Raw genomic sequence first — 56862 nt, 5'->3', positions numbered from 1 at the left:
TCAATGATTTGGGATCAAATCGGGTCTGGGCGGGGCGCCACGTTCTTTTTCGTCAGGCGATCACGATTCTGAGCCGGCTTTTTGTTCATATGTTGCAAATGACGAACCAATCGGCGCAGCCGCGACTCGCATTGCTCAAGATCGCAGCAGCGTCTGGAAAACCCGATCGTGGATCTTCCAGACCTTGTAGGAGAACTGAAACTGGATCGAGCGTTAGCTCTTGTCCTTCTTGCCGAGCTTCAGCCCGCTTTCAGCAAGCTTGACTTGCGAGCCCACCGATGAGACGGACTTTTCGGCCTTGTCCTTTTTCGGCTTTCGTGTTTCGCGGTTGCCGCGTACCTGTCCTTTAGCCATGACGATCTCCCTATCTTACAATTCGAAATAAGCTGATGTGTCGGACACGGAGAGTTTGGCGGCTCGAAAACCTCTGACGCCGCGATGAGCCAAGCTGGCCAAAGCCGATATCAATTTGTCCGCATCAATTGAGGCTTATGTAAGATGAACGGGGCAGCTCGCCGCCCCACTACCTGCCTAACTCGCGCCTGCGGACGTCCGTGCCCTGGATGGCTGACAACTTCCAATCGGAACCCGGCTTTCTGAGGAAGGTCCAAAGCTCGGTTGCCTCGGTCGGATTGCGGTCGTCGCCGTCGACAAGCCGGCCGGTGGTGCGATCTAGCATTGCGTCGATGCTTGAATAGCGCATCGCCAAGGTCGCGTAGTCTGCATTGTCTTCGTGCCAGGCCTCAGCGACGTCGCCCTGTAGCAGGTGGACGTTCGAAACCTTGTTGCGAACCCCGTTGGTGGCGTTCTCGCCAAGCTCCTCTGCAAGGTAGGACATCGCTTCCGGTGTCGTGAGCGCCCGCATGGCGCCATAGTCCTCGGCTCCATATGCGGTCTGGATCTCAGTCAGAAGCTGTTCGAAACGGTCGAGATCAGTCTGCCCTATTCCGATCTCGTCAGGCGCGCGAGCGCTCCTTGGAGCTGAAGAGCCAGCTGAGGCGCCGATCGTCGGGATGCGGAACGAGGTATGGGCTGGCGGTGCGCCACCAAAGGAGTTGTGCGGGCTTGCAGCCGCCGTGCTCGACCGGGACCGGCTGGCGAAGAACCGGACCGCCCACATAAGGGCGCCGAGGATCAACAATATCTGCAGCAGCATGCCGAGAAAGCCGAAGCCGCCGCCAAAGCCCTGTCCAAGGAGCATACCGAAAAGGCCGCCCACCACCAGGCCACCAATCATGGAGCGCCCAAAACCGCTGAAAAATCCGGGACGCGGGGCATTGATGCCCGGTTGCGGTGCCATCTGAGGCGCAGTCTGCTGTGGCGTCATCGAACGCTCGATCGGAGCCGCCTCGGTTGGCGCAGTTCGTGTGATCGGTGGAGCTGAATATGTCCGCGTGCCCCGGCTCCCAAACCCGCCTCCGCCTGCACGCCGCGCCTGCGCATCGTCCAAGGTCGCAAACGAGGCCGCCAAGCCGAAAACAAATATGAAGGCCGATTGAGCGAAACGCGAAACAGTGGGCATTGGTTTTCCTGTCAGGGGCGATTGGACGTCTGATCCTCTATATAGGCGTATACCCTCACAGTTTTAAGTTCTGCTGCAATTCTTGAGAATTGAGCCCGCGAACACTGGAGAGCGGCTGACGGGCAGCGAACACCCCACGGGTCTACCACCTATTTTTTCTCCCGTTTGCCGTTGCCCTTATCTTCCCGTTCCTTAGCCAGTCGCAACTCCCGCAGCCGGGCCGTTTTTGCGTCCCGGGCCTTCTTGGCGGTTGCAGCTTCGGCTGCAGCTACGAGGGTCGCGTTCTCCGCCTGCAACCGCTTTTCCTCCTTCGAATATTTCGCCCTTGGTCTTTCTTCCATTAGCGTCTCCTTAACTCTGTCGCGATTGCTCGCCCCTTCGCCGAAGGAGCCGATTAGCAAACGAACACGTAAGGAACGGAAAAGTTTCAAATTCATCCGATTGTCCGGAGCCGGGGACCGGAAAAGCAACATTTCCCGTCGGCTGGAACTGCTTCGAATTCCCGACGTTAGAGCGAAATATCGAGCGTCTCCTTCAAGCACCAGAGGTCGTCATGAACCGTTCCAAGCAAGACTGGATTAGCCAACGTGCCTACGCCCTGTGGGAATCCGACGGTCGTCGGGATGGCCGTGATTTCGAACATTGGGTACAGGCCTCCAATGAATTCGAGCGGCTGGAGCGCACAAAGGCCTCAGCAGACGGCAGCGAAGTTCTGTCGAAGCTGAGCGCACCCACGAGCCGCCTGTTGCGTGCCTCGAATACCGACGACCGGCGAGCTATTGCAAAGCAGACGCGCAAGGCTTTTTGAACAGTGTTGAATTGATTTCAAACCCGGTCGTCGTCGTCCTCACCGAGCGGTCTTTTATCCATTTGAATGACATCACGGCCATATGGCTCGATGCATCGCGTCAGGCGTTCGCGGCAAAGCGGCGCCGCGCTGTATTTCAGATCAGTACCGCAACACGAAAATCAATCGCCGGAAAAGCTCGCCAGTGCGGAAAAGATAGGCCCGAAGCCGCCCCATCGGCCGAAGCTTGACGGCGCGATAGTCGCTGCGTGTGCCAATCAGCGTCGAGCTGCGAGCACTGTCGAATTTCAGTATGTTGCTGCCGGTCGAAAAGATCGCCAGTCGCATGTCCCAGCCGCGCTCAAGCGCAACGTCGAAGGGCAACGACATGACGCGCAACGATGTCAGCAGCTTTTCAGCACCGGTTCGAGTGACGATATAGCCGGCGGCCGATCCCTGAGGCCCAAAAAGGCAACGGCCGACCAGATCGCCTTCGGCTGATATGGCGAGCGGCCGAAATCCCGACCAGCGATGGTTCATCAGCTTGATAACCTCCGCGCGCGGAAGCGCTGTCATCAATGCTCTCGCTCTTGCGGGCAGATCCGCTTCCAGAGACACATCGTCTTCGACGATGATGGCCGCCTCGCAGTTGCTTTCCAGAATCCGCCGGAGCGCCATGAGATGGCTGCGATAGCAGCCATATTCTCCGGGCAGGATGGTTCTGCCGTGACGGCGGACGAATTTGTTGTGGTCGACGTCGACCCAGGTCTCGCGAGGTGTGAAGGAACCGTCAATGCCGTTGACCCGCTCCACCGTCACCGCAGCCTCTGCGGCCTGGCCAAGAATATCGACAAAATGACGGTAGCTGCGATCAATATTGATAACGTAGACCGGTAATGATTTCGAGGGCATCTGCACTGATCTTCTTCAACGCCTGAGCTTGGCGACAGAATGCCTTCGCATTGGCAGAAAATTGGATCAAGCTTTTATTTGCGCGAGCATTGCCGAGTTGCCTCGTGGTCAAGTTGCCGATTGACGCGACCCACGCCGCCGAGATCGACCAGCCTCCTCGCTCGCCAGCTCGCTACCATTTGCGTTCATCGTCGCGTTTACCAGCGAAACCACTCCGCCTCGCGTGTTACCAAGCGCCGCGGCACTGAAATATTCGCGCACCTTTGCGGTTTTCGAGCGTGTCGTCAGCTTCGTAAAGCAGTCCGATGCGAAGCTCCCGACTTGCGAGAGGAGAGCGGATTTTTGACAAAACTCGGCCCATCGCGTGTCGCGCAGGAGATTTGTATAATATGGCTTCATCTTTCGATGCACCCAGGGAACGGTGGCGTGCCACGGTTTCCTGCGGCCAGTGAAATGGCGTATTCCCGGCTTCTCAACGAAGGGCAGGATACCGGTCTGGGTGTTCCATCGCGGGTCCAACGCCAGCCAATTGTCCTCGAAGGCGATGTTCAGCGCATCCTGGTCGTGCGCGTCGAACATTTCCGGTTGCGCCTCGAAGGTGTCTCTGGCGTCTTTCATAAGGCCCAGTTCCAGGCATTTTTGCCAATCGAAAAGAAGGACGCCGGCATTGAAATAGCGCGCGCCCGCACGCATCCCGATCTTTTCCTGACGGCGTTCGATCTTTTTTGAAAAGGGCATGAGGTAATCGTCGACCGCTCCCAGCGGTTTGCCTTTGAGATCGGTATTGAACAGAGCCTCGAGCCCCGAGACAGCGATAGCATCGGCATCGATGTAGAGAAGCCGTTCGATCGACCAGGGAATGTTGAGGTCTAGGTAAAGCCTGGCGAGTGTGGCGCGTGACCAGCGCCCGAGTGCGGCTCCATCGGCCGCGGGAGACGAGTCGCGCAGCAGCTCGATGTTGATCGAATGGTGCCGCGCAAAATTCTCGATATCGACGACCTGGCTTTCGTCCACATCTATGGCCAGGAGAAACAGCCTTGCCTTCGCAGTGCTCAGATTGTCGTGGACCGATAGCAAAGCACAGCAAGCCGCGGCAAGCATTCTTGCATCGGCACAGGCGACCACACCCAGAGATCCAAAAGGACTATAGCTGAAAGACTGGTCCATTCATGCTCCGATGGCCCGTGGCCCAGCATTTCATCGACTGCCACCAGTTTTGTTCCTGGCATCAGCAGACAAAGAGTTTCCCAAGCCGGCCTTTTTGGGCGCGCAGGTTCGTGGTGTCCTAGCAGTTCAAACTGAAGCCGAAATGAAATCTGGGGCAGGTGCCTTTCAATCTTCGGTTGCCGATGACGCGCATGTAAAAATGAGGTAAAATTGGCGGATACAGCCTCTTGCGGGCCAAGTTTCGACGTATTTCGGACCACCTATTTCAGGCTATGAGATTTCTTAAACGGATTGAGGTATGTCGTGCGGATATTGTTGGTTGAAGATGATCACATTCTTGGCTCATCGCTGAAGAAGGCCTTGGAGAAGCATGCCTATGGCGTCGATTGGCTCCGCGATGGGCAGTCGGGCCTTCTTGCGCTTGAAAGTTCTCATTTCGCCGCCGCTATTCTCGATATCAACCTGCCGCAGCTGAGTGGCATCGGCGTGTTGAAGGGCATCCGCCACAAGGGCGACCGGGTGCCGGTGATGCTGCTGACCGCGCTTGATGCCGTTCGTCAGAAGGTCGAAGGATTGGATGAGGGCGCCGACGACTACATGGTCAAGCCATTTGATCTAGATGAGCTGCTTGCCAGGTTGCGGGCGCTCATCCGACGAAGGGAGGGGCGAACGGAAACGATCATCCGCTGCGCCGACGTCGAAGTCGATCCATCGTCCATGATCGTCCTTAAGGCCGGCGCGCGGGTCCACACGACGGCAAAGGAGTTCCATTTGCTCAGGCTTCTGATGGAGCGCAATGGCCGTTATGTCACCAAGAACGATATTGAATATGCGTTATATGATGCCGACAATGCCGTCGAGAGCAACACGATCGAGGTGACGGTCTACAATCTTCGCAAGAAGCTCGGAGCCGACCTCATCAAGTCGATCCGCGGCGTCGGATACATGATTGAGCGATGAACAACTCGACGCTAACGCGCAAGCTCTTCCTTAGGATCGCACCGGTGGTGATCGTCACCATTGTCGTCATTGGGGCTTTTGCGTTCAACAGCGCGACGCGCGAGATCGATAATATCTACGATGCCCAACTGATCAACGATGCAAACGTTCTATGGGGCTTGCTGCAGCACAGACTGCAACGTCCGATGGTGGGACCACCGCAGCGGATTGACGACATAGATTTCAACATGGACAACCAGCTGGCCCTCAATGACGACGCGGACGACTATGCCGATGCGCATATGTTTCGCTGCTGGGCGGACGGTCGCATCCTTGTCTACAACAGTACGGCCTTCCTTTCCGATGTTCCCCAGGAGATGGCAGGTTTCAGCACCGTGCCTTACAAAGGCGAGACCTGGCGGGTTTATTCGCTGCCGATACCGAACTCGACGATCGTCATGGAGGTCGGGGAAAAGATCGCCCTTCGGGAGACGCTTGTCTCCAATATCCTGCTCAACCTGTTTTTTCCGCTGCTCATCCTGATCCCGATCATCGGTTTTCTCATCTGGCTTGGCATCAATAGTGGATTGAGCAGCATCCATGGCCTTGTGCGCGATATCCGGACCCGATCGCCGGATGACCTAGCCGCTATTCCAGTGGAAGCTTTGCCGCGGGACCTGCTGCCGCTTGGTCGCTCGATCAATCAGCTTCTTGCAAAACTTGCGCGATCCCTGACACTGGAGCGACGGTTTTCGGACCTTGCAGCGCATCAGCTGCGGACGCCGCAGGCAGGGGTTAAACTGTTGCTGCAGATGTTCGCCAATGCCGACACGGAAAAGGAACGCCAGGCAATTGTCGCTGATCTGGTCGCCAGCAATGACCGCGCCATGCATCTGATCGAACAACTGCTGCGGCTGGCAAGGGTGAGCCACCATCCGCTGGAACTCATGCCGGTGCTGCTCTATCACGTCGCCGCCTCGGTCCTTGCAGAGTTTGGCAACATCCTGAACGAGCGACAGTTGGACGTATCGCTCGAAGGCGACGAGCAGGCCGAGGTAAAGACTGACGAGTCGTTGCTGCGCATGATGATCAGCAATCTGATGGATAATGCGATCAAGTACACCCCTATCGGCGGCAGGATCGAGGTGGTGGTTTCGTCCGAGCCCGGCCGGTGCCGGTTGTCGATCAGCGACAGCGGTTCCGGCATCCCGCCAGGTCAGCGCGAAGCGGTCTTCCAGCGATTCTATCGGATTGATACGCTCCAAACTGAAGGGGCGGGTTTGGGGCTTGCCATCGTCGCGGATGTGGCCGACCGGCTTGCCACAACAATCGAGCTTACCACACCATCCTGGGGCAACGGCCTTCGGATCAATCTGAACCTGCCGAAAGAGCAATGACGCAGGCAGGCTATGCGGCGGGTCCGACGCTCACGGCGAAATCGGCGCTTTCCCAGCAATTCCGCTCCGACCAGAAGATCGTGAAGCGGATGACAGCGCCAGGTGCCAGGGTTCGCGTCGGTAGGTCGCAGAGATACGTCTGCAGTCCCGTATCCTTCGCAACGGTATCGGTCGTCGTCGACCAATTGTCTGCAGACCAATGGACGAGAGCGGGCTCCATGAATTCGAGGCGCAACCCGCGGCCGACATCGATCAGCCCGACCGGCGCGACCTTGCGCCAGACGATCGGAGCAGGGGCGGGCGTGTTCTTCACGTAGCGACGAAAGGTCTGTGGCGGCATGTCGAAAACGACGCCGTCCCTAAGAGACCGCAAAAGCTTGACATGTTCGGCATGCGCCCAGACCAGCGGCATCGCGCTGCCGGAGGGCTGGCCCAGGAAGAGCTCTCGCTCGACTATGTCCTTCCCGTCCCATATCTGTTCGGGCAGCAGGCCGCCCGGGCTAGCGGAGGCCTCCATCGTCGCAAGCAGCCGCCAGGCTTCCTCGGGCCTGCCCGCCGCAATCTCGTAGTGGGCGCGCTCCCCGGTGAGCAGGGGCCACAGTCGGCCTATCCCGGCTCCGTCGAAGGGCGCACCGTCTTCCTGCTCGCCATAGCCGTCGTCATTATATCGATACCAATAGGGTCCAGCCGGCAGCTCGCGCTTCAAAACCGCGTCGATCGCCGCTACCGTATTCAGCATCCTGACGTCGTCGGCCGCGCGAAGGCCGAAGCGCACAAACGCCAGTGCGTCCGGGCTAACAAGCATTCCGGCCTCCAGCATTGCGTTGCCGTCGGCTCTGTTGCGGATGGGAATGAGCCCGCGGGCGCTCGACATGCCGTCGCCGGTTGCCGAGCCGATCCGCATATAGTAGCCGTCGATCCCGAGCTGGCGGGACAATTCCGTGTCGCTCACGTAGGTCCATGTCTCGATCTGTTCGTTCCAGCCGTCGGCGACCTCCCTGAGATAGTTCGCCATGGCGGTCTTATCCGCCGCGTCAACGGCGTCCGCCGCTGCCAGCAGACCGGCGATCTCGACTGCGAGGGTGAATGGAGAATATCCACCGTCTTCTTCCCAGCGATCCTGCTGTGTTGCCGGTCCGGTCCGGACGATGAAGCTTGCGGCCCGCTCGATCATATTCAGATAGCGCGGCGCATCCGATGGCCCGAGGACATCGGCACGCAGCAACATGTCGTAGAGCAGGATCGGGAATGCTGTTTCGTCGAGCTGGATGCCATACCAATAGGGTCGGCCGTCAAGCCAGGAATTCTGCACCCAGTGGCCGTCCGCCTCCTGGCTTGTCACCAGATAATCGAGAACGGATTTCGCCTCCTCGCCTGCACCGGCGGCGAGCAATCCACCGGCGGTCTCGACCAGGTCGCGCGTCCAGACCAGGTGGTATCCGCCGAGATCGTCGTCGCTCTTTGTCGATCCCCAGGGAATGGAAAGGCTGGCGATGATCGCCCCGGTGGCGTCATCGCGGTGCGTCGCTAAGACCGACGTGCTGACGCGATATCGGTTCAGCTGCGTGGGGTCGTGCGGTTCATCGAGGGGAATAAGGCCGCGCTGCCATTGGCGCCATCCCGCCCGATAGCGTTTTAGGGCTGGCTCGATGCCATGCTGCAGGCTGAGAATGGCCCTGAACGCCGCCTCCTCGGGCTGTGTGCCGAACCCGATCGCGACAAGGGCGTGGCCGTTGGCGGAGGCGAGATCGAGCGTGCCGGAGACCGCAACGTTACCGTTTTCCACGCGCTGGAATTCTGCTTTCAACCCCTCTCCACGCGACAGGGTCTGCCATCCATCCGAGGTCCCCACATAGCCCGCCGACCGTGCGGCCCATGGGACAGTGGCGGCAACCGAAAGAGCTGTTCCCCTGCCTTCGGCGAAAAGCAACTGGTGCCCCTTGAAGTCTCCGTACCACGCCGTGTTCTCGCTGCCGGCATTGACGAGATGCGGCGCGACGATCGCGTGGACCTGATAGTTCGACAGATTGCCGATCAGCGCCTCAAACCGGATATCCTGCAGGACGACCTCGCGATCCGGATCTGTCAGGATGATCTTTGTAATTCTATATCGACCGTCCTTCGAAGTATTGACGAGGCGGAAGGCAGGGACGCCGTCTTCGATCATCTCGACTGTGTGGTCGGCGTCACGCTTCTCATCGGAGAAATAGCTATCCGCGGTCACGACGAAACCGAAATCGCGGATACAGGCCATGTCGAGCCGGGGCGCGTAAATCTCGTTCAGGATGCCATGACTGACCGTAAACCAGACGCGGCTCTCTGGATTTGCGGCGGTTCCGACGGCGCTCTTGTCGCTTGAGGTCCAGCGGGGCGTGATTCCCGGGGCGCCGGGAGGATCTATTCGGTCGGTCAAATCAGTGATCCTGTTTGCGCTTGTTCATCGACGCCCATCGTGACGTCTTTCCGCATCAAATCAAGCGACTGGCGAACGCCATGTCAATCACGTAAGTTCGCCCCAAGGCAAGCGCTCGTCATATATGCAGCGTGTTGCGCTTGCCGGAGCCGGAGCAAAACGCGTTGTCATTCGAACCTCTCATTGCGCAGTACGGACTGTTGGCCGTCTTCATCGGTGCGGCGATCGAGGGGGAGACTGTGGTCTTTCTCGGCGGCGTCCTCTCCCACCGGCATCTTCTGCCCTATTGGGCAGTCGCGCTTGCAGCATCCATGGGTTCTTTCTGTGCGGATCAGATATTCTTCTTTGCCGGCCGCTATGCACGGCAATATCCGACGGTTCAGGCAGTCCTGCGAAAGCCGGCTTTTGTGCGGGTGCACGAGCTCTTGGAACGCTATCCGACGGGATTTATCTTCGCTTTTCGCTTCCTCTACGGCCTACGGACGATCAGCCCGATCGCGATTGGCACGTCAAAAGTCACGACGGCGAAATTCGTCACCTTGAATGCCTTGGCTGCCCTCATTTGGGGGCCATTCATTTCCGGCCTGGGTTATGTCTTCGGCCAAAGCATTGAGCAGGCCATGGGTTTCCTGCCGCTGCACCAGCATGTTCTTGTCTCGTTGGCTGCCGTCGTTCTAGTGTTGGTGGCGGTCGTGGCTATCAGGAAATACAAACTGGCTTGAAGCGACGGCACTTGTTACCGACCTGGGATGGAAATCGCGATCCTCTCTGCAGCGGCGGCACCAGTTTCATAGGCACCGTGTGCCGTCGAAAACCGCGAGAGGGAGCAAGCCTCGCCGGCGAAAAACAGCCGGTCGTCGACGGGTGCGGCCAAGACGCTTCGCTGAGGAGACGCTCCCGGTCGGGCATAGGAATAAGATCCGCCGATATGACGGGTTCCCGCCCAGGCCGACATGGCCGCGACATCCAGTTTCGCGGTGACCTCGTTCCCGAAATGGTGCGCGAGTTCCTCGCTTGCGAAGGAAAGCGCCGCGGCTTGGCCGGCCTTTTCCAGGTCATGCGCCAGCGGTCCGCCGAAGTAGGCCTCGATAACCGGCCTGCCGAATGGACGGATCTGATAGCTGCCCGTTGCGCTTAAATTCCGCGAACCGATCAAATGCGTATCCAAGGGAAACTCTTCAGGCAAACTGGTACGCAGAAAGAGCTTGTTGGCGAGCCCGAGCGGCAGCTCGCCGGCCGCCTTGATCTTCTCGGGAAAGGGAGGGTCGAAGCGGATGTGCTCGCTGGCCAACACGTTTGTCGAGACGGAGATCACAACGGCCCGCGTCTCTATCGTGCCCATGGTCGTCTCGACGACGATGTGGTCGGCGGCTCGGTGATCGACCCGGGTGACGATCGCTCCGAGCTTGACCGGGACAGGTTGAGCATAGGTTGCCACCAGCGTGCCATAGCCTTCGCGGATCCTCCAGTCTGGCCCGGGTCCCGGATCATAATTGCTATAATCCTTGATCGAGGCCTGGTCGAGTTCGGCGCCGTTCAGATAGGTGCCGATCGCACCAAGGCGGCCATTGAAGGGATTGCCCGGCTCAAGCAGGTCGGCAAGGGCGCCGTCTGGATGTTGATCGCTGTGCTTCTCCGCACGCAAGAAAAATTCGTTGATTGCCGCTCTTGCGTCCTGCTCCGCTTGAATTTTTGCCTCGAGGTTGCGGCCGCCCTCGCTCCAGGGCGCCGGCGTCTTCTCGACGGTCAGGCCGATCTCTTCGGCAATCCCTGTCCATGCGTTGGTGCGGGCTCCATGAAGCCAACCGCAACCGAGATCGACCGGGTTGCCCTCCAGCAGCGGCGGCCTGATTGTCCATGCCCGCCCGCCCACCCGATCTCCGGCCTCAAGGACAAGGACGGAAAGATCGGGCCGCAAGGCCTGCAGTCGACGGGCGGCACCGATCCCGGCTGCACCCGCACCGACGATCGTGACGTCGATGGCGCCACCTTTCCACTCCAGGGAATCGGACATCACATTCTCCATTGCATCACTTGGAGGATTTTGCACGGCGGCACCCCGGACGCCAAGGCCTCCTCGGACTTCTACCAAGCGGCCGGGAGGCAATCAGGCCTTGGCGGTCAGCCGATTTTCCGTGATGGATCGCGCAGCTGCGTGTATCAAGACGCCCGACGCCCGTGATTCCAGAGACAACCGTCCGATGCGACTTGCAAGCCTTGCCATGTATTCCAGCCACCCGCCGCTCGTTGCTGCGACCGATATGCTCTGGGGGTTTATCCGCGACGGGCTTCGACGAGCGGGTCTGCCCGGTATTCCTGAAGTGCTCGACGAGGATGTTGCTTACGATGCGGCGTGGCTGCGCCCGGATCTTCTCTTGGCCCAGACCTGCGGCTTTCCCTATGTGAAACGATTGCGCGGCAAGGTGCGGCTGGTAGCAACTCCGGTCTATGATCTGCCGGGCTGCGACGGCGCGATGACGCGGAGTTTCATCATCGTCGCCAGGAACTGTCAGGCGCAATCGCTTGGAGACCTCAGGGGCGCTGTAGCCGCCATCAACGAGCCCGGCAGCAATTCCGGCACCAATCTTTTTCGTGCGGCCATCGCTCCTTTTGCGCAAGGCGGCCGCTTCTTCTCCTCGGTCATCGAGACTGGCAGTCACCTCGCCAGTATTGACGCGGTTGCGACAGGCATGGCTGACATAGCCTCGATCGATTGCATCACCTTCGGCAATACCAACCGCTTCGAGCCGGCGCGTCTTGCAAACATCCGGGTGCTTGGCGAGACGGAGGGCGGGCCGGGCCTGCCCTTTGTGACGCATGCGACCACCAGCGACGAAGAGCTCGCGATGCTCAGGCGGATTCTTGCGAGCGTCGAGACTGTACCGGAGCTTTCGCAGGTACGGGACATCCTCTCGCTTCGCCGCTTCGAAGTGTTGTCCGATGCTGACTATGAGCGCCTAGCCGATCTGGAGCGGCAGGCAATAGCACTCGGCTATCCCGAGATCGCATGAAGGTTCAGCGAAGCCGCTGTCCCTTTTCGTCGAACACGAGCGCCTTGGCGGGATCGAAGCGAGCGGTGATCGTCTGGCCGGACTTGAGGCTTCGGCCATTGCGGCTCTGGATGGTCACCAGCTCACCGTTGCCGTATCGGGCGAAGGCGAAAGTCTCGCCGCCAAGATGTTCCAGCATGTCGATCACCATCTGCAGCGAGGCTGTGCCGGTATCGTCGAAATGCTCCGGTCGTATGCCGACGGTAACCTTTGCTCCGGGCGTTGCATTTCCGTTCAGCGCCAGCGGGATCAGGGCGTCGCCGAGGTCGGTCAGTCGTGCCGACAGGGACGAGCCCTCGCCGCGCTCGATCACACCTTTAAAAAAGTTCATTTTCGGCGACCCAATGAAGCCGGCGACGAAGAGGTTGGCCGGGTCGTCATAGAGCTCCAGAGGTGCACCGACCTGCTCTACGATGCCGCTTCTGAGAACGACGATCTTGTCGGCAAGCGTCATCGCCTCGACCTGGTCGTGCGTCACATAGACCATTGTCGTCGCCAGCTTCTTGTGCAGGCGTGCTATCTCGATGCGCATGTGTACCCTGAGCTCGGCGTCGAGGTTCGACAGCGGCTCGTCGAACAGGAACACCTTGGGATGGCGGACGATGGCCCGGCCGATCGCCACCCGCTGGCGCTGGCCGCCTGAAAGCTGCTTCGGCTTGCGGTCGAGCAGCGGCTCCAGTTCGAGGATGCGGGCGGCCTCTGTCACCTGCCGCGCCACTTCGGCTTTCGGCGCACCGGCAAAGCGTAAAGCGAAGCCCATGTTGTCGCGCACCGTCATATGCGGGTAGAGCGCATAGGATTGAAAGACCATGGCAATCCCACGCTTCGACGGATCGACGTCGTTGACCACGGTGTCGCCGATCGTCAGCGTTCCCTCGGTAATGTCCTCAAGCCCCGCGATCATCCGCAGCAGCGTGGATTTACCGCAGCCCGACGGACCGACGAAAACGACGAATTCGCCCGACTTGACGTCGAGATCGACGCCTTTGATAACCTCCAGCGTGCCGAAGGATTTGCGGATATTGCGCAGTGTGAGATCGCTCATGGCGTGGCCGCTTTCCTTTGTGACATCAGACTGCGGTCAATTGCAGCGTCGTCGTCGCAAAGCGCGACGAGGAGACCTCGACGGTGATGGCGCCGGGCAGCCCAGTCGATTCCAGCCAGAAACCCGTTGTTCCACCCTGGAAGGGGATGGTCTGCGGCCCAACGACTCTTGCCGGACCATCGACCTTGAGTGAGACGACGTCATTGATGAATGGAATGCGCGAGCCCACCTGGTCCAGCGCACGGATGATGACGCGGGTGCTGTCGCGATCCTGCGTGCGGATCGTCTGGCTGTCGGCCGCAACCTGCAGCGTCGTTGGCAGCGGATCGGCCACCATATCCAGTTCGGAAACCGCCTCGCCGCCGACAAAGCCGGTAAAATGAGCATCCTCCCACTGCATGCCCCAGACGCCGAGCTCATCGCGGGTGAAATGGCGATGGTCGATGACGACAGGTGGGTGCGGCAGATGCGGAAAATTCTCCCGGTCCGGACCGATGCGCTTGACGAGCGAGCCATAGCGCAGTTCGACCTCGTCGCAATTGGTGAGAATGACGAGCGGCAGCACGCCGCCGATGTTGCGCTCGCCGCGCGCCCAGAAGGTCACCGGCTTCATCACCACCTCTTCGGATGGCTCGCATTGGCTGGCGTAAACATAGGCTGCGAACTTCGGCTCGCGGAACATATCCATCACGCCGTGGTAGCAGATGCGATCGCCGGAGCCGAAATCCTTATGGGTGTTGTAGTCGAACATGCACCAGCCGATTGCGCCGGAAATATTGGGGTCGCCGTAGGCGGCGTTCAACACGTCCAGATGCCGGCGGACGTGTTCGGCCTGCCGCTGCTCCTGGTCGTAGATCTTCGTCGGATACATGTGCCCGCCAAATTCGGTGATCAGGTAGGGCACGGTCCGTGTCAGGCCCGTGCATTCCTGCTGCGAGCGCAGCGGCGTGCGCGGACGGTTCTGGCCAGGCAATTCCTCGTTGCCGAGAATGAAGTCGTTCATTGTAAATACGTCCTCGAGGAACTCGCTGTCGAGGATGAAGCGGACGCCGCCGGTCTGCCGCGTTGGGTCAAGTTCGTGGGCGACGCGGTTGGTCTCGAGGTAGAAGTCGTGTGAATCTTTCGATTCGTTGATCCGCACGCCCCAGATGATGATCGACGGGTGGTTCCAATCCCGCTCGATCATGCGGCGGACGTTCTTCACCGATTCCTGCTTCCACTCTTCGCCGCCGATGTGCTGCCAGCCGGGAATTTCCTCGAATACGAGGAGGCCTATGCGGTCGCAATGGTCGAGGAACCACTTCGATTGCGGATAGTGCGAGGTGCGGACCAGGTTGCACTTCAATGTGTGCTTCATGATCTCGGCATCGCGCTCCTGTGCGGAGCGTCCGGCGGCATAGCCGACATAGGGATAGGACTGATGCCGATTAAGGCCGCGGATCTTCAGCTTGCGTCCATTGAGGCGAAAACCCTCGACGGTGAATTCAGCCGTGCGGAAACCGAAATGGGAGGCATGGCGGTCGGACCCGTGGTCGCTCGTCAGTTCGACCGATATCTCGTAGAGCACCGGATTGTCGATGTCCCAAAGCGAAAGGCCTGTAAGGTTGGTGAACCCCAGTGTGACGCTCTCGCCCAGGGTATCCGTCGCAGCCGTCGCCAGCTTCAGGCCGCCGGCGTCACGAAGGGTCGCCACAACCGTGCCCCTGAACCGAAGGTCTGTCGGATTGGCGAAGTCGCAGCGCACCGTCACGGATTTCGCGTCGGTCAGAACATGTGAGGTTTCGATCTTGAGATTGGCGATCGAGACCGGGTCGGTCACCTTCAGCCAGACGTCACGGTAAATACCGGCATAGGTCAGATAATCGATCCGGCCGCCGAATGGAGGGATCTCCGGGTTCTCGCTGCCGTCGATCTTGACGGTGACGAGATTGTCACCTTCGACAAGCCGTTCGGTCAGTCTTGCGGTGAACGGCGTATAGCCGTCCTTGTGGGCAATGATCTCCTCTCCATTGAGATAGACGACGGAGTCCGCCATCGCCCCGTCGAAAACCAGCGATACTTCGCGCCCGGAAAATTCCGGCTGCCAGCGCAACACTTTCTGATAGGTGAAGGCGCGCTGGTAGGATTTTTCGTCGAAATAATTGAACGGGAGTTCCACGGCATTGTGCGGCAGGCTCACGGATTGCCCGGCACTCAGGGCTTTGACGAGCGCCGGCGTAAAGCCCTCGTGGAAAGTCCAGGATTCGTTGAAAGCAACAACAGAACGCATTTTCATTCCTATTTGACTGAGCCCAGCATGCCCTGGACGAATTGACGTTGCATGAGAAAGAAGACGATGAGGGTCGGCAGCGTCGCGAGCACCGTGCCCACCATGACGACGCCGAAATCCGGATAATAGGCCGAGGCAAGCGATGAGATCACCAGCGTGATCGTCTTGGTCTCGTTCGACTGCAGCACGATCAGCGGCCAGAGATAGTTGTTCCAGGCGGTCATGAAGACGATGATGAAGGCGGCGGCATAGGTCGAGCGCATCACCGGGACATAGATGAACAGGAAGATCTGCCACTCCTTCAGTCCATCGACCTTGGCGGCATCCCGAAGCTCGGACGGGAACGCCTTCGAACTCTGGCGGAAATAGAAGATGATGAAGGCAGAGCCGACGGTCGGCAGCAGCACTGCAAGGTGGGTGTTGATCAGGCCCGCATGCCCCATCAGCACGAAGAGCGGGATCATCAATGCGGCAAAGGGGATCATCAGCGTCAGCAGGATGGCGCTATAGACCCGCTCACGGAAGCGGGAGCGGAACATCTCGAAGCCATAGCCGGCAAAGGAAGAGACGGTGAGGGTGAGCACCGTGCTGAGGATTGCGATCTTCGCCGAATTCCAGAAGATCAGCGGCGCATCCACCTGGCTGAAGAACCCATGGATGTTCGTCGCCAGCGCCGCACCAAACGACAGCCGCCCCTTGATGATGTCGATCGAGCTGTTGGTTGTGCCAATCACCATCCAGACGAACGGAAAGATGGACAGGAACGACATGATGCCGACGAAGCCATAGGTGAGCGTCCCGCCGAGGACCTTCCTGATCCGGTCGCCGCTCATTGGTCTCTCTCCCGCGCCGCAAAGAATTGCAGGAAGGCCAGCATCGCCACGATCACGACGATCACGTAGGAAACGGTGGCGGCATAGCCGAGGTTCGGGATGAACTTGAAGGTCAGGTTGTAGATGTAGAGCGACAGCGTCAGCGTCGAATCGGACGGACCACCCTGCGTTATGTTCATGACCTCGTCGAACAGCTGCAGCGTGCCAATCGTCGAGATCACCGAGGTGAAGAGAATGACCGGCTTCAGCAGTGGAATGGTGATGTAGAAGAACCGGCCCCAGGCATTGATCCCGTCGATCCGCGCTGCCTCGTAGATCGACTTGTCGATGTTCTGCATCGCCGAGAGATAAAAGATCATGTTGTAGCCGGTCCAGCGCCACGTGATGGCGATGATGATCAGCACCTTCGCCCAGAAACTGTCGGTCAGCCAGGGGATCGGCGAGGCGATGATGCCGACTGCTTCAAGCGTGCTGTTGATGATGCCGTCGTTGGCGAACATTCCCTTGAAGAGGGCGGAATAGGCGACCAGCGAGGTGACGCAGGGCAGGAAGATGGCGGTGCGAAACATGTCGCGGCCGATCAGCCTCGGGCTGTTCAGGACGGCTGCCAGCGTCAACGCCAGCAGGATCATGATCGGCACCTGCACGACGAAGAAGATGATCGTATTGCTGAGCGCCTTTTGGAACACGGGATCGTGGACGAGGCGGACGACATTTCCGAAGCCGACGAACTTGATCATCATGCCGCGGCCGGACTGGAAGGAAATCCACAGCGACCACAGGATCGGATAGATCATGAAGATGCAGATCATCGCCAGCGCTGGGCCGACGAATAGCCAGCCGTTGATGTCGTAGTAGCGGCGGACGCCGCCTGGGCGGGCAAGGGCCATCAATATTCCTCAAGGCGGATAGAAAACGCGGACAAAGAAGGCGGTCCGAAGACCGCCCCAGCCGTGGTCTCGGGATAACTCTATTGTATCTGGGTCTTCACCTGTTGATCGATGGCCTTGAGCACGTCATCGATCGGCTCGCCCTTGGCGATCGCGGGAATCTGCGCGGTGACCGCCGCGTCCACTTCATTGGTAAAGATGCCGTAGTTCACAGGCGGTACCTTTGAGAGCCAGTCGGCGAAGTTCTGCCAGACCATTTCGCCACCGAAGAAGGGGTCGGCCACGGAATAGGCAGCTCCACCGCGCGCTGCCATCAGCGAGCCGACTGCGCCGCGGTCCGTCAGGATCTTCTGGTAGAAATCGATATCCTTGGCGTATTCCGCGTTGAGGAAGTCGATGGCGTCATCCTTCTGCGCGGAATTGGCGAGCACGTACCAGCTCGATCCGCCGAGATTGGAGGCGTGCGTCGCCCCGTCGATCGAAAGTGCGGGGATCGGTGCCACGCCCCATTTGCCGGATTGGTCGGCATCAGCCTTGACCGTGCCGGTGATCCAGACCCCGGTAACGACGGTCGCCACATCGCCTGACGTGAAGGTGCCGACCCAATTGGCCCAGTCGGCAGCGGGCTTGTAGACCCCAGAGGACATCAGCTTGCCGAATGTCTCGAGCGAGGCCTTCAGCGCTGCATTGCCAACAATATTCGGGTTGCCGTCCTTATCGAAATACCAGCCGCTTGCAGACTGCATCATGATGCGCACAAGGCCGGCATCGTTCGACTGGATACCGATCATTTTCTTGCCGGTCTTCGCCTCGACCTGCTTGCCGATCTCGATGAAGCGATCCCAGGTTATATTTTGCATGTCCGCGGGCTTGAAACCTGCGGCCTCGAGATAGTCCTTGCGGTAGTACATGCCGGTGACGCCCGAATCGAAGGGCATGCCGTAGACCTTGCCGTCGAGTGTCATCAACTGCACCTTGTAGGGTGCGAAACCGGAGTAATCGACCTTGTCCGACATCGGCGCGAAGGCGCCGGGAAACGACTGAAGGTATTTCTGCGCGCCGTAATCCTCGATCAGCACGATGTCGGGCAGGCCGGCGCCGGCGCCGGCGCCGGAAGACAGACCCGTCTGCAGCTTCGTCTCGACGTCTGCCTTGGCGAAGTCGACGACATTGAAGGTCACATCGGGATGAGCCTTCGTGTAGCGCGATCCCGCTTCCTTCATGATGGCGACGTTGAAATTCGGATCCCAGCACCAGATGGTGATCTGTTTTGCCTCGGCGGCGGTGACCGCAAACAGGCTGACGCCAGCCATGGCCAGACCGACGATGCGCGGCAGCTGCGCGCGCAGAAAATGATTCATTGCTTCCTCCCAAAAGGCTTGCTTACGAGACAGTCCTCTCCGCCTCTGTGTGAGAGTATTCCCTAAATTGGGATCGGACGCAATATTTCAGTAAATTTTTACCAGGAAATTTATGTGATTGAAGTTAAACGATATTATCGACATTCCGCGTGCTGTCTCGCCAAATCACTTCTGTTGCCAAAATGACTTTCTTGGCGACCTCGCGTCCGGCGAACCGTTCCAGCAGCAGGTCGACGGCTGTTTCGCCGATCAGTTCCGCTGGGATATGGACGGTGGACAGCGGCGGATTGAGAAGCTGGGCCACGGGAATATCGTTGAAACTGGCAATTGCCACGTCATCGGGGATCTTCAGGCCGAGTTCGAGCATGGCGCGGTATGCGCCAATGGCCATGTTGTCGTTGCAGGTGATGATGATTTCCGGCGGATCCTCCTTCTGCATCATGGCGCGGGCAAGGTTATATCCGCTATCGGGCGTCAGTCTCTCGGTCATGCAGAGTTCGGGATCGAAGAGGTCCGCCTCCTTCATCCAGTCGATAAACGTTCGGCAGCGGCGCTCGATAAAATGGTGTGGAACCTGATTGATATCTTCTATCCAGCCGATGAACCCGATGCGCCGATATCCGCGGTCGCGGATTGCCGATAGCAGTTTGCGCATTGCCAGATGGATGTCGCTTTCGACGCTATCGTCCAGGTCCGAGGCAGGTGAGAAGTCGGCAAAAGCAAGCGTTCGGCTATGCTCCCTCAGCCACTCGACCTCCTGGTTGGTATGCCGTCCGACGGCGATGACGCCAGATGCATCGCGCAGCAATGTTGCCTCTGGCAAGCTGTCGGTGTGGTAGACCTTGACCACCTCGACCTGCAGCGCGCGACAGCGGTTTTCGATGCCAAGTCTGACGCCGATGTAGTAGGGGTCCGTCAATTCCTGCGGTGGCCTGAGGAAGTGCACGAGTGCAATCTTGCCGGCTCCGGGCACAACAGCCTGTGCCGCCCCGTTCGTGCCATTGGCGCGGTTGCGATTGCGTGGCGTCGCGTAGTTCAACGCTTCCGCCGTCTCGATCACCGCCTGTCGCTTCTTGGAGGAAATCGACAGGGTCGCATCATAGTTGAGAACGCGGGATACGGTGGCCGACGAAACGCCGACCGCATTCGCTATTTCCTTGATCGTCACCATTGCACGTATTGCCTTGTCGCCGCCGTGGGCATGCCCTTCGCGGCAGAGTCTGATCTGCCGCTGAACCACATGAATGCTTGCCAGTTGCCGTGGGTGAATCGAAGCGCGAAATCGATCAGTAAATTTTTACTACGCTCCGCCGTGATTGCAAGCCATGGATTCTAATCACATAGTTGCTAGCATAGGTCCCGCAGACGGTGCTAGTCATCGGAATAGCGCTGCTCGCGCCAAGGGTCGCCATACATGTGGTAACCGTTCTTCTCCCAGAAGCCCGCCTTGTCGGCCGAGATGAGCTCGATGCGATTGAGCCATTTGGCACTTTTCCAGAAGTAGAGATGCGGGACGACCAGGCGCATAGGACCTCCATGGTCGCGGGTCAGCGGCTGGCCCTCCCATGCGGTCGCAAGGATAGCATCTTCCACGGCAAAATCAGACAAGGGCAGGTTGGTCGTGTAGCCGTCATAGCTCGTCAGCATGACGTAGTTCGCCTCGGATTTTGGCATGACCATGTCGAGGAGGTCGCGCGTCGAGACACCCTCCCAGCGGTTGTCATAGCGTGACCACGTCGTCACGCAGTGGATGTCGCTAAGCCTCGAGCACTGTTCCAGCGCCTGAAACGCCGACCAGGTCAAGGCCAACGGTGTTTCGACGAGGCCGCGAACTTCAAGCTTCCAGCTGTCTTCAGAGATCTGCGGCTGTTGCCCGAGATCAAGGACCGGCCAGTTCTTGACGAGATGCTGGCCCGGCGGCAGCCGCTCGGTCTCCGGCCGGCTGATGCGGCCGGTCAGAAACTTGCCTTCCGCCGCCCATTTGCGTTTCGAGAGCGTGAGCTTGCTGTCCGGTGTCGATGGCCGATCGGTCATGAAAGCATCCTTCCTATCAGTGCGTTTCGTTGGATAATCCAATGGACATCGTTCGATCGGGCACTGTCAAGCGATGCGGATGATGTAGCAGAGCCCCTTTCCGGACAGCGTCAATTTGCCCTTCTCCGTGCCAAGGATCAAGCAATCGCGTTCGCCAAGGGCTGCGCTTTCGTCCGCCACCTCCAGGCCGAGAGCGCCGCTGGCGCAAAGGACGAGCGTCGTCTGGCCTTGCACTGCAATTTCGAAGGTGTCGTCGACCGTAACGCGCTCGACGTCGTGCGACAGGATCCCGCGGCGCGTCATGATATTGAGATCGGTAATCGGACCGCCGACAAGCGTTGCCGACGTCGCCGCATCCGCCGGGAAGGGTAGGGGCGCGCTCTTATCGGTCAGAAGAATCGGCTCACGATCCTCGATGAAAAGCGTCATGCCTTCGCCATCGAGAATGGAAAGCGTTCGGTCTATACCGGGAAAGATCGAGAACGGACCATCGGAGGCGACTGTTGCCATGCTGACCCGCCAATCGAAATCCGCAAGCGCCGCCCCTTCAGGGAAAACGGCGATCTCCACCGTCTCGCCGCCGCCGTTTTTCCAGGGCATGCGAGTGTAGTCTTTGTTTCGCAGGGTCCTAAAGGTTGAACGATGCGCCATCGCTATCTCTTTCACTGTCGAGCGTACCGACCTGTCTTAGACCTACATGGTCTATGCGGGGCGGACACATTGGGAACCTATCCCGCATCCTCACAATAAGAAGCGGGATAGGAGTGTTTTGATCAGTTCCCCAAGATTCCCGGCAGACGCAGGCCCTTCTCCTTCGCGCATTCGATCGCGATGTCGTACCCCGCATCGGCGTGGCGCATGACGCCGGTGGCCGGGTCGTTCCAGAGCACGCGGGCGAGACGACGGGCCGCGTCTTCAGTGCCATCGGCGCAGATGACCATGCCGGAATGTTGCGAAAAGCCCATGCCGACGCCGCCGCCATGGTGCAGGGATACCCAAGTTGCGCCCGATGCGGTGTTGAGCAGCGCGTTCAGCAGCGGCCAGTCCGAGACGGCGTCGGAGCCGTCCTTCATCGCTTCGGTCTCGCGGTTCGGCGAGGCGACCGAGCCTGAGTCGAGATGGTCGCGGCCGATGACGATCGGCGCGCTGAGTTCGCCTGATTTCACCATCTCGTTGAAGGCAAGGCCGAGCCTGTCACGGTCGCCAAGGCCCACCCAGCAGATGCGCGCCGGCAGACCCTGGAAGGCGATGCGATCTCGGGCCATGTCCAGCCAATTGTGCAGATGGGTATTGCCGGGGGTCAGTTCCTTCACCTTGGCGTCGGTCTTGTAGATGTCCTGCGGATCGCCCGACAGGGCAGCCCAGCGGAAGGGTCCGATGCCGCGGCAAAACAGCGGGCGAATATAGGCCGGCACGAAGCCTGGGAAAGCAAAAGCGTTCTCGAGGCCTTCGTCCTTGGCGACTTGGCGAATATTGTTGCCATAATCGAGCGTCGGGACGCCGGCGTTCCAGAAGGCAAGCATCGCTTCGACATGTTCACGCATCGAAGCGCGTGCAGCCTTCTCGACGGCCTTCGGATCGCTCTCGCGCTTGGCCTTCCACTCGGCCATCGTCCAGCCCTTCGGCAGGTAGCCGTTGATCGGGTCATGTGCGGAGGTCTGGTCGGTGACGATATCGGGGCGGATGCCGCGCCGTACCATTTCCGGCAGGATTTCGGCGGCATTGCCGAGCAGGCCGACGGACTTGGCTTCGCCGGCCTTGGTCCAGCGATCGATCATCTCGAGCGCCTCATCCAGCGTTTCCGCCTTTGCGTCAACATAGCGGGTCCGCAGACGGAAATCGATCGAGTCGGGATTGCACTCGACTGCAAGGCAGCAGGCGCCTGCCATGACCGCCGCCAGTGGCTGCGCACCGCCCATGCCGCCGAGGCCGCCGGTCAGGATCCACTTGCCCTTGAGGCTGCCGCCGTAGTGCTGGCGTCCGGCCTCGACAAAGGTCTCATAGGTGCCCTGAACGATGCCCTGCGTGCCAATGTAAATCCACGAACCGGCCGTCATCTGGCCGTACATGGCGAGACCCTTCTTGTCCAATTCGTTGAAGTGGTCCCAGGTCGCCCAGTGCGGCACGAGATTGGAATTGGCGATCAACACGCGTGGTGCGTCCTTATGCGTGCGGAATACGCCGACCGGCTTGCCGGATTGCACCAGCAGCGTTTCTTCCTCGGTCAGCGTCTTTAGTGTTGCGACGATGCTGTCGAAATCCTCCCAGGTGCGGGTGGCGCGGCCGATGCCGCCGTAGACGACGAGTTCGTTCGGGTTTTCCGCGACATCCGGGTCCAGATTGTTCATCAGCATGCGAAGCGGCGCTTCTGTCATCCAGCTTTTGGCATTGAGAACGTTGCCCCGCGGCGAGCGGATCTCGCGGATGTTGTGGCGTGAGTTTGTCATGGCGGGATCCCCTATGTTGGGTTGGATTCTTAGCGTTTCAGGTCGAGCGCGATCTGTTCGATCCGGGACAGAATGGATGCGAGATGCACGCGCAATTTTTCAGCCTTGGCGTCGTCATAGGCAAAGGGCGGCGCTTCGCTGGCAAGATGTGTCGATTGGGCCAGTTCCATCTGAATGGCATGGACGCCGGTTGCCGGCTTGCCGTAGTGCCGTGTCGTCCAGCCGCCCTTGAAGCGACCATTCAGGATGCTGGTATAGCCCTTAGCGGATGATGTGACGGCAACGGTCGCGGCTTCGATCGCAGGATCGCAAGTCGTGCCATTGTCGGTGCCGACGTTGAAATCAGGCAGGCGGCCGTCGAACAGAAAGGGAGTGTGCGAGCGGATCGAATGGCAGTCATAGAGGACGGCGATGCCATGGATCGACTTGACGCGTTCGATCTCTGCGGCAAGTGCTGCATGATACGGCGCATGGAAATCGGCGACGCGGGCGGCAATGTCCGCCTCCGTCGGAGCCTGGCCGTCCCGCCAGATCGGTGCGTTGTCGAAATCGGTCTGCGGGACCAACCCGGTGGTGTTCTGGCCGGGATAGAGGCTTGTACCTGCGGGATCACGATTGGCGTCGATGACGTAGCGATGGAACGTTGCCCGCACCGTCGTCACGTCGGGAACGAGTGCATCGTAGAGCCGATGGATATGCCAGTCGGTATCGGCAAGCAGCCGGCCGTTGGCGTTCAGCCGTTCCCAGATCGCCGGCGGCACGTCGGTACCGGTGTGGGGAAAGCCGAGAATGACGGGAGACGATCCCTCGCGGACTTCGAAAACCGGCATGTCAGGCCTCCAGAACGGGAAGGATGCCGCTGGATATGGCAGCGTTGAGAACACCCGAAGAAACAAGATCGCTCGCCGCCTTCAGATCGTTCGCCATGTAGCGGTCCTCGTCGAGCGTTGCCACGACCGCGCGGATCGCTGCGATCGCCTTCGTCAGTTCGGGGCTTGTGGCCAGTGGCGCGCGAAACTCCACGCCTTGCGCCGCCGTCAGCGCTTCGATGCCGACGATCCCGAACAGGTTTTCCGTCATCTGCAGCAAGCGGCGGGCGCCGTGGCAGGCCATCGAGACATGGTCTTCCTGGTTTGCCGAGGTTGGCGTCGAATCCACGGAGGCCGGATGTGACATCTGCTTATTTTCGGACATCAGGGCCGCGGAAGTCACTTCCGCGATCATCAGGCCGGAGTTGAGCCCGGGCTTCTTTGCAAGGAAGGCCGGCAGTCCATAGGAGAGCGCCGGGTCGACCATTAGCGCAATACGGCGTTGGGAAATGGCGCCGATCTCGCAGACGGCGATGGCGATCTGGTCGGCCGCAAAAGCGACCGGTTCGGCGTGAAAATTGCCGCCCGAAACGACCGAATTGTCGGAAAGCACCAGCGGGTTGTCGGTCACGGCATTGGCTTCGGTTTCGAGCGTTCGCGCAACGGAACGGAGCAGATCGAGGCAGGCCCCGTCGACCTGCGGTTGGCAGCGAATGCAATAGGGGTCCTGCACGCGCTCGTCGCCCTCGATGTGGCTTTCGCGAATGGCGGAACCGGCAAGCAGACCGCGCAGCGCGGCTGCAGTGTCGATCTGGCCCTTGTGCCCGCGCAACGTATGGATGTCAGGATGGAAGGGGGCTGACGAACCCATCGCGGCGTCGGTCGACATGGCACCCGTGATCAGCGCCGCCTGGCCTGCACGATGGGCGCGGAACAGGCCGGCGAGCGCAAGGGCCGTCGAAACCTGCGTGCCGTTGATCAGCGCCAGACCTTCCTTGGCGGCAAGAATGACGGGCGTCAGTCCGGCCCTTTGCAAGGCAGCCCCGCCGCTCAGTCGTTCACCGGCGAAGAAGGCTTCACCTTCGCCCATCATGACAGCGGCCATGTGGGCGAGCGGCGCCAGATCGCCGGAGGCGCCGACGGAGCCTTTTTCAGGGATGACAGGAATGACGCCCTTGTCGAGCATGGCCTCGATCAGCCTTACCAGCGCAAGCCGGACACCGGATGCGCCACGGCCGAGGGACACCAGTTTCAACGACAGGATCAGCCGCACGATGTTCTCGCTCAGCGGCTGGCCGAGGCCGCAGCAATGCGAGAGAATGAGGTTGCGCTGCAGGGTCCCGACGTCGGCGCTGTCGATCCTGATCGAGGCAAGCTTCCCGAAACCGGTATTGATGCCGTAGACCGGCGCGTTGTCGGCAGCAATCTCGGCGATCCGGGCAGCCGCCTTGGCGATCCCGGCGTCGAAGGAGCGATCGAGCACGGCCGGTTCGCCGGTCCAGTAAATGGTCTCGAGTTCTTTCAGCGAAACGGAGCCGGGGTGTAGCGTAATGGTCATCGGTCGATTCTTTCGCCTTTGAAGATGCGGGCATAAAGGGGGTTGAAGCCTATGCGGTAGACAAGTTCCGCTGGGCTTTCGATGTCCCAGACGGCCAGATCGGCTGATTTGCCGACCTCGATCGTTCCCGTTTTGCCAAGAAGGCCGAGGGCGCGGGCGCCTTCACGGGTGGCGCCGGCAATGCATTCATCGACGGTGAGCCCGAACAGCGTCGCCGACATGTTCATCGTCAAAAGCAGGGACGTCAATGGCGAAGTGCCGGGATTGCAGTCGGTGGCGATGGCGATGTGAACGCCGGCATCGCGCAGTGCCTGGACAGGGGGCTTCTGCTTTTCATTGATGGCGTAAAATGCGCCGGGCAGCAGTACTGCGACAGTACGTGACGCCGCCATCGCGTTGGCGCCGTCGCGATCGAGGTACTCAAGGTGGTCGGCGGAGAGCGCGCCGTAGGAGGCCGCGAGCCGCGCTCCGCCAAGATTGGATAGCTGTTCGGCATGCAACTTGACCGGAATCCCCAGTTCCTTTGCCCTGTCGAAAACGCGCCCGACTTCCTCGGTCGAAAATGCGATGCCCTCGCAGAAGCCGTCGACGGCGTCGACCAGACCTTCGGCATGGGCCTGTTCCAGCCCCGGCAGGACGACGTCGGTGAGATAGTCGCCGTTCCGGCCTTTATATTCGACCGGCGTTGCGTGTGCACCGAGATAGGATGTGACGACACGCACCGGACGGACGCTTTCGAGGGCACGGGCGGCGCGCAGCATCTTCAGCTCCGCTTCGATGTTCAGCCCGTAACCGGACTTCACCTCGATCGTGGTGACGCCCTCTGAAAGCAGCGCATCGAGCCGGGGCAGGGCCGCGGCGATCAGGCCGTTCAGCGAAAGCGCGTTGGTGGCGTTGACGGAGGAGACGATGCCACCGCCGGCCCGCGCGATCTCCTCGTAGGTCGCGCCATTGAGACGCATTTCGAATTCGCTGGCCCGGTTGCCGCCATAAATGATGTGGGTGTGGCAATCGACGAGGCCAGGGGTAACCCAGCGGCCTTCAAGGTCATTGATTTCGGCCTTTTCAATCGCCGACGCAGGAAGCTCGCTTTCCGGGCCGGCAAAGATGATGCGACCGCCATCCGTGACGACCGCCCCTTTTTCGACGATACCGAGGCCCTGCCTGACTTCGGCAAGGGTAGCCAGACGTGCATTGCGCCAGAGGCAAATTCTGCCCTTGGTTTTTTCGCTGCTTTCGGAAAAATTGTTCCCAGTCATCAGCTTTCCGCCTTTCCTTATGGCTAAACATGTATATACATAATGGCTAAGGTGACAAGTGGAATTTTGTGTTTTTGTCCAAAAAGGAAAGGCGAGGCCATGACGAAACTTCACGCGAGCTCGGCACTGCTGGCCGATGGCTGGCATCGCGATGTGACATTGACGCTCTCGGCCGGCCGGGTCGTCGCTATCGCGTTCGATGTTGCGCCCGAGGCCGCCGACGAGCGCCACGCGGTCATCGTGCCTGCGATGCCGAACCTCCACAGCCATGCGTTCCAGCGCGCAATGGCAGGCCTTGCCGAGGTCCGCGGCCCGAGCTCCGATAGTTTCTGGAGCTGGCGCACCGTCATGTACAAGTTCGCCCTTTCAATGACGCCGGAGCATGTCGAGGCGGTCGCAGCTCAGCTTTACGTGGAAATGCTGGAGGCTGGTTTCTCCCGCGTCGGCGAGTTTCACTATTTGCATCATGACCGGGATGGCAGCCCTTATGGCAACATCGCCGAACTGGCGGAGCGCATCGGTGCCGCCAGCGCCGAAACCGGCATTGGTCTGACGTTGCTGCCGGTACTTTACGCCCATTCCGGCTTCGGCGGCACGGCACCGATCGAGGGCCAGCGCCGCTTCATCAATTCGCCGCAGAGCTTTGAAGCGCTGATGGAAGGCTGCAAAGTCATCACCAGCCGATTGGAAGGCGCGAAACTCGGCGTGGCGCCGCATAGCCTTCGGGCCGTGACGCCGGAACAACTGGCCTTCGCAGTCGAACTCGTAGGCGACGGTCCTATTCATGTCCACGTCGCCGAGCAGGTGAAGGAAGTTGAGGATTGCGTTGCCTGGTCCGGCGCCCGGCCGGTCGAATGGCTGCTGAACAATGCCCCGATCGATGGCCGCTGGTGCCTAATCCACGCAACCCATTTGACCAATGACGAAACACGGCGAATGGCGCGAAGCGGCGCAGTCGCCGGCCTTTGTCCGATAACCGAAGGCAATCTCGGCGATGGCACGTTTCCGGCGCCGCTCTTCCTGGAGGAGGGTGGACGCTATGGTATCGGCTCGGATTCAAACATCCTGATTTCAGTGCCCGACGAACTGCGGCAGCTTGAATATTCGCAGCGTCTGGCGCTGCGTGCCCGTAACGTCATCGCCGTTCCTGGCGGCTCGACCGCGCGCTCGCTCTTCGATCATGCTGTCGCCGGAGGGGGAAATGCATTGAAAGCGCCCGCGGGCCTGGCGGTTGGAAACTATGCCGACATTGTCTCGCTCGACGTTGCCGCCGTGCCGTATCTCAGTGACGACCAGGTGCTTGATAGCTGGATTTTCGCGGCAGGGGTCAAGGTCGATTGCGTCTGGGCACTCGGCCGCAAGCAGGTCGCCGATGGACGTCACATCAAACGCGAACAGGTTTCGGCGCGGTTCCGCACTGCGATGCAGGAACTGCTCGCCACTTGAGCAAGGTCTTCGCATCGTCAAGAGGTTCTACACGTTTTTGGCGCTAAGGTGCGGCCGCTCGGATAAGGAAACGACAAGACAAGATGAGACCCGCCAAGGAAGCGACCCTGCACCAGCGCATCTTAAGCGATATAGAAGGCCGCATCGTCTCGGGCGATTGGCCTCCAGGCCATCGCATTCCCTTTGAGGTCGATATGGCCGAGCACTACGACTGCTCGCGGATGACGGTGAACAAGGTACTGACGCAGCTTGCCAAGGCGGGGTTGATCGAGCGGCGGAAACGTTCCGGCAGTTTTGTCAGCCAGCCGCAGGCGCAATCGGCGGTTCTGGAAATTCACGACATCAAGGCCGAAGTGCTGTCGCTGAACGTTGCCTACGCCTACAGGCTGATCAGGTGCAGCAAGAGAAAGCGTCGCAGCGACGACCTTCGCAGGCTGGACGTTCCGGCCACCGCCTCGGTGCTGGAGATTGTCTGTATCCACCACGCGGGTCTGCGGCCTTTCTGTCTGGAACAGCGGCTGATCAGTCTCACCGCCGTTCCCGAAGCCGCTAATGTAGATTTCGCAGCTCTTGCACCCGGTCCATGGTTGATCAATCAGGTTCCCTGGAGTGCTGCCGAGCATCTGATCCGTGCCATGCCTGCAGGCGCCGAAGATGCCGAGGCGCTTGAGATCGCCAGGGGCACGGCGTGTCTCGTGATCGAGCGCCGTACCTGGAGCGGCGCAGGTCCGATAACCCATGTGAGGCTGATCTATCCGGGCGACCGTCATGCGCTTGTCGCGCGATTTGCGCCGGAGCAATCCCGCCCGCCCAACTAAATTCCATCGAGAAAGATGCCTGGTAGCTTGCACATGAAAGCCGAGGCAAGCGATGCCTCGGCTGCAAATCGACCATACCTGTTGCCACGCGCGGCTTATTTGACCGCTGTTTGCTCAGCCGTGGCCTTGAGTTGACCGCCGCTAGCTGTCTGTGCATCTCCGGCCGGCAACATCGTAAGGCTGAGCACAGATCCCACCATAAGAACTATTACGACAATCATCACTCGCATGCGAATTCATCCTTGTTTACCAGTGCGGCAAACGCGTAGCGAAAGGCAGTGGTTCCCTATGCGGTCCGGCGTGGGGGTGAAAGGCTGGCTACTGTTGCGAATTCGCACCAGCTGGCGATGGGACAAGGCCCGGCTGCTCGCGGAGGGGGCGGTTGGGATTGACCAGAAGAATGCTGAGAATGATCAGCACCAGCGCTAGGATGAGGGTGAGGCCGATCAATAGCGGGCGTATCGCCATCTGTGATTGTCTCCGTTCATCGGGGGTGGCAGAAGTCTGTCGTCTATCACATCATGGAGAGCATTTTGAGGCATTTCCACCTTTGCATTCGGAAATGCTATGCCAAATGCTCCAGGTTACATATGGAACCTGGAGAGCATCCTATTCTTCAAATGTCTTGCCGCTTTGTGCTTGCAGCCGGTAGCGATGGCCGGGATAAACCAGGCGCGCTGCCGAAACCACCTGTTTGGCGGACCATGTGCGGCGGCGTATCATCAGGCACGGTTCGGTGTTGAGGATGGTCAGCAGCTTGCATTCCCAGGCCCGGGGCATCGTGGCCTCAACGACATGTTCGGCGCCGCTGAGCGGTGCTGCCGTCGTCAGATAGGCATTCGGTGTCATGTCGCCAAAATTCTGCTGGAGATAGTCAGGTGCCGCGCCGGGATTGACGAAGCGATCCTCGATCTGCACCGGCACGCCGTTCTCGCTGTGTACGATCAGGGAATGGAAAACCGGCGCGCCGATCGGCAGCTCCAGAGCGTCCGCAACCTCTGGAGAGGCGGGCTCCTGGGCAAGCACGATCACCGAGGCATCGTGAACGTGGCCGCGCTCGGCAATTTCCTCGGCAATGTTTCTGACTTCGAAAAGCGCCGAATAGCCCTTGCGCTCGGCAACGAAGGACCCGACGCCCTGGATCCGCACCAGCTCGCCTTCGGTCGCAAGCTCCCGCAGGGCGCGATTGGCTGTCATCTTGCTGACCCCAAGCTCGAGAACCAACTCGTTTTCAGAGGGTACGCGGTGCTTCGGCGGCCATTCGCCACTCTGGATCCGGTCGAGGATAACCTGCTTCACGCCGACATAGAGTGGTGACGTGTCGTTTTCCTTCAACTCGCGCTTCATCTCGCTTGGTGGTTTCATTGCCTATTCCTTGTGCAGCGACGAAATCGGCTTATAAATCTACTTGTCACTTGCATATCATAAAAAATCTCATATGGTACCCTATACAACCTCTCGATCGATCTGGCCAGCTCTGGCTGGTGACGTCGGGCAAGCTGGCATAGACCGGCAAGCGCAGTAGAAGGCCATTTCGACCTCAAGAGGAGATCATCGATGAAGATAAACACACTGCTTATGTCTGGCGCGTTGGCGCTTTCCGTTTTGGCTGGCCCGGCGGCCCATGCCAAGGACTGGAAGACCGTAACGATTACGCTTGAGGGCGCCTATGCGCCGTGGAATCTAACCAATGCCGACGGCACGCTCGGCGGCTTCGAGCCTGAGCTTGCAAAATCGCTCTGCGACCGGATGAAGATCGAATGCAAGCTCGTTGCGTCCGATTGGGACGGCATGATCCCGGCACTCAATGCCGGCAAGTTCGACGTGATCATGGACGCGCTGTCGATCACCGACGAACGCAAGCAGGTCATCGACTTCACCATTCCTTATGCTGCGACGCCCGCAGCGTTTGCGGTTGCAAAGGATAGCCCCCTTGCAGGTGCGCCCGGCTCAGGCACGACGATCAAGATGACACCCGGTCAGACCGGCGTGAAGGAAATCGACGCCCTGAAGGCCGCCTTCAAGGGCAAGACCATCGGCATCCAGGCGGCCACTGTCTATGCCAAGTTCGTCTACGACAACTTCGGTGACATCGCCACGATCCGCGAATACAAGACCGGCGCAGATCGCGACCTTGACCTGCAGAACGGCCGCATTGACCTCGGCTTCGACGACGCCGTCTACTTCGCCACCGCGTTTGAAGCCGCCAACGGCGCGCTTGCCTTCAGTGGCCCGCAAATTGCCGGCCCGATCTGGGGCGTTGGTGAAGGCCTGGGCGTTCGCAAGGCCGATACCGACCTGCGTGACATGTTCAGCACCGCCATCAAGTCGGCACTCGACGATGGCACCGTCAAGACGCTGTCGATGAAGTGGTTCAAGACGGACGTCAGCCCGCAATAATCTCCTGGTCTCTGCTCCCGGCCCCAAAGCCGGGAGCATGACCATCCCAGCTTTCATGCCGGAATGGTCATGCTATGCTCTCAAGACTTGGGGCCACGCACCGCCCACGACGGGAACCCTGGCAATGGCGACATTGGAACTGCTTGGCTTCGGCTCGACCGGATGGGGAGCGTTGCTCCTCGCCGCGACCGCGTTAACGCTCGCCGTGACGGCGGCCGCCTTGGCGATCGGCGCCGTGTTGGGCACGATCGTTGCGGGCGCCAAGCTGTCGGGCAACGTTTTGGCTGTGGCCCTCGGCAACGTCTACACCACGGTGTTTCGCGGCGTTCCGGAACTACTGATCATCTATCTCATCTATTTTGGCGGATCGAGCGCGATCACCTCGGTCGGCAAGGCGCTTGGCTATGAAGGTTTTCTTGGTATGCCTTCGTTCGCCGCCGGCGCATTGGCCGTCGGCATCATCTCCGGTGCCTACCAGGCGGAAGTGTTTCGTGGCGCCTATCTGGCCATCGCCAAGGGCGAACTGGAGGCTGCGGCTGCGATCGGCATGAGCACCGGCCTGCGTTTTCGCCGGATCATCATGCCGCAGGTGCTGCGCTTTGCAATTCCAGGCCTTGGCAATGTCTGGCAGTTGAGCCTCAAGGATTCGGCGCTGATCTCTGTCACCGGCCTTGCCGAACTGATGCGCACCAGCCAGGTCGCTGCCGGTTCGACGCGGCAATATTTCCTCTTCTTCATCGTCGGCGGTTGCCTCTACCTCATCTTGACCAGCCTTTCGGATCAGGTCTTCAACCGCGCAGAACGTCGCGCCAACCGCAGCATGCCGTCCGCGGCCATGGGCAAGGCCTGAGGATCGATCATGGATTTTGCCTTTCTTTCGCAGACCATGTTGACGCTTCTGGCAGCCCTGCCGATGACGCTCGCGCTGTTCGTGCTGTCGGTCTTCTTCGGAGGGTTGGGCGCCCTCGTGATCGTTTGGATGCGGGTTGGCGGCAATCCGGTCCTGTCCGGCTTTGCCAAGGCCTATATTTTCGTCTTCCGCGGCTCGCCGTTGTTGATCCAGATGTTCCTGGTCTTTTACGGCCTCGGCCAGTTCGGTTTCATCCGCTACGGCTTCCTTTGGCCGCTTCTGCGCGAACCCTTTGTCTGCGCAGTGCTGTCGTTGGCGCTTTGCACCGCAGGTTATAGCGCCGAGATTTTCCGCGGCGGCATCCGCGCGGTTTCTCCAAAAGAGATCGAGGCGGCTCGCTCGATCGGCATGTCCGGTTTTCTCCTCGTGCGTCGCGTCATCGCCCCGATCGCCTTTCGCCATGCGCTGCCCGCCTATTCGACGGAAATCGTCCTGATGATGAAGTCGACGGCGCTTGCAAGCCTTGTCACCGTCTGGGAAGTGACCGGCGTTGCCCAGCGGCTGATTTCGCATACCTACCGCACCATGGAGGTCTTCCTTTGTGCGGCGATCATCTATCTTGCCCTCAATTTCATCATCCTGCAGGCTCTGGGTCTGCTCGAACACCGCCTGTCCCGCCATCGCCGCGCCGTTCCGCAGGCGTTGAAGGCGTGACATTGCAGCCCGAACCAGGATTGGAAACACAATGCCCGGAGTAACCCGACTTTCGGTCCGCAACATCCGCAAGAGCTTCGGCACTCACGAGGTGCTGCGCGGCATTTCGCTCGAGGCGCAGGATGGCGATGTCATCTCCCTGCTCGGTTCATCCGGTTCGGGAAAATCCACGTTTCTGCGGTGTATCAATCTGCTCGAGATCGCCAATGATGGCGAGATCTGGGTTGATGGCGAGCTGATCCGCATGGTCCATAAGGGCGGCAAGAGCCGCCCTGCAAGCCACAAGCAGGTGGACCACATCCGCTCCGAACTCGGCATGGTGTTTCAGTCGTTCAATCTGTGGTCACATATGACCATCCTGCAAAACGTGATCGAGGGGCCGCTGCACGTCCTGAAGCGTCCCCGGGCGGAATGCGTCGCAGAAGCAGAAACGCTGCTCGAAAAGGTCGGCATTGTCGACAAGCGCCACGCCTATCCGGCGCACCTGTCCGGCGGCCAGCAGCAGCGTGCGGCAATCGCCCGGGCGCTTGCGATGAAGCCGAAGGTCATGCTGTTCGACGAGCCGACATCGGCACTCGATCCCGAACTGGTCGGCGAGGTGCTGCGTGTGATGCGGGCACTGGCGGAGGAGGGCATGACCATGCTGGTGGTCACCCACGAGATGAGCTTTGCCCGCAACGTCTCCAACCGCGTCGTATTCATGCGCGAAGGCCTGGTCGAGAGCACTGGCACGCCGGACGAAATGTTCGGCGGTGGCGCATCTCCAGCCTTTCGCCAATTCATCGGACATTTCGGAAGCTGATATCATGACCGTGACCATCGAGACCGTCCTTCGCTGGCGCGATGTCGCCAAGGTGGCGGAGGGCGCCGGCCTGTCGCTGGCACCGGCCGTCTGGGCGCGCGTCGAGCATGCGAGCAAGGTCGTTGCCAGTATCGTCGAGACCGGCGTGCGCGCCTATGGCATCAACACCGGCGTCGGCGCTCTCTCCGACACGGTCGTCGACCGCCAATCCCAAACCAGGCTTTCGCGCAACATCATTCTCAGCCACGCCTGCGGGGTTGGCGATCTGCTCGCCCCGCGCGAAGTGCGTGCCATCATTGCAGCACAGATCGCCAATTTCGCTCACGGTTACTCAGGCGTCCGCCCCGAGGTGGTTCGGCATCTTGCGGCCTTCCTTGAAAAGGACTGCATTCCCGACATCCCCTCGAAAGGCTCGGCTGGGTATCTGACGCACAATGCCCACACGGCGCTTGTTCTGATCGGTGAGGGCAGGGCAAAGGTCGCCGGCACGCCGATGAGCGGCGGCCAGGCGCTGGTGGCGATCGGCCTTTCGCCACTGACACTCGGGGCCAAGGAAGGCCTCAGCCTCGTTAATGGCACGGCATGCGCCACCGGTCTTTCGAGCGTAGGGCTTGCTCGCGCTGAACGGCTGCTCGATTGGGCAGACGCAGTTGCCGCGCTGACGCTGGAAGCAGCCGGCTGCCAGATGGCGGCCTTTGACGAGACGGTCCTGGCGCTCAAGGTCTCGAAGGGCATGGCCATGGTCGGGGCGTCGCTGCGCAAAAGGCTTGAGGGAAGCGGCATCATCGCCGCGGCCTTCGGCAAACGCACGCAGGATGCCTTGAGCCTCCGATCCATCCCGCATGCTCACGGTGCCGCGCGCGATGTGCTCGACAATTCGGCTCGCGCGGTCGATCAGGAACTCGCTTCGGTCACAGACAATCCGGCAGTATCGGGCACGCCGCAGCACCCGGTGGTGTCCTCCGAGGCACACGCCGTGTCGCCGGCCCTTGGCCTTGCCGCCGACAGTCTGGCGATCGCACTGGCCCAGATCGGTGCAATGAGCGAGCGACGCATGGATCGGCTCGTCAATCCGCTGGTGAGCGGCCTGCCGGCTTTTCTGGCAAGCGACGCTGGCAGCAATTCCGGTCTGATGATCGCGCAATACACCGCCGCGGCGCTCGGCAACGAAAACCGTCGTCTGGCCGCGCCGGCAAGCACGGATGGCGGACTGACTTCGGCGCTTCAGGAGGACTTCCTCGCCCACCCCACCGCCGCCGCAAACAAGCTCCTCGCCGTGATCGACAATGCCGAATATATCCTGGCAATCGAGCTGATGGCTGCAACGCAAGCCCATGATTTTCTCGCTGGTACAGCGTCGCGCGCCGCTGGCACGGGGGCGATTTACGAAATGGTGCGAGACCGCGTTGCCCACTATGCCGACGACCGGCCATTGGGCTCCGACATGGAAGCGCTGCGTGCGCTTCTACGCGAAGGCGCCCCTCCTGCGGCGACCTGACGTTCCCGATCTCGATATTGACAGGCTGCTCTATCCAGACCGCCGATTGAAACCTTGCCTCAACAACCATATCCTGATCACGAAAGTGAACAATGCAGTACCGCAGCCCCGCAGCGTGCGATCTGCCCGACATTTCATCAACAATCGGTCCTTCCTTCAGGCTCCTGTCAGCCTTCTGCCCTAGTCCAGCTTGGACTTAGGATGGCACGATTTCGTTCGGTCGAACGAATTGGCGTTCCATTGTCCTTTGGCGGTCAATTGCGGAAGGTCGAATTTCGAGATGCAGATTTATGCGGGCTCCCTGACAAGATCCATGTGGATCAGCAAGGCACTTGCATCGTTCTTGACGCTATTCGCGCTTTGGTGGGTCCTGCTCATCATCTTCAACAGATTTCCCGAACTCGACCTTGCCGCCGCGCGCAGCGTTTTCTCGCAGCGTGACTGCGGCGTACTGGATGCGATCAGCAAGACCTGCGGTGCATTCCAGTTGGACAAGAACCCGTTTTTCATGGCGGCCAGAACTGTGTTCCTGGCACTGCCCTACATAGCAATCGCCATCCTGTTAGGGCTGATCGTGATGTCGCGGCGGCGGCTAGGGAAGGATTGGAAAACGCCTGAGGTCAAGATGAGCCTCGCCGCCTTGGTCTCGTTGGCGATGGGCTGCGGCGTGCTGGTAAACCTTATCCTGAAAAGCTTTTCGGGCCGTCCACGGCCTCGCAACACGCTGCTTTTCGGTGGTAATCTCGATTTCGTCCAAGCGGGCTCGTTCGCCGGAAAATGTCTCAAGAACTGCTCTTTCATTTCAGGCGAGGCCTCTTCCGCCGGCTGGCTATTTTGTCTTATCCTGCTCCTGCCGGCACGCTGGCGACTGCCTGTGGGCTTGCCTCTGGCCGTAATTTCGATCTCCATCCCGACATTGCGTGTTCTAACCGGCGCGCATTATCTGTCGGATGCGGTGCTGGGTTGGCTCTCCTCCCTGGTCATCTTTGCCGGCGTGCTCGTCGTCGCCGAGACCATGCGACAACCCCGTGAAGTTGCCTAGCTTGCTTTCACTCGGCAATATGAAAAGATGTTTATAGGCAGGTTCAAACGGAAATGATGGCGTGACAGCAACGACGGTCGCCTCTGCATTCATCGCGTCGTTTCTCGGCTCCTTCGTGGAGGTCGTCGAAGCATTTACGATTGTTCTGGCGGTCGGGATCACGCAAGGCTGGCGGCCTGCTCTCTTCGGGTCGGCAGTGGCGCTGGCGGTGCTGGTCGCGCTGGTGGTTTTTCTCGGTCCTCTCCTCGGTCTTATTCCCCTCGACCTTATCCAGCTTATTATCGGCACGCTTCTCATACTGTTTGGCCTGCGGTGGCTTAGAAAGGCGATCCTGCGGGCCTCCGGGTTCATCGCACTCCATGACGAAGCCAAGGCCTTCGGTGCCGAGGTCGATAGCCTTGCGCGGCAATCCGCTGATAGAAGGGCTGAGATGCTTGCGGGGACCGTTGCCTTCAAGGCGGTTCTGCTCGAGGGCGTCGAGGTGGTTTTTATCGTTATCGCAACTGGGGCTGGAAACGGCCTGATCGGATATGCCAGTGGTGGTGCGGCTCTGGCTTTCCTGGTGGTTGGCTGCATCGGGTTGCTGTTGCGCAAACCGTTGTCCACGGTTCCTGAAAACAGCCTGAAGTTCGTGGTCGGGCTGCTATTGAGCGCTTTCGGAATCTTCTGGATCGGAGAAGGGCTGGGCGCAGATTGGCCGGGGGCGGACATATCGCTGCTTGGAATATTGGCGGTCCTGGCGATATTTTCCCTCGTTGCAGTTCGCACGTTGCGCCGTCGTGCCGGCAGCTTGGTGGTCCTGTGAGCGGCCTTAGAAACGTCGCGGCTGAAATACTTCGCCTGTTCGTCGATGACGGTGCCCTGGCATTGGCGGCGTTTGCGCTCGTCCTAGCAGCGATCACCGCCGTCAAAGTCGCCCACATCGACGGACTCGTCGTCGCAATTGTCTTCCTGTTCGGTTGTCTTGTTATTCTTGGCGCAAGCTTGTCTCGGGCTACGCGAGCGGCGGCGCGAAAGGGTGACGGCAGCTAACTTCCACTGCAGGGACGTCAGGTCGGTCTATCGAAGGGTTGAGTTTGAACGGGGTGGCAATTCGACTGATCCGCGAAATGAGTTCGCTGAGATCGAAAGGCTTGACCAGATAGTCAACGGCGCCGATGCGAAGCGCCTCGATTTGATCCGAGATCTGATCGTAGGCGGAAAGAATGATGACGGGCATCAAGCGTGATCCATTGCGAAGATGCCGTAGGAGATCCAGACCGCTGCCATCGGGCAGGCGAAGATCGAGAAGGATGACCGCGTAGCGCGTCTGGTCCACGGCCTTCGTCGCCATCATCAAGTCCGTAGCCCAATCCACCTCCCAGCCGTCCGCCGCGACATGGTCGCGCACGGCGTTGCCGATCAGGATGTTGTCTTCGACCAAGAGTATTCGCAACGACATGCTCCATTTATTGCGACCTCGGACGATGACTGGTAATGCTGACAAACACCTGAAGGTACGTCTCTGCCCCTTGACCGCAGAACGCCCAATCTTATTGTCGCCTTTATTCAGGTAAATGTCAGAAAAGGCGGGCAAGGTCGCGTGCCTCGGTGGTCCGGGTGGACGACATGTCGCCACGCTGGGATCGCCACCGGTTCCGCACGCCACAGCATTTCGGAGACAGCTAGTTGAAAGATCGTGCCAACAGGGGCGGGGCAGTTTTAGCCCGCCCGAGACTGGGTAGCGTTACGCTTTGCCTTTTGACCACGCTTTATCTGCTAGTGGTCACCAACCGGACTTTCTGGGTAAAGGCCTATGGCTACCTGCTGTTCGATCCGCTGGCTCTTGCAGCCTTCGTCATTGGTATTTCAGCGCTTTTCATGGCTGTGGTCACGCTGTTTTCGGCGAAGTATGTCACAAAGCCCATTCTCATTTTCTTCATTCTCGTGGCGTCGTCGGCATCGTGGTTCAACGATCAGTTCGGTGTGATCGTCGACAAGGAAATGATTAGAAATGCAGCGGTCTCGACCGGCGCCGAGGCGGGACACCTGATTACCTTCCGCTTTGCCATGCACCTGTTGCTCACGGGCCTGTTGCCTTCACTGCTGGTCGCGTGGGTGCGGATCGATCATCGTCGGATATTGCCGAAGCTTGCCCACAACACCGCTGTGATCCTGTCGTGCTTTGCAATCTTCGCCGTCGCTGGGCTGAGCTGCTACAAGACGTTTGCCGGCGTCGGCCGTGCGCATCGCGACATTGTGTCGACGCTTAATCCTTTCATGCCGATCAACAGTGCGGTTAGCTACGCCGTTGGCTCCGAGAAGGATTCCAATATCGTCGCGGCACCCCTGGGCACCGATGCTCACAGGGTGAATGCCGGCGGCAAGCCGCGCGTGACGATTATTGTCGCCGGCGAAACGGCACGTGCGTCCAATTTTTCGCTCGGCGGCTATGCGCGCAAGACCAATCCCGAGCTCGAAAAGCGGGACGTTGTCTATTTCCCGAATACCAGCAGCTGCGGAACGGCGACCGCGACATCGATCCCCTGCATGTTCTCCATCTATACGCGAGCAGAATATTCGCACAGGAAGGCACTCGCCACGCAAAATCTGCTTGATGTGCTCGGCCATGCGAAGGTCGGCGTGTCGTGGCTCGACAATGACACCGGCAGCTATCACGTGACCGATCGCGTTCCTTACGAATATCTTCCCAATTTGAACGATCCACGCTTCTGCAATGCAGGCGAATGCCTGGATGCAATTCTGCTCGACAAGGTCGACAACTGGCTCGACCACGTCAAGGGAGACAGCGTGCTGGTCCTGCACCAGCTTGGCAGCCACGGCCCAGCCTATTTCGAGCGCTATCCGGAAGAGTTCCGTCGCTTCAAACCGGATTGCCGCGCAAATGATTTCGGCAGCTGCACCCCTGAAGAGATTACCAATGCCTACGACAATACGATCCTTTACACCGATCATGTCGTCGCGACCGTCATAGACAAGCTGAAAGAGCGCTCGACGACGATGGCCGGCGCCGTGGTCTACGTTTCCGATCACGGCGAGTCACTCGGTGAAAACGGAATTTATCTGCACGGCACCCCCTATCTCCTCGCGCCGGACCATCAGACGCGTGTTCCGTTTCTGGTCTGGGTGGCGGACGATCTGGCAAAGTCGGCGGGATACGACATGAGCTGCCTCTCAAACCATGCCGGTGCGACCTATTCCCACGACAATTTCTTTCACAGCGTACTCGGACTGATGGACGTTGCCACCAAGGTCTACGATCCATCACTGGACGTCTTCGCCCCGTGCCGTCGTCCGCCTGATGCGCTGGCAAGCGCCCGATAGACGACGTGGTGTGCCTATCAGGTCACTGAAGATGTCTTGTGGTTTTAATGCTGTTGTTTAGCCAGAGGGCTTGGAATGATGGGGTCCGTCGAGGTAGATAGTTCGTCGTGACGCTCGGCGCTATTTGCCCGAGAGCGGCAATTTCTTCGCGACGCTGAGGATCACGGCATGGCTAGACCCAATGGTGGGCGTCTTTATACAATCGTCTCCTGCCTCTTATGGCCAGCCTTCTTCGCTGGCGGCCTGGCGGGTGCCTATTTCGCATTCCAGGCGCATTGGCCGCTCTTTTGGTTCAATGTGAACTATCTCTCCATCGTGATCCTCATCGGCATATCCGAGCGAATCATGCCTTATGAGCAGACATGGCTGTCGCACGACGGGGAAACCTTCAACGATTTCGCTCATACGCTCCTGAACAAGGGTACGGTTCAGATCGCCGCCGCCATCGGGACCTCCTTCCCCATGGCTGTCGCCACAGTGGCACTGCCCTTGTTTACCGCGCATAGGTCTTTCTGGCCCGATCAGTGGCCGCTTTTTGCGCAGGCAATCCTCGGGCTTATCATTGCCGAACTCGGGCTTTATGTTGCCCATCGCCTCGCTCACGAGAATCTCTCGCTTTGGCGGTTTCACGCCTTGCACCATAGCGTCGAACGCCTTTGGGTCGTCAACACTGGACGGTTCCATTTCGTCGATTCGCTCTTCAAGATCGTTCTCAGCCAAATACCGCTCTACTTGCTGGGCGCACCATTGCCAGTCTTTCTGTGGATCGGCGCCGTGACCGCATTCATCGGCGTTCTGACCCATTGCAATCTCAATGTCCGGACCGGGCCATTGGACTGGATTTTGAGCACCCCGCGCCTGCATCGCTGGCATCACTCGAGACTGCTGGCCGAGGGAAATACCAACTATGGGGAGAACCTTGTGCTTTGGGACCAGGTTTTCGGGACCTATTTCAACCCGCCACGTCCATCATCAGTCGATATCGGCATCAGCGGCCGCGTGGCAAAGGGGTTCCTCGCACAGCTTGCGCAACCGTTCTCGGCCAAGGGTGCCAGACAGATTCTCGGCCGGGCGCCGAAGAGGGTGAAAGACGAGGCGTCGCGCATCGCAGAGACAAGCGAATCCGAGCAGGCCTGAACGCCTGCTTGATCGGCGGATATTGACCAATCCGTCGAAGTTGGACACTCCATTACAAGCGACAGGAAAGCTCGGCGTCATCACGCGATGATGCGGGCCGAAAGGATAATGACACGATGGCAAATCCCCCACGCCGACCGATAAACCCGATGGATGCGGCCGAAGCGCTTTTCAAGCCAGCTAAAAAGGCACCGGCACCGGCAGTCGAACGCGCCCTGCCAAGCGCCAAAGAGCTGGTTTCGCTAAAGATCGACAGAGCCGTACTTGAGTATTTTCAGCAGGATGGTGCCGGCTGGCAGGATCGGCTGAACGATGCATTGCGAGAAGCGCTCAAGGGAAAAATCAGCGACTGATGATGAACCGTTCGGTGCTAAGGTCGAGCTTTGCTTAATCGTATCCGAAAAAATGATATAAAACAAAAAACTTGCAATGAATATGCCTTCATCATAGCTTCGAAAAAAAGCAACATCAATAAAACGAGGAAACCCGATGCAGGCTAAGGCAGTCATCAACAAGGACTTTACCGTTTCCACGGTCGACAAGCGCGTCTACGGATCCTTTCTCGAGCACATGGGGCGCGCGGTCTACAGCGGCATTTACGAGCCCGGCCACAGCAGTGCGGATGAGAACGGGTTCCGCCGCGACGTTCTTGACTATGTGAGAGATCTGGACATGCCGATCGTCCGCTACCCCGGCGGCAACTTCGTCTCGGCCTACCGCTGGGAAGACGGTATCGGCCCGCGCGAAGAGCGCCCCGTCCGCCTCGATCTCGCCTGGCGCACCCGCGAGACCAACCAGGTCGGTGTCAACGAATTTTCCGATTGGGCCAAGCTTGCCAATACCGAGATGATGCTGGCGATGAACCTTGGCTCCCGCGGGCTCGATGACGCGCGCAATTTCCTTGAATATTGCAACCATCCCGGCGGCACCTATTGGAGCGATCTGCGCGCCAAGCATGGCTACAAGGATCCGCACAATGTCCGCATCTGGTGCCTGGGCAACGAGCTCGACGGACCCTGGCAGGTCGGGCACAAGAGTGCTGCCGAATACGGCCATCTGGCAAACGAAGTCAGCAAGGCATTCAAATATTTCGACAAGACGCTGGAGACGGTCGCCTGCGGTTCATCGAACGACAAGATGAAGAGCTATCCCGAATGGGAAGCGACGGTTCTCGATCAGGCCTATGACAGCGTCGACTATATTTCGCTGCACAAATATTTCGGCAATGAAGAGAACGACACGCTGAATTACTTTGCCAAGGCGATCGATCTCGATCGCTATATCGTCACCATCGGCGGCGTCATCGATTACATCAAGGCGAAGAAGCGCTCGAACAGGGACGTGAAGATCTGCTTCGACGAGTGGAACGTCTGGTATCACGACCGCAAGGAAGACGGTGAGCGTATTGCCAGCTGGAACTGGCCGGAAGCGCCGGCCCTGCTCGAGGAGGTCTACAATCTCGAGGATGCGCTGTTTGTGGCATCGCTGCTCAACGTGTTCATCCGCCGCTCGGACCGCGTCAAGATTGCCTGCATGGCGCAGCTCGTCAACGTGATCGCGCCAATCCTGACCCGCACCGATGGCCCGGCCTGGCGCCAGACAATCTACTATCCCCTGCAATTTGCCTCGAAATACGGCCGCGGTACCGCGTTGAACGTCGCGACATCGGGTCCTACCTACAATTGCGAGGTGGCGCAGGACGTTCCCTATCTGGATATTTCCGCGGTCCTGCACGAAGGCGGGAAGAGCATCGCGGTCTTCGCGCTCAACCGCAGTCTTGATCAGTCGCTTGACCTGAACCTTGCGCTGCAGGGCTTTTCAGGCGTCACGATCAAGGAGCACACCATGATGGCAGAGGACGATCTGCGCGCCGGCAATACCGTCGACAATCAGAACCGGGTGCAGCCGCGCAAGGGCTCAGGTTTGCAGATCGATGACGACGGCAACCTGGTCGGGGCTCTTGCGCCAAAATCCTACCATTTCATTCTTCTCTCCGTGTCGATGGCCTGAGACGACGTATAGGGGTCGGGCAGTGGCAGTGGAGGCCGCGGCCCGGGCTTTCTGGAGGAATTATCTCGGGAGGGATCTAGCCTATGTCCGGAATAGAGCTGACGAATGTCAGCAAGTCGTTCGGTTCGCTGAAGGTCATACACGGCGTCGATATCGAGATTGCTCAAGGGGAATTCGCGGTTTTCGTTGGCCCCTCGGGCTGCGGAAAGTCGACGTTGCTGCGGATGATCGCCGGGCTGGAGGAAACGACCGATGGCCGCATCGAGATCGAGGGTGCCGATGTCACCCGCACGCAGGCGTCCAAGCGCGGCGTCGCCATGGTGTTCCAGTCCTACGCTCTCTATCCGCATCTGACGGTGTTCGAGAACATGGGCTTCAGCCTGTCGGTTGCCGGACGGCCGAAAGCGGAGATCACCGAAAGGGTCAACGCAGCAGCAGAGATCCTGCGTCTGACGGAATATCTGAAGAGCAAGCCGAGCCAATTGTCCGGCGGGCAACGCCAGCGAGTGGCCATCGGCCGCGCGATCGTCCGCCAACCGAAGGTCTTTCTCTTCGACGAGCCGCTATCGAATCTCGATGCGGAATTGCGTGTCAAAATGCGCATGGAGATCGCAAGACTGCATCGCCAGATCGGCGCGACGATGGTCTATGTCACGCATGACCAGGTGGAGGCGATGACGCTTGCCGACAAGATCATTGTCCTGAAATCAGGCGTGGTCCAGCAGGCGGGCGCCCCGCTCGATCTCTACCGCGATCCGGACAACATGTTCGTCGCCGGCTTCATCGGTTCGCCGGGCATGAATTTCCTCAGTGCAAAAGTGTCAAGCGTCGACGGTTCGCGCGCCACGATCACGCTCGACGATCTGCCGGGCCAATCCATGAATGTCGAACTGCGCGACGGCATGCCGACGGCCGGCGCCAAAATCTTCGTCGGGGTAAGGCCTGAACAGCTTGCGCTCGGAGATCGGGAGGCGCCGATCGCGCTTGAGGTGAGAGCCGAGTTCACCGAGGAGCTGGGCGGCATTGCCTACATGCACGGGGTGACCAATACGGGAACCGAGATGACCGTCGAGTGCCGTGGCGACCGCCGTCCGCGTCCGAAGGAAGCGGTGTTCCTCAATATATCGCCCGAGAACGTACTGCTGTTTGCGGACGATGGCCGCCGTGTCAGATGATATCTAAAATTCGGGTATATACCGTGTATATCGTGTAAAAACTGTTTTGGAAGCAGCATTTGGCGCCGGCTCTTGCGTGACGGCGATAGCAAGGTTTCCCGGCTTGGTGGAGCAGGCCGGTTCATATGGCAATGATGCCCTGTATCGTGGAGGAGACAGACGTGAAGCGATTGTTGAAATTGGCCATGGCGGCCGCTTTGACCATACTGCCGACATCGGCGGCTTTTGCCCAGACGGACATCACCTGGTGGGACTTTCTAAGTGGCGGTGACGGTGTCCGCATGAAGGCGCTGATCCAGAAATTCAACGAGACACATCCCGATATCAAGATCAATGCGACCACGCTTGAATGGGGCGTGCCTTTCTACACCAAGGTTCAGACCGCCACAGCTGTCGGGCAGCAGCCCGATGTCATGACCTACCACATTTCCCGCTATCCGCTGGCCATGCCGACCGGGATATTGCGGCCGTTCACGCCGGAAGAGCTGGCGGCTGCCGGCATATCGAAGGAAAACTATGTCGATGCCGCCTGGAATTCGGCAAGCGCCGACGGCAAGGTCTACGGCATCCCGTTCGACGTTCATTCGATTGTTCTCTACTACAACAAGGACATGCTGAAGGATGCGGGCCTGCTCGGCGATGATGGATTGCCGAAGGGCCTGGATGGGCTCGACAATTTCAACGCGGCGCTCGCCAAGCTGAAGGCGCAGGGCAAGGCGCAATATCCGCTTTCGCTGCACACCGACGAAGGCGGCTCGATGTGGCGGGTGTTCTACACGCTGATTGCCCAGCAGGGCGGAAAATTCATGGACGCTACCGGCATCCTGCCCGGCGACACCGGCCTCAAGGCGTTGCAGACAATGGCCAACTGGGTGCAGTCCGGCTATTCGCCAAAGCTCATTTCCTATCAGGCATCGATTGCGCTGTTCACGTCGGGCAAGGCCGCGATGCACATCAACGGCGTCTGGGAAGTGCCGACGATGATCGATCTTGAGAAAAAGGGCCAGCTCGGGTTCAAATGGGGTGCCATCGAAATTCCGAACCTCATGGGCAAGCAGGCGACGTGGGCGGATTCGCATTCCTTCGCGATCCCGAACAGCACCGTCAAGCCGATCTCCGAGGAAAAGGTCAAAGCGGTCCTCGAGATCATATCCTGGATGAACAAGAACAGCATTTCCTGGGCGGGCGCCGGCCACATCCCGGCCTACAAGCCGGTCACCGACAGCGCCGAGTTCAAGGCATTGCAGCCGAACGCGACCTATTCGAAGCTTGCCGATACCGCCGTCTACGATCCGATCTCTCCGCTTGCCGGCGTTGCCGGGCCGATTTACGAGGCAACGCAGAATTTCGTCGTTCCAGCGCTCAACGGCCAGCTCGATCCCAAGGAGGCGATCGACCAGATGCGCGAAGAGCTCGAGAGCCAGAAGTAATCCCCAAGTCGCCGTAGCCAACCGGGGGCATTCGTCCCCGGTTAGCTGACCCAGTGCCCGGAGGAATATGCCGTGTTTGCAAGCGAAGGACGAAAGAAGGCCCTTACCGTCACCCTGATGATCGCACCTTTCCTGATCATCTATGTCGTCGTATTCGCCTATCCCGTCTACAAGATGTTCGCGCTAAGCTTCACCGACGCGCCATTGATCGGGGAGGGCAAGTGGGTTGGCCTTGCCAACTATGCCAAGCTGATGACCCAGAAGCTGTTTTTCACCTCAGTCTGGAACACCGGCTATTTTGTCGTTCTGACGGTCATCCCGAATACGCTGATCGGGCTTGGGTTGGCGCTGATGGTGGTGCGGCTGAAAGGCTGGCTGCAGAGCCTGGTTCTCGTGTTCTTCTTCCTGCCCTATATCCTGCCCGTTTCCGTCGTCACGCAGATATGGAAATGGGTGCTCGACCAGCAGTTCGGTATCGGCCAGAACCTTATCGAGCGTTTCGCCGGACACCACGTCAGCGTTTTTCACGACCCGACATGGGCAATGCCGATGGTCGCGCTCGTCACCGTCTGGTGGACCAACGGCTTCAATCTTCTGCTGTTCATCGCCGGTCTGCGAAATATCCCGCAGGACTATTATGAGGCAGCGGCGCTCGACGGCGCGACGCGTCTGCAGGCGTTCCGGCGCATCACCTGGCCGCTGATCTGGCCGGTGACCGGTCTGGTGCTGACGCTTCAGCTTATCCTGCAGCTGAAGATCTTCGACCAGATCTATCTGTTGACGCAGGGCGGGCCGTTCAATTCGACCTATGTCCTGCTGCAATTGGTCTATCGCGAGGGCTTCGGATTGAATCATGGCGGCCTTGCCTCGGCGATCGCCGTGGTTCTGTTCGCGATCATCGTGGTCGTTTCGGTGCTGCAGTATCAGTTGCTAAGGGTGAGGGGAGCCAGGTGATGCCGGGACGCTCGATCGGCAATTTGCTGTTGCTGGCGCTAACGCTGTTCATAGCCTGCCTGTGGGCATTCCCGCTCTATTGGGCCATCGTCACCTCGATGAAACCTGAGCAGGACGTGATCACGACCACGACTTTCATTCCGAAGGTGTTTGACTTCTCCGCCTATTATTTCGCAGTGTTCCAGACCAATCTGGGCACATGGTATGTCAACTCTCTGGTGACCTCGGTCAGCATCACCGTGGTTGTCGTCTTCATCAGCATGATGTGCGCCTACGCGTTGTCGCAGATCGTTTTTCCCGGGCGGCAGGCACTCTATTACGTGATCCTGGCAAGCTTCATGGTTCCGTCGCAGGCGCTGATCATTTCGCAGTTCGTGCTGATGAACCAGCTGGGTCTGGTCAATAGCTGGGGTGGGATCATCCTGCCGCAACTGATCGTCCCCGTCGTCGTCATTGTCTACAAGCAGTTCTTCGATTCGGTGCCCAAGGAGTTGCGGGAAGCGGCAAAGCTCGATGGCTGCGGCGAATTCCAGATCCTGTTCCGGCTCTATCTGCCGCTGAACTGGGGGATAACCACTGCGCTTGCGATCATTACATACATCATGGCCTGGAATGCCTTCATGTGGCCGTTCCTGATTTCCAACTCTGAAAGCACGATGACGGTGACCGTTGGCATCACCCAGGTCGACGATGCGTTCGGCATCAAATATGCCCGCGATATGGCGGTTGCGATCCTCGCGGCCATGCCGGTCGCGATAGCCTATCTGCTGTTCCAGAAACGGGTGACGCAGGCACTTATGCTCTCCTCGGGCATCAAGGGATGAGCTGGCGTCGTCACCCGTTGCCGGCCCGCGGCTTCTCTCCCTGGTCGCGGGCCGGGAGCCTTTAAAATTGTAGGAAAACCGGGCGTCGGCGTGATATCAGCCAAGAAGCCGCAATGGTCCGGGGAAATGACGGTTCGACATGGAGACGAAGCTTTTAACAGTCGATCCGGTCAAGGATGCGGAAATCGTCCAGGCGCTCGGTTCCGTGACGCGTATCGAGATCCTCAACCTTCTGCGCACCGCAGGCCCCCTGAACGTCAACGATATCGCCGCGCGTATGAAGATCCCGCAATCGACTGCGGCAACCAATATAAAGTCTCTGGAAAAGGCCGGCCTCATCGAGACCCATACGATGAAAGCAGCAAAGGGCAACCAGAAGATCTGCTCCAGCGTCTACGGCGAGATCCTCATCCGCTTCGACAATCGCAGTACCAGCCTGTCGCAGGATATCGTTACCGTCAGCATGCCGATCGGACTATTTACCGAGTTCGAGGTCGGACCGCCTTGCGGCCTCTGCTCTGTCAACAACGTCATCGGCATGCTCGATGTGCAGGAGGTCTTTCTCGATCCGCAGCGCATGCAAGCAGCACTTCTGTGGTTCACGCGCGGCTATGTCGAATATAAGTTTCCGAACAATGCCAAGGTCAGCGGCCGTCCGATCCGCAAGGTTGAGTTCTCTGCGGAGCTCAGTTCCGAGACACCGGCGACCAATGCCAACTGGCCGTCAGACATCTCGATCTGGGTCAACGGCGCCAAGGCCGGCCACTGGACATCTCCCGGCGATTTCGGCGATCGGCGCGGGATGTATTCCCCAAGCTGGTGGAAGCTCAGCGGATCGCAATACGGCAAGCTCAAGACCTGGACGATCGATCACCAGGGAACCTGGATCGACGGCGGCATGGTGTCGACGCAGACGATCGCTTCGCTCGGGCTGCAGGACCACCATTCGATCCGCTTTCGCATCGGCATCGACGAGCGCGCCGGCAATCCCGGTGGCCTGAATATCTTCGGCAAGGGTTTCGGCGACTTCGATCAGGATATCGTCATGTCGCTGTTCTTCTAGCGCATTTCCGCTTTTCTTCGAATCGCGAAAACGCTTTCTCTTTTTTGTTTCTGCGCAATTCGAGCAAACGCTACGCAGTTTTGCTAAAATTAGCCTAGCTATCGAGCGGCGCAACCGGCTCGCTCTCGAAGCCCGCCTTGTCGAGGGCCTGACGTACCAGCCCCGATGTCTTGGCTTCATTCATGAAGGAGCTGACATAAGCCAGCGCGCGGGGCTTTCGACGTCCGACCGCAATCGCTATTCCGGTCGACTGGAAACCTCCCTTCAGCACGCGGGCGCCGGGCAATCGGGGGAGCAGCGTGATGAAGGCATCGCGAGAAAGCGCCAGCGCGTCGGCCTGGCCGCTCAGCACGAGTTTGACTGCATCGGCGATGGTGTTGACGGCCTGCGGCACCGTCCTGGTCAGGGTGCGCGTGGCGCTTCGGATGGTCGTTGTGTTGGCAACGCCGACGACCCGCACATCTTCGCGGTCCACCTCCGACAGGCTTGTTATTCCCGACGCGGCGGTCACGAGGTATGTGCTCTCGATGATGTAGTAGGCAGGTCCGAAGGCGACCCGCTTGCGCCGTTCGTCGTCCACCGGCATGAAGCTGACATCGATCGCTCCGGCTTCAAGTGCATCGGTGCAGGCGCCCGAGTTCATGAAGCAGCTGATCTCCAGGTGGGCGCCAAGCTCGGAGGCTAGGGCGCGCGCCAGGTCGACGGTGGTGCCGCGATAGGTTCTGCTTTCCTCGTCATAGACGACAAAAAGTGCGGACAGGGCGGGCGCCGCCACAACGCCAACCCGAAGGGCGCCCGTTGGAACAAGTTCGCGCGCGACGTCTTCACTATACTGCATCTTCTTGCCTCATCCCTTTTCGGCAGCCAGAACATCGGGCGGCGTCCAGCCGCGCTCAGTCTTGTCGTACAGCGCGCTGCGGTCTCCGAGCATCGCGGCTTCCAGCAGGTCGTTGATCTCCTTGGCCTTCGCGATGTATTCCGCATTGTTGAAGACGGGAACATCTTCCTTCCACAAGGGTGCGAGTTGTCGCAGTCCCGCCCTGTCCTGCCTGACGAACACCGCCTTGCTCTTCTCGACCTCGTATGGATGCATGCCGAGCGCCGTCAAAGCATAGCCGGCCGCGCGCACCGAGCTGTCGAAGACCTCACGCACGATGTCGTCGGCACCGGCTTGATAAAGGCGGTAGACGTGATTGCGATCGAAGGCCCGGGCGATGATGTGCAGGTCCGGATTCTCGCGGCGCGCGTGCCTGACGATTTCCACTGAGCGGTCGGTATCGTCGATCGCCACAACCAGAAGCTTCGCCTCGGCAAGACCGGCCGAATGCAGAAGATCGGGCCTGCCTGCGTCGCCGAAGAAGGATCTGACACCGAACTTGCGCAAGCCCTCCACCACATCGGCCTGATAGTCGAGAACAATGGTCTTGTGGCCGTTGGCGAGAAGAACGCGATTGATGATCTGCCCAAACCGCCCGAGGCCGGCGATGATGACCATTGCCGGCTCAGCAATGTCGTCGGCCTCTTCGGCCTGCTGCCGATCGAACCGCGGCATGATAACCTTGTCGAGGACGATGAACAGGGCGGGCGTCAGCATCATCGAAAGCGCGACGACGAGCAAAAGGATTGCTGCGAGTTCCTGAGGAAGGACGGCATTTTGTACCGTGAAGGAAAGCAGAACAAAGCCGAATTCACCCGCCTGAGCAAGGCCAAGCGCAAACAGCCATTTGTCGGAGCCACGCAGCCTGAACAGATGGGCGAGTACCAGGAGAACCGCGACCTTCACCGCCATCAGGCAGAGTGTCAGCGCGACGACAAGCGCAAGGTTTGCCCAAAGCAGTGCGAAATTGATGCTTGCGCCGACGGTGATAAAGAACAGGCCAAGCAATAGTCCCTTGAAGGGCTCGATGTCGCTTTCAAGTTCGTGGCGAAACTCGCTGTTTGCCAACACGACGCCTGCGAGGAAGGTGCCGAGAGCCGGCGAAAGGCCAACCAGCGTCATCAACAGGGCGATGGCGATCACCAGCAAAAGTGCGGCTGCCGTGAAAATCTCACGCAGCTTGGAGGCGGCGATGACCCGGAAGATAGGCCGCGATAGGTAATGGCCGGCGACCACGACGAAGGAGACCGCCGCGATCGTGATGATTGTGATCTGCCAACCGGGCAGGCCCTCCAGCAGTCGGGCTGTTTCATGGCCACCGGCAGTGCCTGGCGCACTCTGCAAAAGATGGCTGAGTTCGGGCAGTGCCAATAGCGGGATCAACGCCAGCATCGGAATGACGGCGATATCCTGGAACAATAGGACCGAGAAGCTCGACTGTCCGCCATCCGACTTCAGCAGCCCTTTTTCGCCGAGCGTCTGGAGGACGATGGCCGTGGACGATAGAGAGAAAATGAAGCCGACCGTCAGCGACACGCTCCAGGCTTGGCCGAGCATCATGCTGATTGCCATGACGAGCGCTGCCGTCGCGACAATCTGCAAGCCACCGAGCCCCAAGAGCTTGGCGCGCATCTCCCAAAGCGCGCGGGGCTGCAATTCCAGGCCGACGAGAAACAGCATCATCACGACGCCGAACTCGGCAAAGTGCTGCAGGTCCTCGGTCTCATTGCCGACAAGGTGTAACACCGGGCCGATGAGAACGCCGGCAATGAGATAGCCGAGGACCGATCCGAGGCCGAGCCGCTTGGCAACGAGCACCGAGACGACAGCCGCAAGGAGATAGACGAAAGCCTGGAAGACAAATCCGTTCATCGCTCATCCCCCTGATGAATAGGCAGATTCTGATGATCGAGCAGCTCGGCCTGACGCGCTCTTTCGAGATGAAAGCGATCATCGCGCAGCGCCTCCAGCAAAGTGCGATAGGCCGCGAGATGATGCTCCGCCCGTCCATCGGTATTGGAGTCGTGCGCGGAGAAAAGCACCATGGGTGGTATGTAGCGCATGTGGCAAAGATTCGCCGTCTGCTCCAGCGGCGATAGCAACGTGCGCAGTGTGAAATTGTTTCGGCCGGCCACTCCATAGGCATCCTGCGGGCCGCCCGCCGTGACGACGGGAAAGAATATCTTGTCTTTTAGCTTGTCGCCATTGTGGCCATAGGCGAAGCCGTATTCGAGAACCAGATCTTCCCACTCTTTCATAAGCGAGGGCGTCGAATACCAGTATATCGGGAACTGAAACACGATCGCGTCATGTTCCAGCAAACGCGCCTGCTCGAGATCGATGTCGATATTGAAGGTCGGGTATTCGGCGTAGAGGTCGACGAAGGTGACCCCATCCACCGATTTCGCGACCTTGGCCATTGCCACATTCACCCTGGAATGGCGCTGGCCGGGATGTATAAACAGAACAAGTACTCGCGCCATGGAACCTCGGCCAATATCGGGAAGAAGCGACAAACTGTTGTCGTTTCGCCTGCCGCGTCAAGTCACTGTCGCCGTTCGAGGGAGTATTATCCAAGCCTGATGCTCGGCGTCCCGTCGAGCCATCCGATCCAGCGCCACCAAGACGTCGGTTCGGCATCCTTGAAAATCCAATACGGACGTCCATATAGGAATGATCAAGGCGCCTTAGTGAGGGACTAGGATATGGCAAAGCCATCCCATAGGGAAAAGATTTTGACGGAGGGCCTGCGCGTCGTTCACGCGCATGGCTTCGCGAACGCCTCCGTTCGCGACATCGTTCAGGCTGCTGGCGTTCCTCAAGGCTCGTTCACCAATCATTTTGTCTCCAAGGAGGCGTTTGGCCTGGAAGTGATTGATCTCTATTTCTCAAGGAGCGATGCGGTCATCCGTAACACGCTGAGAAACGATGCGCTTCCGCCGCTTCAGAGGCTCGCAGACTATATAGAGACAAGCAGAAATCGCCTGAACCAGGACAATATGCGCAACGGTTGCATGCTCGGCAACTTCACAGCCGAGGCGACCGACCACAGCGAGCCGATCAGAGACAAGCTGCTGAGGATATTCGACAACATTCGCGATGCGATAACCTATTGCCTCGAGGCTGCGGTGAAAGCCGGCGAATTGCGCGCGGATTTCGAGTGTGAGGAAGTCGCCGCCTTCATCGTCTCGTCGCTGCAGGGTGCAAACCTTTTGGCGAAGGCCGAGCGCAACCCTGCACCGGTGGATCGTTTCAAACGAATTCTGTTTACAACGATCCTGCGCTGACCGGTTTTTAAGAGCGGCGGTATGCGGCCGGCGCTTCCCCCTTGTCTCTATAGACATCACCAACGTCAAAAGCGGCGTGAAAGCATGATCATGAAAACCTCTTCGTTCACACTCGGCCGTCGCGCCAGCTTCTGGGTTTCGGCGGCGGTCGTCGCGCATACTCTCTGGACGAGTGCGGCTCCGGCGATGACCTATCCGCTCTATGCCGCGGAATGGGGCCTGACGCCAACGGTCACCACCGCCATCTTCGCGATCTATCCCATCGTCGTCGTCATGGTGCTACTCGGCTTTGGCGATCTCTCGGATTATATCGGCCGCCGGACCACCATGTTGCTTGGGCTTTCGGGATCGCTGCTCGGCGTGCTGCTTTTCGCCATCGCGCCGAGCATCCTTTGGGTCTTCATCGGCCGGGCGTTCATGGGCCTCGGGGTCGGGCTTTCGGCCAGCCCCTCCGCCGCAGCCGTTGTCGAATTTAGCGCGGCGGGCCAGTCGCAGCGCGCCGGCGCCGTCACCACGGCGGCGCAGGCATTGGGCCTGATGTGCGCGGCGCTCGTCGGCGGCGGGCTTATCGAATACGCGCCTTTCCCGACCCGCCTGAATTTCTGGTTTCTCCTGTTCGTGCTGACTGCCATCTTTGCAGCGACCTGGTTCCTACCGCGGCATACCTCGGCAGAAGCGCGCGGTCGTTGGAGGCCGAAAGCAATCGTCGTCCCCAAGGGCATCCGGGACATCTTTTCTTCCGCGACCATTGCGGTGACGGCATCCTATGCGCTGGGTGCGGTGGTCCTGTCACTTGGCGCCCAGATCGCCCATGACCTCATCGGTTCGTCCAATTCGCTGATAAACGGCGCAACCATCGCTCTCTTTGCAGTCGTTGCCGGCGCGGCCACGATACCGGCGCGACGCTTGGCATCGACGACGGCGATCCTCGTCGGTGGCACCGCATCGGCCGTCGCCGTGGCGCTTCTCGCGCTGTCGGCGGCCGAGCACGCCCTGCCGATATTCATCGCCGCCGCAGCCACTGCGGGCATGGGCTACAGCCTACTGTTTTCTGGAGGCCTGAACCTTCTAAGCGCCAACGCCCCAGCCCATCACCGGGGCGGGACGCTTTCAGCGCTGTTTCTCGTCGCCTATCTGACCCAGGGCATCGTCGCTCTCGCGCTCGGCACAATCGCCACGGCGCGCGGCCTCGCCTTTGCCATCGACATTGGCGCGATGGCCATTGCAGCCTTGAGTATCGCCGCGGTTCTGCTCGCCTTTCGCATCGGCAAATCGCTCCCATCCCTTCAATCATCAGTTGGAAAGAGCTCATGAGCGCCTTGTTTTCTCCGATCTCACTTCGCGGGCTGTCTGTCCCCAACCGCATCGTCGTTTCGCCGATGTGTCAGTATGTTGCCGACCACGGAAAGGCGACGGCATGGCATCTGGTCCATCTCGGTGGCCTCGCCCTGTCGGGCGCGGGCATACTGTTCATCGAGGCGACGGCGGTTGAACCCGCCGGCAGGATTACCCACGGCGATCTCGGGCTTTGGGACGACGAAACCGAGGCGGCGCTGAAACCGGTGCTTGCGGGCGTGCGCCAGGTATCCAAAACGCCTGTCGTGATGCAGCTTGCCCATGCCGGACGAAAGGCATCGAGCCATGTTCCATGGGAGGGCGGGCACGCGATCCCGCTTTCCGAAGGCGGCTGGGAAACCTTTGCTCCGTCGGCCGTACCGCAGAACGAAGGAGACCAGCCACCGCTTGCTCTCGATACGTCGGGTCTTGCCCGTATCCGCAGCGCGTTTGTCGCAGCCGCGAAACGTGCGGAGCACCTCGGCCTCGATGGTCTCGAGGTCCACGCCGCGCATGGCTATCTGCTGCACGAATTTCTGTCGCCGATCTCCAATCATCGTACCGATGAATATGGTGGGTCACTGGAAAACCGCATGCGGTTTCCGCTTGAGGTCTTCGATGCCGTGCGGGCGGTCTTCCCGGCGGACAAACCCCTCGGCGTCAGGGTTTCTGCGGCTGATTGGATCGAGGGCGGCTGGGACATCGGCCAGACCATCGCCTTCGCCCAGGAATTGAAAGCCCGGGGCGTCGATTGGATCGATACGTCATCGGCGGGCATCTCGCCATTGCAGAAGATCGCAGCCGGCCCCGGCTACCAGGTTCCGTTTGCCGAAGCCATCAAGAAGGCAACGGGCCTTCCCACCATTGCCGTCGGGTTGATCACCGAAGCCAGACAGGCCGAAGAGATCATCGCCGGCGGAAAGGCCGACTTCATAGCTGTTGCTCGCGGTGTCCTTTACGATCCGCGCTGGGGCTGGCACGCCGCTGCCGAACTCGGTGCAACGGTGGATGCGCCGCCCTCCTATTGGCGCGCGCCGCCGCGCGAGCATGCCAATCTCTTTCGTACGTCTTAAGCAAATCGCGAGCATTGCGGCCGCAATGCGGCGGTCCCACTTCTAGCTTTCAACCGTTCGCAATCGAGGAAGCAGCGCTATGACGGAAAAGACGATCAAGATTCCAGGCCCCGACCATCCGATCACCATCAGCCACGCCGCATCGCACATCGTGGTGTCTGCCGGCGGGCGGGTGGTTGCCGATAGTCGCAACGCCCTGTCTCTCCAGGAGGCGGGCCATCCCGCCGTGCTCTATATTCCGCGCGCGGATGTCGATTTGTCCCAGCTTTCGCGCACCGATCACCGCACCTATTGCCCATACAAGGGCGATTGCTCCTACTACAGCATCCCGGCTGGTGGCGAACGCTCGCAAAATGCCATCTGGACCTACGAAAGCCCCTATGATGCGGTGGCCGAGATCAAGGATCACATGGCCTTTTATCCCAATCGTGTCGACAGCATCGAGGTCACCGCCACAGCCTGACCATTTTTGTCGCCCACGAAGCAGAAAGTGTCCGCTCGCATGAGGCTGTTTTGAGGCGACGTGCTGTTGCGCGAGCACTGAGGACATAGCATTGATGCTTCATCCAGATCTGCTCGTGATCTAATCAGGGAACCATCATGATCCACGTCCTCGCCATCATCACCGCCGTCCCCGGCAAGCGCGGTGCTCTGCTCCAGGCCTTCAAGCGTATCGTCCCGACTGTGAAGGCAGAAGCGGGCTGTATCGAGTACGCCCCCGTCATCGACGTCGAGGGAGCAGACCCGGCCTATGGCCCGGATACGTTCGTCGTCGTCGAAAAATGGGAAAGCATGGCGGCGTTGAAGGCCCATGGCGCCGCTCCGCACATGGCAGCCTATTCGGCAGAGACCAAAGATCTTCTCGCCTCTGCCGCTGTTCACGTCCTCGCCGCAGCCTGAGATCGCCCTTGCTCAGCGTCTTCAGCGAGCGGCCGGGCGGCTGTTCACATAGATGGCGTAGAGCGAGGTCGTCGCTGTGATGTAGAGCCGGTTGCGTCGCGGCCCGCCGAAGGTCAGGTTGGAGACGCCTTCCGGCACCAATATCCGGCCGATCAGCACGCCGTCGGGGGCATAGACGCGAACGGAATCGCCGCTCGAGGTGAAGATGTTGCCGTGGCGATCAACCCGAAAGCCGTCGAAGAGACCGCAATCGCAGGTGGCGAACAGGCTGCCCTCTCCAAGGCTCCGACCATCCTCAGTGACGGGGTAGGCGCGGATCGTACCTGCCAATCCAGGCACGTGGGTCGCACCCGTATCCGAGACGTAAAGCGTTTGCTCATCATTGGAAAAGGCAAGGCCGTTCGGTTTCACCAGGTCACTTGCCACCAGCGACAAGGCACCAGCGGCCGGGTCGATCCGGTAGACGTTGGATGCGCCGACCTCAGACGCTGCCGCGTAGCCTTCGTAGTCGCTGTCGATGCCGTACGTCGGATCGGAAAACCAGATTGATCCATCGGATTTGACAACGACGTCGTTGGGTGAGTTCAGGCGCTTGCCTTCGAAACGATCGGCAAGCGTTCGCCATTCTCCGTCATGATCAAGTCTGCTCACCCGCCGCCCGCTGTGTTCGCAGGCGATGATCCTACCCTCGAAATCGAGCGTGTGGCCGTTGTGATGCCCGCAGGGGGTCTGGAACAGGTTGGCGACCTCGCTGACTTCGTCATAGCGCATGAGCCGGTCGTTCGGAATGTCCGACCAGACAAGATGGCGCGCCGCGGGAACGTAGACGGGTCCCTCCGTCCAGCGCCCGCCGGTCCACAACAGCTCGAGCTTGGCCGATCCATTGATCAACGCCGAAAAACGCGGATCGAGGATTTCATAGTGGCTCATAGATATTTCCTCTCTTCACCCGTCATCCCGCGGGCGGAAACCAGCCTATGAGATCGAACCGATTCTATAAAGAGCCTATAACGTGGCGGCCGACCTCGCCGCCTGTTCGTAATAGCCGGACAGCGCTCTCAGGTGCGAGGCGATGTCGGAGAGGTCGCCCTGGGAGAGACCCGAGACCTTCGTTGCCTCCACCAGAAGGCGCTCGCGGATTTCGGAGTAGCGCTTTAGCGCCTCAAGACCCCTGTCGGTGGTCTGGATCATCTTTTCCTTGCCCGACTTGC

General features: G+C 59.6%; 54 protein-coding genes and 1 pseudogene. 28 read left to right on the top strand and 27 right to left on the bottom strand.

Annotation, left to right across the window (positions count from 1 at the left end):
• Positions 1-213: 213 nt before the first annotated feature.
• The 3 genes from CPY51_RS32715 to CPY51_RS04355 form a co-directional block, all read right to left on the bottom strand.
• On the bottom strand, positions 214-354 hold the full coding sequence (locus CPY51_RS32715) for a hypothetical protein (protein WP_195909422.1): 141 nt from the start codon (positions 352-354) through the stop codon (positions 214-216).
• A gap of 169 nt (positions 355-523) precedes the next feature.
• Positions 524-1522 carry a Tim44 domain-containing protein gene (locus CPY51_RS04360; protein ID WP_111158824.1) on the bottom strand — a complete coding sequence of 333 codons (999 nt, stop codon included), beginning with the start codon at positions 1520-1522 and terminating at the stop codon, positions 524-526.
• 149 nt (positions 1523-1671) lie between these two features.
• A complete protein-coding gene (locus CPY51_RS04355) occupies positions 1672-1959 on the bottom strand; it encodes a hypothetical protein (protein WP_111158823.1) in 288 nt (95 codons plus the stop codon).
• A gap of 116 nt (positions 1960-2075) precedes the next feature.
• Between CPY51_RS04355 and CPY51_RS04350 the strand changes: the two genes are divergently transcribed.
• Positions 2076-2330, top strand: coding sequence for a DUF2934 domain-containing protein (locus CPY51_RS04350; protein WP_111158822.1), 255 nt, complete (start codon positions 2076-2078; stop codon positions 2328-2330).
• Positions 2331-2471: 141 nt separating this feature from the next.
• On the opposite strand, the gene CPY51_RS04345 is transcribed toward CPY51_RS04350, so the two are convergent.
• The gene (locus tag CPY51_RS04345) at positions 2472-3221 is read right to left on the bottom strand and encodes a glycosyltransferase family 25 protein (RefSeq protein WP_111158821.1); all 750 of its coding nucleotides are present in this window, start codon (positions 3219-3221) and stop codon (positions 2472-2474) included.
• A gap of 108 nt (positions 3222-3329) precedes the next feature.
• The gene (locus CPY51_RS04340; protein WP_111158820.1) at positions 3330-4388 is read right to left on the bottom strand and encodes a glycosyltransferase family 8 protein; all 1059 of its coding nucleotides are present in this window, start codon (positions 4386-4388) and stop codon (positions 3330-3332) included.
• A gap of 303 nt (positions 4389-4691) precedes the next feature.
• On the opposite strand from CPY51_RS04340, the gene CPY51_RS04335 reads away from it, so the two are divergent.
• Both CPY51_RS04335 and CPY51_RS04330 read left to right on the top strand, forming a co-directional pair.
• Positions 4692-5348: a response regulator transcription factor gene (locus tag CPY51_RS04335; protein WP_111158819.1), complete on the top strand. Its 657-nt coding sequence runs from the start codon at positions 4692-4694 to the stop codon at positions 5346-5348.
• On the top strand, positions 5345-6724 hold the full coding sequence (locus CPY51_RS04330; RefSeq protein WP_111158818.1) for a sensor histidine kinase: 1380 nt from the start codon (positions 5345-5347) through the stop codon (positions 6722-6724). Before CPY51_RS04335 ends, CPY51_RS04330 begins: the two co-directional genes overlap by 4 nt.
• Positions 6725-6734: 10 nt before the next feature.
• Here CPY51_RS04330 and CPY51_RS04325 read toward each other — a convergent pair whose 3' ends face one another.
• Positions 6735-9137 carry a glucan 1,4-alpha-glucosidase gene (locus tag CPY51_RS04325; RefSeq protein ID WP_195909421.1) on the bottom strand — a complete coding sequence of 801 codons (2403 nt, stop codon included), beginning with the start codon at positions 9135-9137 and terminating at the stop codon, positions 6735-6737.
• A gap of 164 nt (positions 9138-9301) precedes the next feature.
• Between CPY51_RS04325 and CPY51_RS04320 the strand changes: the two genes are divergently transcribed.
• The gene (locus CPY51_RS04320; RefSeq protein ID WP_111158816.1) at positions 9302-9859 is read left to right on the top strand and encodes a DedA family protein; all 558 of its coding nucleotides are present in this window, start codon (positions 9302-9304) and stop codon (positions 9857-9859) included.
• Between the two features lie 14 nt (positions 9860-9873).
• Here the strand turns inward: CPY51_RS04320 and CPY51_RS04315 are convergent, their stop codons facing one another.
• Positions 9874-11151 carry a flavin monoamine oxidase family protein gene (locus CPY51_RS04315; RefSeq protein WP_111158815.1) on the bottom strand — a complete coding sequence of 426 codons (1278 nt, stop codon included), beginning with the start codon at positions 11149-11151 and terminating at the stop codon, positions 9874-9876.
• Positions 11152-11338: 187 nt separating this feature from the next.
• Between CPY51_RS04315 and CPY51_RS04310 the strand changes: the two genes are divergently transcribed.
• Entirely contained in the window at positions 11339-12148 is an 810-nt protein-coding gene (locus tag CPY51_RS04310; protein WP_111158908.1) for a phosphate/phosphite/phosphonate ABC transporter substrate-binding protein, read from the top strand.
• Positions 12149-12152: 4 nt separating this feature from the next.
• Here the strand turns inward: CPY51_RS04310 and CPY51_RS04305 are convergent, their stop codons facing one another.
• The 12 genes from CPY51_RS04305 to hutI all read right to left on the bottom strand — a co-directional run bounded on the left by CPY51_RS04305 (position 12153) and on the right by hutI (position 26692).
• Positions 12153-13232, bottom strand: a complete 1080-nt coding sequence (locus CPY51_RS04305; RefSeq protein ID WP_111158814.1) for an ABC transporter ATP-binding protein — start codon at positions 13230-13232, stop codon at positions 12153-12155.
• A gap of 25 nt (positions 13233-13257) precedes the next feature.
• Positions 13258-15501, bottom strand: coding sequence for a glycoside hydrolase family 2 protein (locus tag CPY51_RS04300; protein WP_111158813.1), 2244 nt, complete (start codon positions 15499-15501; stop codon positions 13258-13260).
• Between the two features lie 8 nt (positions 15502-15509).
• The gene (locus tag CPY51_RS04295) at positions 15510-16334 is read right to left on the bottom strand and encodes a carbohydrate ABC transporter permease (protein WP_111158812.1); all 825 of its coding nucleotides are present in this window, start codon (positions 16332-16334) and stop codon (positions 15510-15512) included.
• Positions 16331-17224 (bottom strand): carbohydrate ABC transporter permease, encoded by an 894-nt coding sequence (locus CPY51_RS04290; RefSeq protein ID WP_111158811.1) that lies wholly within the window; start codon positions 17222-17224, stop codon positions 16331-16333. Before CPY51_RS04290 ends, CPY51_RS04295 begins: the two co-directional genes overlap by 4 nt.
• An 80-nt stretch (positions 17225-17304) precedes the next feature.
• Positions 17305-18585: an ABC transporter substrate-binding protein gene (locus CPY51_RS04285; RefSeq protein ID WP_111158810.1), complete on the bottom strand. Its 1281-nt coding sequence runs from the start codon at positions 18583-18585 to the stop codon at positions 17305-17307.
• 124 nt (positions 18586-18709) lie between these two features.
• On the bottom strand, positions 18710-19756 hold the full coding sequence (locus CPY51_RS04280; protein ID WP_111158907.1) for a LacI family DNA-binding transcriptional regulator: 1047 nt from the start codon (positions 19754-19756) through the stop codon (positions 18710-18712).
• Between the two features lie 200 nt (positions 19757-19956).
• Complete coding sequence (locus tag CPY51_RS04275; RefSeq protein WP_111158809.1) at positions 19957-20619, bottom strand: sulfite oxidase-like oxidoreductase; 663 nt, start codon at positions 20617-20619, stop codon at positions 19957-19959.
• A gap of 66 nt (positions 20620-20685) precedes the next feature.
• A complete protein-coding gene (locus CPY51_RS04270; RefSeq protein ID WP_111158808.1) occupies positions 20686-21270 on the bottom strand; it encodes a HutD/Ves family protein in 585 nt (194 codons plus the stop codon).
• A 122-nt stretch (positions 21271-21392) separates the two neighbouring features.
• Complete coding sequence (hutU, locus tag CPY51_RS04265; RefSeq protein WP_111158807.1) at positions 21393-23066, bottom strand: urocanate hydratase; 1674 nt, start codon at positions 23064-23066, stop codon at positions 21393-21395.
• A gap of 29 nt (positions 23067-23095) precedes the next feature.
• Positions 23096-23896 (bottom strand): N-formylglutamate deformylase, encoded by an 801-nt coding sequence (hutG, locus tag CPY51_RS04260; RefSeq protein WP_111158806.1) that lies wholly within the window; start codon positions 23894-23896, stop codon positions 23096-23098.
• A 1-nt stretch (position 23897) separates the two neighbouring features.
• Positions 23898-25433, bottom strand: coding sequence for a histidine ammonia-lyase (gene hutH, locus CPY51_RS04255; protein WP_111158805.1), 1536 nt, complete (start codon positions 25431-25433; stop codon positions 23898-23900).
• Complete coding sequence (gene hutI / locus CPY51_RS04250) at positions 25430-26692, bottom strand: imidazolonepropionase (RefSeq protein ID WP_111158804.1); 1263 nt, start codon at positions 26690-26692, stop codon at positions 25430-25432. The genes hutH and hutI overlap by 4 nt, the downstream gene beginning before the upstream one ends.
• A gap of 99 nt (positions 26693-26791) precedes the next feature.
• On the opposite strand from hutI, the gene CPY51_RS04245 reads away from it, so the two are divergent.
• Both CPY51_RS04245 and hutC (CPY51_RS04240) read left to right on the top strand, forming a co-directional pair.
• The gene (locus CPY51_RS04245; protein ID WP_111158803.1) at positions 26792-28138 is read left to right on the top strand and encodes a formimidoylglutamate deiminase; all 1347 of its coding nucleotides are present in this window, start codon (positions 26792-26794) and stop codon (positions 28136-28138) included.
• A gap of 83 nt (positions 28139-28221) precedes the next feature.
• Entirely contained in the window at positions 28222-28956 is a 735-nt protein-coding gene (gene hutC / locus CPY51_RS04240; protein WP_111158802.1) for a histidine utilization repressor, read from the top strand.
• 318 nt (positions 28957-29274) lie between these two features.
• On the opposite strand, the gene CPY51_RS32450 is transcribed toward hutC (CPY51_RS04240), so the two are convergent.
• Together CPY51_RS32450 and hutC (CPY51_RS04235) are read right to left on the bottom strand one after the other, a co-directional pair.
• On the bottom strand, positions 29275-29424 hold the full coding sequence (locus CPY51_RS32450; protein ID WP_154677715.1) for a hypothetical protein: 150 nt from the start codon (positions 29422-29424) through the stop codon (positions 29275-29277).
• A 141-nt stretch (positions 29425-29565) separates the two neighbouring features.
• Complete coding sequence (gene hutC / locus CPY51_RS04235) at positions 29566-30321, bottom strand: histidine utilization repressor (protein ID WP_111158801.1); 756 nt, start codon at positions 30319-30321, stop codon at positions 29566-29568.
• Positions 30322-30513: 192 nt separating this feature from the next.
• Between hutC (CPY51_RS04235) and CPY51_RS04230 the strand changes: the two genes are divergently transcribed.
• From CPY51_RS04230 to CPY51_RS04195, 7 genes are all read left to right on the top strand, one after another.
• Positions 30514-31356 (top strand): transporter substrate-binding domain-containing protein, encoded by an 843-nt coding sequence (locus CPY51_RS04230; RefSeq protein ID WP_111158800.1) that lies wholly within the window; start codon positions 30514-30516, stop codon positions 31354-31356.
• 124 nt (positions 31357-31480) lie between these two features.
• A complete protein-coding gene (locus CPY51_RS04225; protein ID WP_111158799.1) occupies positions 31481-32206 on the top strand; it encodes an ABC transporter permease in 726 nt (241 codons plus the stop codon).
• A gap of 9 nt (positions 32207-32215) precedes the next feature.
• Complete coding sequence (locus tag CPY51_RS04220; RefSeq protein ID WP_111158798.1) at positions 32216-32920, top strand: ABC transporter permease; 705 nt, start codon at positions 32216-32218, stop codon at positions 32918-32920.
• Positions 32921-32951: 31 nt separating this feature from the next.
• On the top strand, positions 32952-33722 hold the full coding sequence (locus tag CPY51_RS04215) for an ABC transporter ATP-binding protein (RefSeq protein WP_111158797.1): 771 nt from the start codon (positions 32952-32954) through the stop codon (positions 33720-33722).
• Positions 33723-33726: 4 nt separating this feature from the next.
• Complete coding sequence (locus tag CPY51_RS04210) at positions 33727-35220, top strand: HAL/PAL/TAL family ammonia-lyase (RefSeq protein WP_111158906.1); 1494 nt, start codon at positions 33727-33729, stop codon at positions 35218-35220.
• Positions 35221-35500: 280 nt separating this feature from the next.
• The gene (locus tag CPY51_RS04200) at positions 35501-36262 is read left to right on the top strand and encodes a phosphatase PAP2 family protein (protein WP_111158795.1); all 762 of its coding nucleotides are present in this window, start codon (positions 35501-35503) and stop codon (positions 36260-36262) included.
• Between the two features lie 61 nt (positions 36263-36323).
• The gene (locus CPY51_RS04195; protein WP_111158794.1) at positions 36324-37067 is read left to right on the top strand and encodes a COG4280 domain-containing protein; all 744 of its coding nucleotides are present in this window, start codon (positions 36324-36326) and stop codon (positions 37065-37067) included.
• Positions 37068-37256: 189 nt separating this feature from the next.
• Here CPY51_RS04195 and CPY51_RS04185 read toward each other — a convergent pair whose 3' ends face one another.
• Positions 37257-37697 (bottom strand): response regulator, encoded by a 441-nt coding sequence (locus CPY51_RS04185; protein WP_111158792.1) that lies wholly within the window; start codon positions 37695-37697, stop codon positions 37257-37259.
• 233 nt (positions 37698-37930) lie between these two features.
• Between CPY51_RS04185 and CPY51_RS04180 the strand changes: the two genes are divergently transcribed.
• The 9 genes from CPY51_RS04180 to CPY51_RS04140 all read left to right on the top strand — a co-directional run bounded on the left by CPY51_RS04180 (position 37931) and on the right by CPY51_RS04140 (position 48179).
• A complete protein-coding gene (locus CPY51_RS04180; RefSeq protein WP_111158791.1) occupies positions 37931-39586 on the top strand; it encodes a phosphoethanolamine transferase in 1656 nt (551 codons plus the stop codon).
• Between the two features lie 168 nt (positions 39587-39754).
• Positions 39755-40723, top strand: a complete 969-nt coding sequence (gene olsE, locus CPY51_RS04175; RefSeq protein ID WP_111158790.1) for an ornithine lipid hydroxylase OlsE — start codon at positions 39755-39757, stop codon at positions 40721-40723.
• Between the two features lie 116 nt (positions 40724-40839).
• A complete protein-coding gene (locus CPY51_RS04170) occupies positions 40840-41076 on the top strand; it encodes a BrnA antitoxin family protein (protein ID WP_111158789.1) in 237 nt (78 codons plus the stop codon).
• Between the two features lie 136 nt (positions 41077-41212).
• Complete coding sequence (arfA, locus tag CPY51_RS04165; RefSeq protein WP_111158788.1) at positions 41213-42733, top strand: arabinosylfuranosidase ArfA; 1521 nt, start codon at positions 41213-41215, stop codon at positions 42731-42733.
• Between the two features lie 83 nt (positions 42734-42816).
• Complete coding sequence (locus CPY51_RS04160) at positions 42817-43908, top strand: ABC transporter ATP-binding protein (protein WP_111158787.1); 1092 nt, start codon at positions 42817-42819, stop codon at positions 43906-43908.
• A 161-nt stretch (positions 43909-44069) separates the two neighbouring features.
• Positions 44070-45338: an ABC transporter substrate-binding protein gene (locus CPY51_RS04155; protein ID WP_111158905.1), complete on the top strand. Its 1269-nt coding sequence runs from the start codon at positions 44070-44072 to the stop codon at positions 45336-45338.
• A 117-nt stretch (positions 45339-45455) separates the two neighbouring features.
• Entirely contained in the window at positions 45456-46292 is an 837-nt protein-coding gene (locus tag CPY51_RS04150; RefSeq protein WP_111158904.1) for a carbohydrate ABC transporter permease, read from the top strand.
• Positions 46292-47116, top strand: coding sequence for a carbohydrate ABC transporter permease (locus CPY51_RS04145; protein WP_111158786.1), 825 nt, complete (start codon positions 46292-46294; stop codon positions 47114-47116). The genes CPY51_RS04150 and CPY51_RS04145 overlap by 1 nt, the downstream gene beginning before the upstream one ends.
• A 139-nt stretch (positions 47117-47255) precedes the next feature.
• Positions 47256-48179 (top strand): ArsR/SmtB family transcription factor, encoded by a 924-nt coding sequence (locus CPY51_RS04140; protein ID WP_111158785.1) that lies wholly within the window; start codon positions 47256-47258, stop codon positions 48177-48179.
• 94 nt (positions 48180-48273) lie between these two features.
• Here CPY51_RS04140 and CPY51_RS04135 read toward each other — a convergent pair whose 3' ends face one another.
• Genes CPY51_RS04135 through CPY51_RS04125 form a run of 3 tightly spaced genes read right to left on the bottom strand, consistent with a single transcriptional unit; the run spans position 48274 to position 51539 of the window.
• Positions 48274-49017 carry a transporter substrate-binding domain-containing protein gene (locus CPY51_RS04135; RefSeq protein ID WP_111158784.1) on the bottom strand — a complete coding sequence of 248 codons (744 nt, stop codon included), beginning with the start codon at positions 49015-49017 and terminating at the stop codon, positions 48274-48276.
• Positions 49018-49026: 9 nt separating this feature from the next.
• Entirely contained in the window at positions 49027-50928 is a 1902-nt protein-coding gene (locus CPY51_RS04130) for a monovalent cation:proton antiporter-2 (CPA2) family protein (protein WP_111158783.1), read from the bottom strand.
• A complete protein-coding gene (locus CPY51_RS04125; RefSeq protein ID WP_111158782.1) occupies positions 50925-51539 on the bottom strand; it encodes an NAD(P)H-dependent oxidoreductase in 615 nt (204 codons plus the stop codon). Before CPY51_RS04125 ends, CPY51_RS04130 begins: the two co-directional genes overlap by 4 nt.
• A gap of 222 nt (positions 51540-51761) precedes the next feature.
• On the opposite strand from CPY51_RS04125, the gene CPY51_RS04120 reads away from it, so the two are divergent.
• From CPY51_RS04120 to CPY51_RS04100, 5 genes are all read left to right on the top strand, one after another.
• Complete coding sequence (locus CPY51_RS04120; RefSeq protein WP_111158781.1) at positions 51762-52343, top strand: TetR/AcrR family transcriptional regulator; 582 nt, start codon at positions 51762-51764, stop codon at positions 52341-52343.
• A gap of 90 nt (positions 52344-52433) precedes the next feature.
• Positions 52434-53657 (top strand): MFS transporter, encoded by a 1224-nt coding sequence (locus CPY51_RS04115; protein ID WP_195909420.1) that lies wholly within the window; start codon positions 52434-52436, stop codon positions 53655-53657.
• Positions 53654-54751, top strand: a complete 1098-nt coding sequence (locus tag CPY51_RS04110; protein ID WP_111158779.1) for an NADH:flavin oxidoreductase/NADH oxidase — start codon at positions 53654-53656, stop codon at positions 54749-54751. The genes CPY51_RS04115 and CPY51_RS04110 overlap by 4 nt, the downstream gene beginning before the upstream one ends.
• A gap of 79 nt (positions 54752-54830) precedes the next feature.
• Positions 54831-55214 (top strand): DUF427 domain-containing protein, encoded by a 384-nt coding sequence (locus CPY51_RS04105; protein ID WP_111158778.1) that lies wholly within the window; start codon positions 54831-54833, stop codon positions 55212-55214.
• 137 nt (positions 55215-55351) lie between these two features.
• Positions 55352-55651, top strand: coding sequence for a putative quinol monooxygenase (locus CPY51_RS04100; RefSeq protein WP_111158777.1), 300 nt, complete (start codon positions 55352-55354; stop codon positions 55649-55651).
• Positions 55652-55672: 21 nt separating this feature from the next.
• Here the strand turns inward: CPY51_RS04100 and CPY51_RS04095 are convergent, their stop codons facing one another.
• Together CPY51_RS04095 and CPY51_RS04090 are read right to left on the bottom strand one after the other, a co-directional pair.
• On the bottom strand, positions 55673-56581 hold the full coding sequence (locus CPY51_RS04095; protein ID WP_111158776.1) for an SMP-30/gluconolactonase/LRE family protein: 909 nt from the start codon (positions 56579-56581) through the stop codon (positions 55673-55675).
• 75 nt (positions 56582-56656) lie between these two features.
• Positions 56657-56862, bottom strand: a pseudogene (locus tag CPY51_RS04090) (winged helix DNA-binding protein); the annotation flags it as partial.

The sequence above is a fragment of the Arminella tubonensis genome (assembly GCF_003240585.1).
Taxonomy (GTDB): Bacteria; Pseudomonadota; Alphaproteobacteria; order Rhizobiales; family Rhizobiaceae; genus Rhizobium; species Rhizobium tubonense.
This window is presented reverse-complemented; position numbering and strand designations above follow the sequence as displayed.

What these genes read in the sequence shown, in the direction of transcription:
- CPY51_RS32715 (WP_195909422.1), bottom strand. Translation starts at nt 354, where the DNA reads ATGGCTAAAGGACAGGTACGCGGCAACCGCGAAACACGAAAGCCGAAA.
- CPY51_RS04360 (WP_111158824.1), bottom strand. Translation starts at nt 1,522, where the DNA reads ATGCCCACTGTTTCGCGTTTCGCTCAATCGGCCTTCATATTTGTTTTC.
- CPY51_RS04355 (WP_111158823.1), bottom strand. Translation starts at nt 1,959, where the DNA reads ATGAATTTGAAACTTTTCCGTTCCTTACGTGTTCGTTTGCTAATCGGC.
- CPY51_RS04350 (WP_111158822.1), top strand. Translation starts at nt 2,076, where the DNA reads ATGAACCGTTCCAAGCAAGACTGGATTAGCCAACGTGCCTACGCCCTG.
- CPY51_RS04345 (WP_111158821.1), bottom strand. Translation starts at nt 3,221, where the DNA reads ATGCCCTCGAAATCATTACCGGTCTACGTTATCAATATTGATCGCAGC.
- CPY51_RS04340 (WP_111158820.1), bottom strand. Translation starts at nt 4,388, where the DNA reads ATGGACCAGTCTTTCAGCTATAGTCCTTTTGGATCTCTGGGTGTGGTC.
- CPY51_RS04330 (WP_111158818.1), top strand. Translation starts at nt 5,345, where the DNA reads ATGAACAACTCGACGCTAACGCGCAAGCTCTTCCTTAGGATCGCACCG.
- CPY51_RS04315 (WP_111158815.1), bottom strand. Translation starts at nt 11,151, where the DNA reads ATGTCCGATTCCCTGGAGTGGAAAGGTGGCGCCATCGACGTCACGATC.
- CPY51_RS04310 (WP_111158908.1), top strand. Translation starts at nt 11,339, where the DNA reads ATGCGACTTGCAAGCCTTGCCATGTATTCCAGCCACCCGCCGCTCGTT.
- CPY51_RS04305 (WP_111158814.1), bottom strand. Translation starts at nt 13,232, where the DNA reads ATGAGCGATCTCACACTGCGCAATATCCGCAAATCCTTCGGCACGCTG.
- CPY51_RS04300 (WP_111158813.1), bottom strand. Translation starts at nt 15,501, where the DNA reads ATGCGTTCTGTTGTTGCTTTCAACGAATCCTGGACTTTCCACGAGGGC.
- CPY51_RS04295 (WP_111158812.1), bottom strand. Translation starts at nt 16,334, where the DNA reads ATGAGCGGCGACCGGATCAGGAAGGTCCTCGGCGGGACGCTCACCTAT.
- CPY51_RS04290 (WP_111158811.1), bottom strand. Translation starts at nt 17,224, where the DNA reads ATGGCCCTTGCCCGCCCAGGCGGCGTCCGCCGCTACTACGACATCAAC.
- CPY51_RS04285 (WP_111158810.1), bottom strand. Translation starts at nt 18,585, where the DNA reads ATGAATCATTTTCTGCGCGCGCAGCTGCCGCGCATCGTCGGTCTGGCC.
- CPY51_RS04280 (WP_111158907.1), bottom strand. Translation starts at nt 19,756, where the DNA reads ATGGTGACGATCAAGGAAATAGCGAATGCGGTCGGCGTTTCGTCGGCC.
- CPY51_RS04275 (WP_111158809.1), bottom strand. Translation starts at nt 20,619, where the DNA reads ATGACCGATCGGCCATCGACACCGGACAGCAAGCTCACGCTCTCGAAA.
- CPY51_RS04270 (WP_111158808.1), bottom strand. Translation starts at nt 21,270, where the DNA reads ATGGCGCATCGTTCAACCTTTAGGACCCTGCGAAACAAAGACTACACT.
- hutU (WP_111158807.1), bottom strand. Translation starts at nt 23,066, where the DNA reads ATGACAAACTCACGCCACAACATCCGCGAGATCCGCTCGCCGCGGGGC.
- hutG (WP_111158806.1), bottom strand. Translation starts at nt 23,896, where the DNA reads ATGCCGGTTTTCGAAGTCCGCGAGGGATCGTCTCCCGTCATTCTCGGC.
- hutH (WP_111158805.1), bottom strand. Translation starts at nt 25,433, where the DNA reads ATGACCATTACGCTACACCCCGGCTCCGTTTCGCTGAAAGAACTCGAG.
- hutI (WP_111158804.1), bottom strand. Translation starts at nt 26,692, where the DNA reads ATGACTGGGAACAATTTTTCCGAAAGCAGCGAAAAAACCAAGGGCAGA.
- CPY51_RS04245 (WP_111158803.1), top strand. Translation starts at nt 26,792, where the DNA reads ATGACGAAACTTCACGCGAGCTCGGCACTGCTGGCCGATGGCTGGCAT.
- hutC (WP_111158802.1), top strand. Translation starts at nt 28,222, where the DNA reads ATGAGACCCGCCAAGGAAGCGACCCTGCACCAGCGCATCTTAAGCGAT.
- CPY51_RS32450 (WP_154677715.1), bottom strand. Translation starts at nt 29,424, where the DNA reads ATGGCGATACGCCCGCTATTGATCGGCCTCACCCTCATCCTAGCGCTG.
- hutC (WP_111158801.1), bottom strand. Translation starts at nt 30,321, where the DNA reads ATGAAACCACCAAGCGAGATGAAGCGCGAGTTGAAGGAAAACGACACG.
- CPY51_RS04230 (WP_111158800.1), top strand. Translation starts at nt 30,514, where the DNA reads ATGAAGATAAACACACTGCTTATGTCTGGCGCGTTGGCGCTTTCCGTT.
- CPY51_RS04225 (WP_111158799.1), top strand. Translation starts at nt 31,481, where the DNA reads ATGGCGACATTGGAACTGCTTGGCTTCGGCTCGACCGGATGGGGAGCG.
- CPY51_RS04220 (WP_111158798.1), top strand. Translation starts at nt 32,216, where the DNA reads ATGGATTTTGCCTTTCTTTCGCAGACCATGTTGACGCTTCTGGCAGCC.
- CPY51_RS04215 (WP_111158797.1), top strand. Translation starts at nt 32,952, where the DNA reads ATGCCCGGAGTAACCCGACTTTCGGTCCGCAACATCCGCAAGAGCTTC.
- CPY51_RS04210 (WP_111158906.1), top strand. Translation starts at nt 33,727, where the DNA reads ATGACCGTGACCATCGAGACCGTCCTTCGCTGGCGCGATGTCGCCAAG.
- CPY51_RS04200 (WP_111158795.1), top strand. Translation starts at nt 35,501, where the DNA reads ATGCAGATTTATGCGGGCTCCCTGACAAGATCCATGTGGATCAGCAAG.
- olsE (WP_111158790.1), top strand. Translation starts at nt 39,755, where the DNA reads ATGGCTAGACCCAATGGTGGGCGTCTTTATACAATCGTCTCCTGCCTC.
- CPY51_RS04170 (WP_111158789.1), top strand. Translation starts at nt 40,840, where the DNA reads ATGGCAAATCCCCCACGCCGACCGATAAACCCGATGGATGCGGCCGAA.
- arfA (WP_111158788.1), top strand. Translation starts at nt 41,213, where the DNA reads ATGCAGGCTAAGGCAGTCATCAACAAGGACTTTACCGTTTCCACGGTC.
- CPY51_RS04160 (WP_111158787.1), top strand. Translation starts at nt 42,817, where the DNA reads ATGTCCGGAATAGAGCTGACGAATGTCAGCAAGTCGTTCGGTTCGCTG.
- CPY51_RS04150 (WP_111158904.1), top strand. Translation starts at nt 45,456, where the DNA reads ATGATCGCACCTTTCCTGATCATCTATGTCGTCGTATTCGCCTATCCC.
- CPY51_RS04145 (WP_111158786.1), top strand. Translation starts at nt 46,292, where the DNA reads ATGCCGGGACGCTCGATCGGCAATTTGCTGTTGCTGGCGCTAACGCTG.
- CPY51_RS04140 (WP_111158785.1), top strand. Translation starts at nt 47,256, where the DNA reads ATGGAGACGAAGCTTTTAACAGTCGATCCGGTCAAGGATGCGGAAATC.
- CPY51_RS04135 (WP_111158784.1), bottom strand. Translation starts at nt 49,017, where the DNA reads ATGCAGTATAGTGAAGACGTCGCGCGCGAACTTGTTCCAACGGGCGCC.
- CPY51_RS04130 (WP_111158783.1), bottom strand. Translation starts at nt 50,928, where the DNA reads ATGAACGGATTTGTCTTCCAGGCTTTCGTCTATCTCCTTGCGGCTGTC.
- CPY51_RS04125 (WP_111158782.1), bottom strand. Translation starts at nt 51,539, where the DNA reads ATGGCGCGAGTACTTGTTCTGTTTATACATCCCGGCCAGCGCCATTCC.
- CPY51_RS04120 (WP_111158781.1), top strand. Translation starts at nt 51,762, where the DNA reads ATGGCAAAGCCATCCCATAGGGAAAAGATTTTGACGGAGGGCCTGCGC.
- CPY51_RS04115 (WP_195909420.1), top strand. Translation starts at nt 52,434, where the DNA reads ATGAAAACCTCTTCGTTCACACTCGGCCGTCGCGCCAGCTTCTGGGTT.
- CPY51_RS04110 (WP_111158779.1), top strand. Translation starts at nt 53,654, where the DNA reads ATGAGCGCCTTGTTTTCTCCGATCTCACTTCGCGGGCTGTCTGTCCCC.
- CPY51_RS04105 (WP_111158778.1), top strand. Translation starts at nt 54,831, where the DNA reads ATGACGGAAAAGACGATCAAGATTCCAGGCCCCGACCATCCGATCACC.
- CPY51_RS04100 (WP_111158777.1), top strand. Translation starts at nt 55,352, where the DNA reads ATGATCCACGTCCTCGCCATCATCACCGCCGTCCCCGGCAAGCGCGGT.
- CPY51_RS04095 (WP_111158776.1), bottom strand. Translation starts at nt 56,581, where the DNA reads ATGAGCCACTATGAAATCCTCGATCCGCGTTTTTCGGCGTTGATCAAT.